This window comes from Ralstonia sp. 24A2 (assembly GCF_051783885.1).
Classification (GTDB): Bacteria; Pseudomonadota; Gammaproteobacteria; order Burkholderiales; family Burkholderiaceae; genus Ralstonia.
Genome location: NZ_JBPVZD010000002.1, coordinates 2630358 through 2687467, shown reverse-complemented (window position 1 = coordinate 2687467; position 57110 = coordinate 2630358). Strand labels below are relative to the sequence as shown.

The 57110-nt window shown below is 63.2% G+C and carries 50 protein-coding genes and 1 tRNA gene (2 of these 51 cut by a window edge); 33 read left to right on the top strand and 18 right to left on the bottom strand.

Features of this window, described 5'->3' with window-relative positions; genetic code table 11:
- The 3 genes from carB to ACS13N_RS17385 form a co-directional block, all read left to right on the top strand.
- A protein-coding gene (gene carB / locus ACS13N_RS17395; RefSeq protein WP_438932781.1) for a carbamoyl-phosphate synthase large subunit crosses the window boundary here: on the top strand, positions 1 to 2804 show its 3' portion. 442 nt of this gene lie to the left of the window's left edge; 2804 of the gene's 3246 nt are visible here — the last part of the coding sequence; its start codon lies off the left edge, out of view; the stop codon is at positions 2802 to 2804.
- Positions 2805 to 3015: 211 nt separating this feature from the next.
- Positions 3016 to 3492, top strand: a complete 477-nt coding sequence (greA, locus tag ACS13N_RS17390) for a transcription elongation factor GreA (RefSeq protein ID WP_438932780.1) — start codon at positions 3016 to 3018, stop codon at positions 3490 to 3492.
- A gap of 24 nt (positions 3493 to 3516) precedes the next feature.
- Positions 3517 to 3984 (top strand): DUF4149 domain-containing protein, encoded by a 468-nt coding sequence (locus ACS13N_RS17385; RefSeq protein WP_438932884.1) that lies wholly within the window; start codon positions 3517 to 3519, stop codon positions 3982 to 3984.
- Between the two features lie 58 nt (positions 3985 to 4042).
- On the opposite strand, the gene ACS13N_RS17380 is transcribed toward ACS13N_RS17385, so the two are convergent.
- Positions 4043 to 4543, bottom strand: coding sequence for a YhbY family RNA-binding protein (locus ACS13N_RS17380; RefSeq protein WP_438932779.1), 501 nt, complete (start codon positions 4541 to 4543; stop codon positions 4043 to 4045).
- 96 nt (positions 4544 to 4639) lie between these two features.
- Here ACS13N_RS17380 and ACS13N_RS17375 point away from each other — a divergent pair, with 96 nt between their 5' ends.
- The 11 genes from ACS13N_RS17375 to phoR all read left to right on the top strand — a co-directional run bounded on the left by ACS13N_RS17375 (position 4640) and on the right by phoR (position 16726).
- Positions 4640 to 5305 (top strand): RlmE family RNA methyltransferase, encoded by a 666-nt coding sequence (locus ACS13N_RS17375; protein ID WP_124383627.1) that lies wholly within the window; start codon positions 4640 to 4642, stop codon positions 5303 to 5305.
- 131 nt (positions 5306 to 5436) lie between these two features.
- Entirely contained in the window at positions 5437 to 7320 is a 1884-nt protein-coding gene (ftsH, locus tag ACS13N_RS17370; RefSeq protein WP_438932778.1) for an ATP-dependent zinc metalloprotease FtsH, read from the top strand.
- A 144-nt stretch (positions 7321 to 7464) separates the two neighbouring features.
- Positions 7465 to 8328, top strand: a complete 864-nt coding sequence (gene folP, locus ACS13N_RS17365) for a dihydropteroate synthase (protein ID WP_438932883.1) — start codon at positions 7465 to 7467, stop codon at positions 8326 to 8328.
- A gap of 107 nt (positions 8329 to 8435) precedes the next feature.
- A complete protein-coding gene (glmM, locus tag ACS13N_RS17360) occupies positions 8436 to 9779 on the top strand; it encodes a phosphoglucosamine mutase (protein ID WP_438932777.1) in 1344 nt (447 codons plus the stop codon).
- Between the two features lie 193 nt (positions 9780 to 9972).
- The gene (gene pstS, locus ACS13N_RS17355; RefSeq protein ID WP_438932776.1) at positions 9973 to 11010 is read left to right on the top strand and encodes a phosphate ABC transporter substrate-binding protein PstS; all 1038 of its coding nucleotides are present in this window, start codon (positions 9973 to 9975) and stop codon (positions 11008 to 11010) included.
- Positions 11011 to 11127: 117 nt separating this feature from the next.
- Positions 11128 to 12102, top strand: a complete 975-nt coding sequence (gene pstC / locus ACS13N_RS17350; protein WP_438932775.1) for a phosphate ABC transporter permease PstC — start codon at positions 11128 to 11130, stop codon at positions 12100 to 12102.
- Between the two features lie 38 nt (positions 12103 to 12140).
- Positions 12141 to 13025: a phosphate ABC transporter permease PstA gene (gene pstA / locus ACS13N_RS17345; RefSeq protein WP_438932774.1), complete on the top strand. Its 885-nt coding sequence runs from the start codon at positions 12141 to 12143 to the stop codon at positions 13023 to 13025.
- A complete protein-coding gene (pstB, locus tag ACS13N_RS17340) occupies positions 13022 to 13813 on the top strand; it encodes a phosphate ABC transporter ATP-binding protein PstB (RefSeq protein ID WP_438932773.1) in 792 nt (263 codons plus the stop codon). Before pstA ends, pstB begins: the two co-directional genes overlap by 4 nt.
- Positions 13814 to 13847: 34 nt before the next feature.
- Positions 13848 to 14561 (top strand): phosphate signaling complex protein PhoU, encoded by a 714-nt coding sequence (gene phoU, locus ACS13N_RS17335; RefSeq protein ID WP_438932772.1) that lies wholly within the window; start codon positions 13848 to 13850, stop codon positions 14559 to 14561.
- 24 nt (positions 14562 to 14585) lie between these two features.
- Positions 14586 to 15299, top strand: coding sequence for a phosphate regulon transcriptional regulator PhoB (phoB, locus tag ACS13N_RS17330; protein ID WP_024975443.1), 714 nt, complete (start codon positions 14586 to 14588; stop codon positions 15297 to 15299).
- 98 nt (positions 15300 to 15397) lie between these two features.
- Positions 15398 to 16726 carry a phosphate regulon sensor histidine kinase PhoR gene (phoR, locus tag ACS13N_RS17325; protein WP_438932771.1) on the top strand — a complete coding sequence of 443 codons (1329 nt, stop codon included), beginning with the start codon at positions 15398 to 15400 and terminating at the stop codon, positions 16724 to 16726.
- 81 nt (positions 16727 to 16807) lie between these two features.
- Here phoR and ppk1 read toward each other — a convergent pair whose 3' ends face one another.
- Positions 16808 to 18979: a polyphosphate kinase 1 gene (gene ppk1, locus ACS13N_RS17320; RefSeq protein WP_438932770.1), complete on the bottom strand. Its 2172-nt coding sequence runs from the start codon at positions 18977 to 18979 to the stop codon at positions 16808 to 16810.
- A gap of 169 nt (positions 18980 to 19148) precedes the next feature.
- On the opposite strand from ppk1, the gene ppx reads away from it, so the two are divergent.
- Entirely contained in the window at positions 19149 to 20696 is a 1548-nt protein-coding gene (ppx, locus tag ACS13N_RS17315) for an exopolyphosphatase (protein ID WP_438932769.1), read from the top strand.
- Positions 20697 to 20789: 93 nt separating this feature from the next.
- On the opposite strand, the gene ACS13N_RS17310 is transcribed toward ppx, so the two are convergent.
- From ACS13N_RS17310 to ACS13N_RS17285, 6 genes are all read right to left on the bottom strand, one after another.
- Positions 20790 to 21623 (bottom strand): GNAT family N-acetyltransferase, encoded by an 834-nt coding sequence (locus tag ACS13N_RS17310; RefSeq protein WP_021194803.1) that lies wholly within the window; start codon positions 21621 to 21623, stop codon positions 20790 to 20792.
- 138 nt (positions 21624 to 21761) lie between these two features.
- Complete coding sequence (gene sixA / locus ACS13N_RS17305) at positions 21762 to 22235, bottom strand: phosphohistidine phosphatase SixA (RefSeq protein ID WP_438932768.1); 474 nt, start codon at positions 22233 to 22235, stop codon at positions 21762 to 21764.
- Between the two features lie 133 nt (positions 22236 to 22368).
- Positions 22369 to 22445, bottom strand: a tRNA-Pro gene (locus tag ACS13N_RS17300).
- A gap of 35 nt (positions 22446 to 22480) precedes the next feature.
- Positions 22481 to 23302 carry a sulfite exporter TauE/SafE family protein gene (locus ACS13N_RS17295; protein ID WP_438932767.1) on the bottom strand — a complete coding sequence of 274 codons (822 nt, stop codon included), beginning with the start codon at positions 23300 to 23302 and terminating at the stop codon, positions 22481 to 22483.
- Positions 23303 to 23305: 3 nt separating this feature from the next.
- On the bottom strand, positions 23306 to 24565 hold the full coding sequence (locus tag ACS13N_RS17290) for an NAD(P)/FAD-dependent oxidoreductase (protein ID WP_438932766.1): 1260 nt from the start codon (positions 24563 to 24565) through the stop codon (positions 23306 to 23308).
- A 93-nt stretch (positions 24566 to 24658) separates the two neighbouring features.
- Complete coding sequence (locus ACS13N_RS17285) at positions 24659 to 25030, bottom strand: metalloregulator ArsR/SmtB family transcription factor (protein WP_438932765.1); 372 nt, start codon at positions 25028 to 25030, stop codon at positions 24659 to 24661.
- A gap of 107 nt (positions 25031 to 25137) precedes the next feature.
- On the opposite strand from ACS13N_RS17285, the gene ACS13N_RS17280 reads away from it, so the two are divergent.
- Positions 25138 to 25998, top strand: coding sequence for an MBL fold metallo-hydrolase (locus ACS13N_RS17280; RefSeq protein WP_438932764.1), 861 nt, complete (start codon positions 25138 to 25140; stop codon positions 25996 to 25998).
- A gap of 68 nt (positions 25999 to 26066) precedes the next feature.
- Here the strand turns inward: ACS13N_RS17280 and ACS13N_RS17275 are convergent, their stop codons facing one another.
- Positions 26067 to 26486, bottom strand: a complete 420-nt coding sequence (locus tag ACS13N_RS17275) for a RidA family protein (protein WP_438932763.1) — start codon at positions 26484 to 26486, stop codon at positions 26067 to 26069.
- A gap of 101 nt (positions 26487 to 26587) precedes the next feature.
- On the opposite strand from ACS13N_RS17275, the gene ACS13N_RS17270 reads away from it, so the two are divergent.
- The gene (locus ACS13N_RS17270; RefSeq protein WP_438932762.1) at positions 26588 to 27166 is read left to right on the top strand and encodes an NnrU family protein; all 579 of its coding nucleotides are present in this window, start codon (positions 26588 to 26590) and stop codon (positions 27164 to 27166) included.
- Between the two features lie 13 nt (positions 27167 to 27179).
- On the opposite strand, the gene ACS13N_RS17265 is transcribed toward ACS13N_RS17270, so the two are convergent.
- Positions 27180 to 28100, bottom strand: a complete 921-nt coding sequence (locus tag ACS13N_RS17265) for a pyridoxal-phosphate dependent enzyme (protein ID WP_438932761.1) — start codon at positions 28098 to 28100, stop codon at positions 27180 to 27182.
- A 132-nt stretch (positions 28101 to 28232) separates the two neighbouring features.
- On the opposite strand from ACS13N_RS17265, the gene ACS13N_RS17260 reads away from it, so the two are divergent.
- Entirely contained in the window at positions 28233 to 29165 is a 933-nt protein-coding gene (locus ACS13N_RS17260) for a LysR family transcriptional regulator (RefSeq protein ID WP_438932760.1), read from the top strand.
- Positions 29166 to 29318: 153 nt separating this feature from the next.
- A complete protein-coding gene (locus ACS13N_RS17255; RefSeq protein WP_438932759.1) occupies positions 29319 to 30152 on the top strand; it encodes an aldo/keto reductase in 834 nt (277 codons plus the stop codon).
- Between the two features lie 29 nt (positions 30153 to 30181).
- Here ACS13N_RS17255 and ACS13N_RS17250 read toward each other — a convergent pair whose 3' ends face one another.
- Together ACS13N_RS17250 and ACS13N_RS17245 are read right to left on the bottom strand one after the other, a co-directional pair.
- On the bottom strand, positions 30182 to 30622 hold the full coding sequence (locus ACS13N_RS17250; RefSeq protein WP_438932758.1) for a hypothetical protein: 441 nt from the start codon (positions 30620 to 30622) through the stop codon (positions 30182 to 30184).
- A gap of 148 nt (positions 30623 to 30770) precedes the next feature.
- Entirely contained in the window at positions 30771 to 31667 is an 897-nt protein-coding gene (locus tag ACS13N_RS17245; protein WP_438932757.1) for a LysR family transcriptional regulator ArgP, read from the bottom strand.
- A 73-nt stretch (positions 31668 to 31740) separates the two neighbouring features.
- On the opposite strand from ACS13N_RS17245, the gene ACS13N_RS17240 reads away from it, so the two are divergent.
- Positions 31741 to 32397 (top strand): LysE/ArgO family amino acid transporter, encoded by a 657-nt coding sequence (locus ACS13N_RS17240; protein WP_438932756.1) that lies wholly within the window; start codon positions 31741 to 31743, stop codon positions 32395 to 32397.
- 39 nt (positions 32398 to 32436) lie between these two features.
- Here ACS13N_RS17240 and ACS13N_RS17235 read toward each other — a convergent pair whose 3' ends face one another.
- Complete coding sequence (locus ACS13N_RS17235; RefSeq protein ID WP_438932755.1) at positions 32437 to 33387, bottom strand: LysR family transcriptional regulator; 951 nt, start codon at positions 33385 to 33387, stop codon at positions 32437 to 32439.
- A 116-nt stretch (positions 33388 to 33503) separates the two neighbouring features.
- Here ACS13N_RS17235 and ACS13N_RS17230 point away from each other — a divergent pair, with 116 nt between their 5' ends.
- The gene (locus ACS13N_RS17230) at positions 33504 to 34700 is read left to right on the top strand and encodes a serine hydrolase domain-containing protein (RefSeq protein WP_438932754.1); all 1197 of its coding nucleotides are present in this window, start codon (positions 33504 to 33506) and stop codon (positions 34698 to 34700) included.
- Between the two features lie 77 nt (positions 34701 to 34777).
- Positions 34778 to 35914 carry an MFS transporter gene (locus ACS13N_RS17225; protein WP_438932882.1) on the top strand — a complete coding sequence of 379 codons (1137 nt, stop codon included), beginning with the start codon at positions 34778 to 34780 and terminating at the stop codon, positions 35912 to 35914.
- A gap of 10 nt (positions 35915 to 35924) precedes the next feature.
- Here ACS13N_RS17225 and ACS13N_RS17220 read toward each other — a convergent pair whose 3' ends face one another.
- The 3 genes from ACS13N_RS17220 to ACS13N_RS17210 form a co-directional block, all read right to left on the bottom strand.
- A complete protein-coding gene (locus tag ACS13N_RS17220; RefSeq protein WP_438932753.1) occupies positions 35925 to 36368 on the bottom strand; it encodes an acetyltransferase in 444 nt (147 codons plus the stop codon).
- 176 nt (positions 36369 to 36544) lie between these two features.
- Positions 36545 to 37591 carry an ankyrin repeat domain-containing protein gene (locus ACS13N_RS17215; RefSeq protein WP_438932752.1) on the bottom strand — a complete coding sequence of 349 codons (1047 nt, stop codon included), beginning with the start codon at positions 37589 to 37591 and terminating at the stop codon, positions 36545 to 36547.
- A gap of 591 nt (positions 37592 to 38182) precedes the next feature.
- The gene (locus ACS13N_RS17210; RefSeq protein WP_438932751.1) at positions 38183 to 39298 is read right to left on the bottom strand and encodes a GGDEF domain-containing protein; all 1116 of its coding nucleotides are present in this window, start codon (positions 39296 to 39298) and stop codon (positions 38183 to 38185) included.
- Between the two features lie 560 nt (positions 39299 to 39858).
- Between ACS13N_RS17210 and ACS13N_RS17205 the strand changes: the two genes are divergently transcribed.
- A complete protein-coding gene (locus ACS13N_RS17205) occupies positions 39859 to 40863 on the top strand; it encodes an AI-2E family transporter (RefSeq protein WP_438932881.1) in 1005 nt (334 codons plus the stop codon).
- A 33-nt stretch (positions 40864 to 40896) separates the two neighbouring features.
- Here ACS13N_RS17205 and ACS13N_RS17200 read toward each other — a convergent pair whose 3' ends face one another.
- Complete coding sequence (locus ACS13N_RS17200; protein WP_438932880.1) at positions 40897 to 41613, bottom strand: TetR/AcrR family transcriptional regulator; 717 nt, start codon at positions 41611 to 41613, stop codon at positions 40897 to 40899.
- Positions 41614 to 42003: 390 nt separating this feature from the next.
- Here ACS13N_RS17200 and ACS13N_RS17195 point away from each other — a divergent pair, with 390 nt between their 5' ends.
- The 6 genes from ACS13N_RS17195 (at position 42004) to ACS13N_RS17170 (ending at position 51491) form a co-directional block, all read left to right on the top strand.
- The gene (locus ACS13N_RS17195) at positions 42004 to 43143 is read left to right on the top strand and encodes an efflux RND transporter periplasmic adaptor subunit (RefSeq protein ID WP_438932750.1); all 1140 of its coding nucleotides are present in this window, start codon (positions 42004 to 42006) and stop codon (positions 43141 to 43143) included.
- Positions 43140 to 46307 (top strand): efflux RND transporter permease subunit, encoded by a 3168-nt coding sequence (locus ACS13N_RS17190; protein WP_438932749.1) that lies wholly within the window; start codon positions 43140 to 43142, stop codon positions 46305 to 46307. The genes ACS13N_RS17195 and ACS13N_RS17190 overlap by 4 nt, the downstream gene beginning before the upstream one ends.
- A 2-nt stretch (positions 46308 to 46309) precedes the next feature.
- A complete protein-coding gene (locus tag ACS13N_RS17185) occupies positions 46310 to 47773 on the top strand; it encodes an efflux transporter outer membrane subunit (protein WP_438932748.1) in 1464 nt (487 codons plus the stop codon).
- 87 nt (positions 47774 to 47860) lie between these two features.
- Positions 47861 to 49189, top strand: coding sequence for a paraquat-inducible protein A (locus ACS13N_RS17180; protein WP_438932747.1), 1329 nt, complete (start codon positions 47861 to 47863; stop codon positions 49187 to 49189).
- 47 nt (positions 49190 to 49236) lie between these two features.
- Positions 49237 to 50832 (top strand): intermembrane transport protein PqiB, encoded by a 1596-nt coding sequence (locus tag ACS13N_RS17175; RefSeq protein ID WP_438932746.1) that lies wholly within the window; start codon positions 49237 to 49239, stop codon positions 50830 to 50832.
- Positions 50832 to 51491 carry a PqiC family protein gene (locus tag ACS13N_RS17170; protein ID WP_438932745.1) on the top strand — a complete coding sequence of 220 codons (660 nt, stop codon included), beginning with the start codon at positions 50832 to 50834 and terminating at the stop codon, positions 51489 to 51491. Before ACS13N_RS17175 ends, ACS13N_RS17170 begins: the two co-directional genes overlap by 1 nt.
- Before the next feature lie 55 nt (positions 51492 to 51546).
- On the opposite strand, the gene ACS13N_RS17165 is transcribed toward ACS13N_RS17170, so the two are convergent.
- Positions 51547 to 52302 carry a TetR/AcrR family transcriptional regulator gene (locus tag ACS13N_RS17165; protein ID WP_438932744.1) on the bottom strand — a complete coding sequence of 252 codons (756 nt, stop codon included), beginning with the start codon at positions 52300 to 52302 and terminating at the stop codon, positions 51547 to 51549.
- A 134-nt stretch (positions 52303 to 52436) separates the two neighbouring features.
- On the opposite strand from ACS13N_RS17165, the gene ACS13N_RS17160 reads away from it, so the two are divergent.
- The 4 genes in view from ACS13N_RS17160 to ACS13N_RS17145 are tightly spaced (at most 48 nt apart) and all read left to right on the top strand, a layout consistent with a single transcriptional unit that may run on beyond the window.
- Positions 52437 to 54125: a bifunctional 3-(3-hydroxy-phenyl)propionate/3-hydroxycinnamic acid hydroxylase gene (locus ACS13N_RS17160; RefSeq protein WP_438932743.1), complete on the top strand. Its 1689-nt coding sequence runs from the start codon at positions 52437 to 52439 to the stop codon at positions 54123 to 54125.
- Between the two features lie 10 nt (positions 54126 to 54135).
- Positions 54136 to 55206: a VOC family protein gene (locus tag ACS13N_RS17155; protein WP_438932742.1), complete on the top strand. Its 1071-nt coding sequence runs from the start codon at positions 54136 to 54138 to the stop codon at positions 55204 to 55206.
- Positions 55207 to 55254: 48 nt separating this feature from the next.
- Positions 55255 to 56208 carry a fumarylacetoacetate hydrolase family protein gene (locus ACS13N_RS17150; protein ID WP_438932741.1) on the top strand — a complete coding sequence of 318 codons (954 nt, stop codon included), beginning with the start codon at positions 55255 to 55257 and terminating at the stop codon, positions 56206 to 56208.
- Between the two features lie 5 nt (positions 56209 to 56213).
- Positions 56214 to 57110, top strand: partial view of an acyl-CoA synthetase gene (locus ACS13N_RS17145; protein WP_438932740.1) — the beginning only. 1044 nt of this gene lie beyond the right edge of the window; 897 of the gene's 1941 nt are visible here — the first part of the coding sequence; the start codon lies at positions 56214 to 56216; the stop codon falls past the right edge of the window.

Genomic DNA, 57110 nt, shown 5'->3' with positions numbered 1-57110 from the left:
TTGCGCATTCGATGGACGAAGCCGTGGCCGTGCAATCGCAGATCGCGCGCGAAACCGGCACCAGCGGCTACCCGATCGTGATCCGTCCGTCGTTCACGCTGGGCGGCACCGGCGGTGGCATCGCCTACAACCGGGAAGAATTCGAAGAGATCTGCAAGCGCGGTCTCGACCTTTCGCCGACCAACGAGCTGCTGATCGAGGAATCGCTGCTCGGCTGGAAGGAATACGAGATGGAGGTCGTGCGCGACAAGGCCGACAACTGCATCATCGTCTGCTCGATCGAAAACCTGGACCCGATGGGCATCCACACCGGTGACTCCATCACCGTGGCCCCGGCACAGACGCTGACCGACAAGGAATACCAGATCCTGCGTAACGCCTCGCTGGCTGTGCTGCGTGAGATCGGTGTCGATACGGGCGGTTCGAACGTGCAGTTCTCGATCAACCCGAAGGACGGTCGCATGATCGTCATCGAGATGAACCCGCGCGTGTCGCGTTCGTCGGCGCTGGCGTCGAAGGCCACCGGTTTCCCGATCGCCAAGGTTGCCGCCAAGCTGGCCGTGGGCTACACGCTGGACGAACTGAAGAACGAGATCACCGGCGGCGCGACCCCGGCGTCGTTCGAGCCGTCGATCGACTACGTGGTCACCAAGGTGCCGCGTTTCGCGTTCGAAAAATTCCCGCAGGCCGACAGCCACCTGACCACGCAGATGAAGTCGGTGGGCGAGGTGATGGCCATGGGCCGGACCTTCCAGGAATCGTTCCAGAAGGCACTGCGCGGCCTGGAAGTCGGGGTGGATGGTCTGGACGAAAAGTCGACCGACCGCGACGAGATTATCGAAGAGATCGGCGAAGCCGGTCCGGATCGCATCTGGTATCTGGGCGATGCATTCCGCCTGGGCCTGTCGATCGACGAGGTCTATGCCGAAACGGCAGTGGACCCGTGGTTCCTCGCGCAGATCGAAGACATTGTCAAGACCGAAGCGCTGGTCAAGGCTCGCGCGTTGGATAGCCTGTCGGCCGCCGAACTGCGTCTGCTCAAGCAGAAGGGCTTCTCCGACCGTCGCCTGGCCAAGCTGACCAAGACGACCGCCAAGGCCGTGCGCGAGAAGCGTATCGCCGAGAAGGTCCGTCCGGTCTACAAGCGTGTGGACACCTGCGCGGCTGAGTTCGCCACCAACACCGCATACCTGTACTCGACGTACGAAGCCGAGCACGGCGAGTGCGAAGCCGAGCCGACCAACAACAAGAAGATCATGGTGCTGGGCGGTGGCCCGAACCGGATCGGCCAAGGCATTGAGTTCGACTACTGCTGCGTGCACGCCGCGCTGGCACTGCGCGAAGACGGGTACGAGACCATCATGGTCAACTGCAACCCGGAAACCGTTTCGACCGACTACGACACGTCTGATCGCCTGTACTTCGAGCCGGTGACGCTGGAAGACGTGCTCGAAATCGTCGACAAGGAAAAGCCGGTCGGCGTGATCGTGCAGTACGGCGGCCAGACCCCGCTGAAGCTCGCGCTGGATCTGGAAGCCAACGGCGTGCCCATCATCGGTACGTCGCCGGACATGATCGATGCGGCCGAAGACCGTGAGCGCTTCCAGAAGCTGCTGCACGAGCTGGGCCTGCGTCAGCCGCCCAACCGCACCGCGCGCGCTGAAGACGAAGCGCTGAAGCTGGCCGAAGAGATCGGCTACCCGCTGGTGGTGCGCCCGTCGTACGTGCTGGGTGGCCGCGCGATGGAAATCGTGCACGAGCCGCGCGACCTCGAGCGCTACATGCGCGAAGCCGTGAAGGTGTCGAACGACAGCCCTGTGCTGCTCGACCGCTTCCTGAACGACGCCATCGAATGCGACGTGGATTGCCTCTCCGACGGCAAGCGCGTCTTCATCGGCGGCGTGATGGAGCACATCGAGCAGGCTGGCGTGCACTCGGGTGATTCGGCTTGTTCGCTGCCGCCGTATTCGCTGTCGCAAGCCACCGTTGACGAACTCAAGCGCCAGACCGCCGCAATGGCCAAGGCGCTGAACGTGGTCGGCCTGATGAACGTGCAGTTCGCCATTCAGCAACGCGATGGCCAAGACATCGTCTACGTGCTGGAAGTGAACCCGCGCGCCTCGCGTACGGTGCCGTACGTGTCGAAGGCGACCAGCGTCTCGCTGGCCAAGGTGGCGGCGCGCTGCATGGCAGGCCAGTCGCTCGATTCGCAAGGCATCGAGAAGGAAGTCGTGCCGGCGTACTACAGCGTCAAGGAAGCCGTGTTCCCGTTCAACAAGTTCCCGGGTGTTGACCCGGTGCTTGGACCCGAAATGCGCTCCACGGGCGAAGTGATGGGCGTCGGCAAGACCTTCGGCGAGGCGCTCTTCAAGAGCCAGCTCGCCGCTGGTTCGCGCCTGCCCGAGAAGGGCACCGTGCTGATGACGGTCAAGGACAGCGACAAGCCGGCCGCGGTGGAAGTCGCCCGCGCGCTGCATACGCTGGGCTACCCGATTGTGGCGACGCGCGGCACGGCTTCGGCCATCGAAGCTGCCGGCATTCCGGTGCGTGTGATCAACAAGGTGAAGGAAGGCCGTCCGCACATCGTCGACATGATCAAGAACAGCGAGATCGCACTCGTGTTCACGACCGTCGACGAAACGCGTACCGCGATTGCTGACTCGCGCTCGATCCGCCAAGCGGCGCTGGCCCAGCGTGTGACGTACTACACGACCATTGCCGGCGCCCGCGCCGCAGTGGAAGGCCTGAAGCACATGCAACATCTGGACGTGTATGACCTCCAAGGTCTGCACGCCACCCTGTAAGCCCGGAGCCCGATAACGCCACGAGCAGGCACCGCGACGCGGCATAGCGTCGCGGTAAACCGCCTAAGGTGGGGCAGTTGCCGCCTCTAGGCGGTTCGCCTACACTACAGCGTCCGTGTCAAAACAACGACAGCCGCCGTCAGGCGGGTGTGCGCTACGCGCCCTCCCGCTTCGCAGCGGCTGATTTTTTTGTGATTCCGAATTACCCACTATGAGCACCATTCCGATCACCAAGCGCGGTGCCGAGATGCTGAAAGACGAACTCCAACGTCTGAAGACCAAGGAGCGTCCGGCCGTCGTTACCGCCATCGCCGAGGCACGTGCCCAGGGCGATCTGTCCGAGAACGCTGACTACGATGCCGCCAAGGAGCGCCAGGGCTTTATCGAAGGCCGCATCCAGGAAATCGAAGGCAAGCTGTCGGCTGCGAATATTATCGATCCGTCCGAACTCGACGCCGAGGGTCGTGTGGTCTTCGGTGCCACCATCGACCTGGAAGACCTGGATTCGGGCAAGCCCGTGACGTACCAGATCGTTGGCGATGACGAGGCTGATCTGGAAACCGGCAAGATCTCGATCAGCTCGCCGATCGCCCGTGCGCTGATCGGCAAGTTCGAAGGCGACGTCGCCACCGTGATCGCCCCGGGCGGCGAACGCGAGTACGAAGTCCTGGCAGTCAAGTACCTCTAATCACCTCCGGCCGGAATGACCACCATGCCCCAGCGCTTCTTTCAGCTGCTTGCCACGGTATGGTGCGGATCGCTCTGGACCATCGGCTACATCGTCGCCCCGACGCTGTTTGCCATGCTGGATGACCGTCAGTTGGCCGGTTCGATAGCCGGCCGGCTGTTCCACGCAGAAGCGTGGATTGGTCTGGCAGCAGGTTGTTTGTTGCTGCTGGCTGCCACCGCATTGGTGCGGCGCGGACAGAGCGGTTACAAGCGGCTGCGCTGGCTGGTGCTGGGGATGCTGGTGTGCGTGCTGGTCGGCTACTTTGGGCTGCAACCGTTCATGGCTTCACTGCGTGAGCAGGCGGCGGCCCAAGGTCTGGCCGTCGGTGACTCGGCATACCGGGCCCAGTTCGGCATGCTGCATGGTGTGTCGAGCGTGTTCTACTTGGTGCAAAGTCTGTTTGGCCTTGCCCTGATCTGGAAAACAGCCGGTATTCAGCAGCCCACCTGAGGCAAAAGAAAAGACCGGCTAAAAAGCCGGTCGTTTTCTGTGCGGGGCCAGAGTCAGATCAGGACAGTGCCTTCTTCTTCTGACTGGTTTGGCGCGGTTTGGCGCGCTTGACGTTGCCACCGGCCGTGACGCGCTCGTTGCCGAGCACACTCAAGCGGACCGGCTTCGGGCGGCGAGCGCTGTTCGGATTCGGCTTGCGCACCGTAACGGAGCGCGGGCCGGCGCCGACAGTGGTCTTGCGCGGCGGCCGGATGTCCTTCGGCTGGTTTTCCTTCAGGTAGGCCGGACCTTCGCGCCAGATCACCAGCAGTTTGCCGATGTGCTGCACGGGTGCAGCCTGCAGGCGCGAGCAGATGGTGTCGTAGAGCTCGATGCGGGCTTCACGGTCATCGCCGAACACGCGAATCTTGATCAGCCCGTGGGACGCCAGCGAGCGGTCGATTTCGGCCAGAACGGCCTTGGTCAGACCCTCCGCACCGATGATGACGACCGGGTTCAACGCATGCGCTTCCGAGCGCAGTTCCGATCGTTGGGCAGGGGTGAGGATGAGGGCAGGCATAAATGAGGGCGGGATCGCGCAAAAAGACAAACGGCGCGTATTATCCGCCAAAATCAGCCCTAGCCGCCATTTTTAGGCGGCGAGGCAATCAATTCGATGGCAAAGAACAAGTTCAACCAGTCGTGGCTGCACGACCATATCAACGATCCGTACGTGAAGCTGGCGCAGCGCGAGGGCTACCGCGCGCGCGCCGCCTACAAGCTCAAGGAGATCGACGAGCAGGATAAGCTGATCAAGCCGGGCCAGGTCATCGTTGACCTGGGTGCTGCGCCGGGCAGCTGGAGCCAGTACGTGCGCAACAAGCTGGCCGCCTCGCCGCGCGCCAAGGACGGCCGCATCGATGGCGCCATCGTCGCCATCGATATCCTGCCGATGGAGGCCATCGCCGACGTCGAATTCATCCAGGGTGACTTCCGCGAGGATGACGTTTTCCGTCAGTTGGAAGAAATCGTGCTGGAAGCGACCGGCGGGGGCAAAGTGGACCTTGTTTTGTCCGATATGGCCCCCAACCTCTCGGGTGTGGCGTCGGCGGACGCCGCGCGCATGGAGCACATCGCCGAGCTGGCCGTGGAATTTGCCATGGCGCACCTGAAACCCGAGGGCGCGCTGCTGATCAAATGTTTCCACGGCAGCGGCTATAGTCAGATCGTCGAGATGTTCAAGCGCCATTTCAAGATCGTGGCGCCGCGCAAGCCCAAGGCCTCCCGCGACAAGTCGTCCGAGACGTTTCTGCTGGGCCGCCAGCTCAAGCATCCGGGCTGACGGACGTTACTCAGGAAAGATCGGGTGACAGGGCCGGGTGGTCGACGGTCTTGCGGGCAATCAACCCGCGGCGGTATCCGTGCATTACAATGCCAAGCATCCCGTCAAGGCATTTCTAAAGGAGTCTCGCCTTGAATAACAACTGGTTTCAGAAGGCGGCCATCTGGCTGGTGATTGCCTTGGTGCTGTTCACCGTCTTCAAGCAGTTCGACAAGCCACGCGCCCAAGAGGGTGTGACGTACTCGCAATTCATGGACGATGCGAAGTCCGGCAAGGTCAAGCGCGTTGAAGTGCAGGGCCGCACGCTGCTGGTCACGCCCAACGAGGGCAACAAGTATTCCATCATCTCGCCGGGCGACATCTGGATGGTCGGCGACCTGATGAAGTACGGCGTGCAGGTGACCGGTAAGGCGGAAGAAGAGCAAGGTGTGCTCCTGACCGCGCTTTACTATCTCGGCCCCACGCTGCTGATCATCGTGTTCTGGTTCTACATGATGCGGCAGATGCAAGGCGGCGGGAAAGGCGGCGCCTTTTCGTTCGGCAAGTCCCGAGCGCGGTTGATCGATGAGAATAACAACAGCGTCACGTTTGCTGACGTGGCAGGGTGTGACGAATCGAAGGAAGAAGTCGTCGAGTTGGTCGACTTCCTGAAAGATCCGCAGAAATTCCAGAAGCTGGGTGGGCGTATCCCACGCGGCGTGTTGCTGGTGGGCCCCCCGGGTACCGGTAAGACGCTGCTGGCACGTGCTATTGCCGGTGAAGCCAAGGTGCCGTTCTTCAGCATCTCCGGTTCGGACTTCGTTGAGATGTTCGTCGGCGTGGGCGCGGCCCGCGTGCGCGATATGTTCGAGAACGCCAAAAAGCAGGCGCCTTGCATCGTGTTCATCGACGAAATCGACGCGGTCGGTCGCCATCGCGGTGCAGGTATGGGCGGCGGTAACGACGAGCGTGAGCAGACCCTGAACCAGATGCTGGTCGAGATGGACGGTTTCGAGGCCAACTCGGGTGTGATCGTCATCGCTGCGACTAACCGTGCAGACGTGCTCGACAAGGCGCTGCTGCGCCCGGGCCGTTTTGACCGCCAAGTCTATGTTGGCCTGCCGGACATTCGCGGCCGCGAGCAGATCCTGAAGGTCCACATGCGCAAGGTGCCGATCGGCAACGACGTGGATGCGTCGGTGCTGGCACGTGGCACGCCGGGCTTCTCGGGCGCTGATCTGGCCAACCTCGTCAACGAAGCTGCGCTGTTTGCCGCACGCCGTAACAAGCGCGTGGTCGATATGCAGGACTTCGAAGATGCCAAGGACAAGATCTACATGGGGCCGGAGCGCAAGTCGGCCGTGATCCGCGAAGAAGAGCGCAAGGCCACGGCATATCACGAGTCGGGCCACGCGGTGGTCGCCAAGCTGCTGCCGAAGGCTGACCCGGTGCACAAGGTCACGATCATGCCGCGCGGCTGGGCTGGTGGTCTGACCTGGCAACTGCCGGAGCACGACAAGCATTACGCCTACAAGGACACGATGCTTGAAGAGGTCGCCATTCTGTTCGGCGGTCGTGCTGCGGAAGAGGTGTTCTTGGGCGCAATGAGCACCGGCGCCTCCAACGACTTCGAGCGTGCCACCAAGATGGCCCGCGACATGGTGACGCGCTACGGCATGAGCGACACGCTTGGCACCATGGTGTATGTCGATACCGAGCAGGACGGCTTCTTCGGTCGCATGGCATCGAAGACGGTGTCTGAAGCGACCCAGCAAAAGGTCGATTCGGAAATCCGCCGCATCGTTGACGAGCAGTACGCCCTGGCCAAGGGGCTGCTGGAAGCGAACCGCGACAAGGTGGAAGCCATGACTGCCGCGCTGCTCGAGTGGGAAACCATCGACGCTGACCAGGTCAACGACATCATGGATGGCAAGCCGCCGCGTCCGCCGCGTTACGGTTCGACCGGCGGTGGCAGTACGCCGCCGGGTGGTGGTACCCCCGCCGCGAACCCGGGCAACGTGCCCGCCACGGCTTGATGACCCGTTAGTCTGTCGCCCTGGCGGCGACGCAGAAGAGCCGGTGCCAAACGCACCGGCTTTTTTGTGGGCGCCTTTTTGGCGTGCCTGGCGTAACATTTCGGTCCTGCGCAGCATTCCCGTCCACCTATCTTGTCTGCTTCCATCCCCATCACAACGCACTTCCAGTGCGGACGTTTCCGCTACGCGCGTAATCGGCGCCCGCTGGTCATGGGCATCCTCAACGTCACGCCCGATTCGTTTTCCGATGGCGGCCAGCATGCCACGCGCGATGCCGCACTGCGCCACGCCGAGCAACTGATCGCTGAAGGTGTCGATATGATCGACATCGGTGGCGAATCGAGCCGCCCGGGCGCCGAGCCGCTGGGTTTGCAAGAAGAGTTGGATCGTGTGCTGCCCATTGTCGAGGCGCTGCACGAGTGCGGCAAAGCGCTGTCGATCGACACCTACAAGCCTGAGGTAATGCGCGCCACGCTGGATGCCGGCGCTGACTTGATCAACGACATCTGGGGTTTCCGTCGCCCTGGCGCCATCGAGGCGGTGGCTGACGGCAGTGCAGGCCTGTGCATCATGCACATGCAGCGCGATCCGGAAACGATGCAGGAGGCGCCCAGCTATTCGGACCTGATGGGGGAGGTGGAAACCTTCCTGCGCATGCAGACGAAAGCGCTGACGGTTGCTGGCGTCGCGCCCGAGCGCATCTCGCTAGACCCAGGATTTGGCTTTGGCAAGACGCCGGATCACAATCTCACCATGCTCAATCGTTTGGCACAGTTTGAACGGATCGGGTTACCGTTGTTGGCAGGCCTGTCCCGCAAATCCACCCTTGGTGCGGTGCTGGGCGGCAAGCCGCCGGCCGAGCGCATTACGGCCAGTGTGGCTGCCGCGCTGTTGGCGGCGGAGCGGGGCGCTTTCATCGTGCGCGTGCACGACGTGCGGCTGACTGTGGAAGCGATTCAGGTCTGGTGGGCGATGCGTCACGAAAGCGTGAATCCGCCACTCGCATGACAGCCGCCCCGGCCTAGCGCGGCTGGGGGTCGAGCGAACAGAGGATTGCCCGGCCGTGGCTGGCGCCTTACAAACAAAGAAAGAAACATTCTCAGGAGAGACCCTTAATGTCCAGGAAGTATTTCGGCACCGACGGCATCCGAGGACGTGTCGGTGAAACCCCGATCACGCCAGATTTTGTGCTGCGCCTCGGTTATGCCGCAGGCCGCGTGCTCGCCCATGGCGGCGAAGCGCACGGCCATGGCCGCCCCACCGTACTGATCGGCAAGGACACGCGCCTCTCGGGCTACATGCTGGAAGCCGCGCTGGAAGCCGGCTTTACGGCTGCTGGCGTGGACGTGCTGATGAGCGGTCCGCTGCCGACGCCTGGCGTGGCCTATTTGACGCGCGCGCTGCGCCTGTCGGCGGGTGTGGTGATCTCAGCCTCGCACAATCCCTACCATGACAATGGCATCAAGTTCTTCTCGGCCAGCGGCGACAAGCTGCCGGACGAGACCGAACTGCAGATCGAGGCCGAGCTGGAAAAGCCGATGGCGTACGCGGCTTCGGACGCGCTGGGTCGTGCCCGCCGCATTGAAGATGCCGCCGGCCGCTACATCGAGTTCTGCAAGAGCACGTTCCCGAATGATCTGAACCTGTTCGGCATGAAGGTCGTGCTGGATAGCGCGCATGGAGCTGCGTATCACATCGCACCGCACGTCTTCCATGAGCTGGGCGCGGACGTGGTGTCGATCGGCAACCAGCCGAACGGCCGCAATATCAACGACGGCTACGGCGCGACGGCACCGGGCAAGCTGGTCGAGGCCACGCGTGAACATGGTGCTGACATCGGTCTGGCCTTCGACGGTGACGCCGATCGCCTGCAGGTGGTCGACCGCAATGGCCGCCTGTACAACGGCGATGAGCTGCTCTACGTGATGGTGCAGGCGCGTCGCGCGGCAGGACAGGCGGTACCGGGTGCCGTCGGCACACTCATGACCAACCTGGCTGTGGAGTTGGCACTCAAGGCGCAGGGCGTCGAATTCGTGCGTGCCAAGGTAGGCGACCGCTATGTGCTGGAAGAACTGAAGAAGAACGGTTGGTTGCTGGGCGGTGAAGGTTCGGGCCACTTGCTGTGCCTGGACAAGCACAGCACGGGCGACGGCATCATCTCGGCGCTGCAAGTGCTTGCGGCATTGCGTCGCAGCGGCCAGACGCTCGACCAGATGCTGGACGGCGTGCGCCTGTTCCCGCAAAAGCTGATCAATGTGCGCGTCGAGAAGGGTTTCGACTGGAAGTCGCACGCTGGTTTGCAGGCTGCGCTCAAGACCAGCGAGGCTGAGCTCAACGGCAAGGGACGAGTGCTGATTCGTCCGTCCGGTACCGAGCCTGTCGTGCGAGTGATGGTTGAGGCGCAGGATGCCGAGCTTGCCACGCAGCACGCAGAGCGCTTGGCGGCAACGTTCCAGTAAATTGCCGGAGGAACGCTGCAGAAGCAATAAAAAAGCGGCCCTTGCGCCGCTTTTTTTATGCCTTAGGATCGACTTTCGTGCGTTTTAAGCCGGTTATGAGAAGTTTTTGTGTTGTCACAGAAGTGTCATGTGAGCGACCTAAAGTTCGGGTGTCAAAAATCTGTCATCGCTCAACCGCTCCTCTGGAGAACTCATGAAACTGGTCAAAACCGCAATCGCTGGTGTGGCAGCGCTGGCTTTCGCTGGTGCCGCATTCGCAGTTGACATCACTGGCGCTGGCGCAACGTTCCCGGCACCCGTCTACAACAAGTGGGCGGCTGACTACAACAAGGCGACCCAGGCCAAGGTGAATTACCAAGGTATCGGTTCGTCGGGCGGCATCAAGCAGATCACCGCCAAGACCGTTGACTTCGGCGCATCGGACATGCCGCTGAAGGACGACGAGTTGAACAAGGACGGTCTGATCCAGTTCCCGACCGTGATCGGTGGCGTGGTGCCGGTGATCAACCTGAAGGACTCCAAGGGCCAGGCCATTACCGGTCTGACCCTGAACGGCCAAGTGCTGGGCGACATCTACCTGGGCAAGATCAAGAAGTGGAATGATCCAGCCATCGTCAAGCTGAACCCGAAGGCCCCGCTGCCGGACCAGGACATCCTGGTGGTGCGCCGTGCTGACGGTTCGGGCACCTCGTTCATCTTCACGAACTACCTGTCGAAGGTGAATGCCGAGTGGAAGGGCAAGGTTGGCGAAGGCACGACCGTGAACTGGCCGATCGGTACGGGCGGCAAGGGCAACGAAGGCGTGGCCGCTTTCGTGCAGCGTCTGGGTGGCGCGATCGGCTACGTTGAGTACGCCTACGCCAAGCAGAACAAGATGACCCACGTGAACCTGCAAAACAAGTCGGGCGCCGTTGTGCAGCCGACCGCTGAAGCCTTCAAGGCCGCAGCTGCTGGTGCTGAGTGGAGCAAGTCGTACTACCAGATCCTGACGGACGAGCCGGGCAAGGACGCATGGCCGATCGCTGGTGCGACCTTCATCCTGCTGCACAAGACCCAGGCCAAGCCGGAGCAGGGCGCTGAAGTCATGAAGTTCTTCGACTGGGCCTACAAGGGTGGCGATGACGCTGCCAAGGGTCTGGACTACGTGCCGCTGCCGGATGCTGTGAAGAACCAGATCCGCGCGACGTGGAAGTCGAGCGTGAAGGACGCGTCGGGTAAGGCGATCTACTGATCGTTGCCCGCTGCCTGGGTTGACAGACCCGGGTGCAGTACAAGGTGCGGGCGGGCGGTGCAGATCGGCCGCCCGCGCCATTTCAACAGCTTCTCTCACGGCTGACCGGTTTCCCTCATGGCCACGCTCTCTGATTCTTCTGGCGCTTCCCGCATGCGCGCACCAAGCCGCACCGGCGACCTGGTGTTTGGCGGCCTGACCCGCCTTGCCGCAATCGTTACGCTCCTGCTGCTGGGCGGCATCATCGTCTCGCTGATCATCAGTTCCTGGCCCTCGATCCAGAAATTCGGCCTGTCGTTCCTGGTGAATTCGGAGTGGGATCCGCCCTCCGACATCTATGGCGCGCTGGTGCCCGTCTACGGCACCCTGGTCACGTCGCTGATCGCGCTCATCATTGCCGTGCCCGTGAGCTTCGGCATTGCCCTGTTTTTGACCGAGCTGTCGCCGGCCTGGCTGCGCCGACCGCTGGGTACCGCCATCGAGCTGCTCGCTGCCGTGCCGTCCATCGTCTACGGCATGTGGGGCCTGCTCGTGTTTGCGCCGATCTTCGGCGAGTACTTTCAAAAGCCACTGGCCGCGACTATCGGCAAGATCCCGGTCATCGGGGCGCTGTTCCAGGGCGCACCGATCGGTATCGGCCTGCTGTGCGCCGGGGTGATCCTGGCGATCATGATCATCCCGTACATCTCGGCAGTGATGCGCGACGTGTTCGAGATCACGCCGACGCTGCTCAAGGAATCCGCCTACGGCGTGGGTTGCACGACGTGGGAAGTCATGTGGAACGTAGTGCTGCCGTACACCAAGGCTGGGGTGATCGGCGGTGTGATGCTGGGTCTGGGCCGCGCTCTGGGCGAAACCATGGCCGTGACGTTCGTCATCGGCAACACCAACCTGCTGTCTGACGCGTCGCTGTTCTCGCCGGGCAACAGCATCACCTCGGCACTGGCTAACGAATTTGCAGAAGCGGGCCAAGGCCTGCACACCGCCGCGCTGATGGAGTTGGGCTTGATCCTGTTCGTCATCACGTTCATCGTGCTGGCGGCGTCCAAGCTGCTTCTGCTGCGCCTGCAGAAGAGCGAGGGCCACAAGTGAACCAGTATGACCTGCCCGACGCCATGAGACCCAACACCATGCGTACGCCTTCCATTCCTGCCGTTCGCGCCGACTCCGAGAAAATCAAGTCACGCCTGCAGGCCCGTCGCCGCAATATCAATGGCATTGCGCTGGCACTCTCGCTTGCCGCCATGGGCTTCGGCCTGGTGTGGCTGGCGTGGATCCTGTGGACCACGCTCTCGCTGGGTGTGGGCGGCCTGTCGCTGTCGCTCTTCACGGAGATGACGCCACCGCCGAACACGCCGGGAGGCGGCTTGGCCAACGCCATCGCCGGCTCGTTCATGTTGGTCGGCATGGCCACGCTGATCGGCACGCCGCTGGGTATCCTGGCTGGAATCTACCTGGCGGAATACGGTAAGACATCGATGCTGGCCAGCGTGACGCGCTTCATCAACGACATCCTGCTGTCGGCGCCGTCCATCGTGATTGGCCTGTTCGTGTATGCCGTTGTGGTGGCACGTGTGCAGCACTTCTCGGGGATTGCCGGTGTGCTTGCACTGGCGCTGCTGCAGATCCCGATCGTGGTGCGCACCACCGAGAACATGTTGAACTTGGTGCCCAACGCCATGCGTGAAGCCGCCATGGCGCTCGGTACGCCCAAGTGGAAGATGATTCTGTCGATCACGCTCAAGGCATCGTACGCAGGCGTGATTACCGGTGTGCTGCTGGCCGTCGCCCGTATTGCGGGTGAGACCGCGCCGCTGCTCTTCACCGCGCTGAACAACCAGTTCTGGAGCCTGGATCTGAATCAGCCGATGGCGACCATGCCGGTGGTGATCTTCAAGTTTGCGATGAGCCCGTTCCCCGAGTGGCAGCAGTTGGCCTGGGCCGGGGTGTTCCTGATTACATTGGGTGTGCTGGGGTTGAACATCCTCGCGCGTGCCTTGTTCACCAAGAAATGACCATGACTGCTACGTCCCTCGAAGTGCGCACGCAAAGCCCGAAGATCGATGTGCGTGACCTGAACTTCTACTACGGCAAGTTCCACGCGCTCAAGAACATCTCGCTGCAGATTCCCGAAAAGCAGGTGACTGCGTTCATCGGTCCGTCGGGCTGCGGCAAGTCGACCCTGCTGCGTACGTTCAACAAGATGTACGCCCTGTACCCCGAGCAGCGTGCCGAAGGTGCGATCAATATGGACGGCGAGAACCTGCTCACGTCGAAGATGGACATCGCCCTGCTGCGCGCCAAGGTGGGCATGGTGTTCCAGAAGCCGACGCCGTTCCCGATGTCGATCTACGACAACATCGCCTTTGGCGTGAAGTTGTTCGAACGCTTGTCGCGCTCCGAAATGGACGACCGCGTGGAATGGGCGCTGACCAAGGCCGCGCTGTGGAACGAAGTCAAGGACAAGCTCAACCAGTCGGGCTATGGCCTGTCGGGTGGTCAGCAGCAGCGTCTGTGTATCGCACGTGGCATCGCCATCCGTCCTGAGGTGCTGCTGCTGGACGAACCGTGCTCGGCACTGGACCCGATTTCCACCGGCAAGATCGAAGAGCTGATCGCCGAACTGAAGGATGACTACACCGTCGTCATCGTCACGCATAACATGCAACAGGCGGCGCGCTGTTCCGACTACACGGCGTATATGTATCTGGGCGAGCTGATCGAATTCGGCGATACCGAAAAGATCTTCATCAAGCCCCAGCGCAAGGAAACGGAAGACTACATCACCGGCCGCTTCGGCTGATCGGTAACAACGCTGAAGCGACAAGGAGAACCCGATGTCTGAGAAACATCTGTCATCACAGTTTGACTCCGACCTGACCTCCATCAGCACCAAGGTGCTGCAGATGGGTGGCTTGGTTGAGGCACAGATCGCCCGCGCGATGCGCGCCCTGGCCAACTTCGACACCGCGATGTGTGATCAGGTGCTCGCGGTGGAGCAGGAGATCAATGCGCTCGAAATCGAGATCGACGGCGATTGCAACAACATCATCGCGCGCCGCCAGCCGACCGCCCGCGACCTGCGTCTGGTCATGGCGATCTCGAAGACCATCACCAACCTGGAGCGCGCCGGCGACGAGGCCGCGAAGATCGCCAAGCGCACCAAGCGCCTCATGCAAGACCCGTCGGCACACACGCTGAACTATGCGGGCGTTGAGCGCTCTGGCGAGATGGCAGCGACCATCCTGCGTCATGCGCTGGATGCCTTCGCGCGGCTGGACACCGCCGAGGCCGTGTCGATCCTGAAGGAAGACAAGGCCATCGACGAGGAATTCCGCGGCTTCATGCGCGAACTCATCACCTACATGATGGAGAACCCGCGCACGATTTCGGTGTCGCTGGATCTGCTGTTCATTGCCAAGGCGATCGAACGTATTGGCGATCACGCCAAGAACATCGCCGAGTTCATCATTTACATCGTCAAGGGAACCGACGTCCGGCACGCTGGGCGCGAGGCGCTGGAGCGTGAGATCCAGGGCGAGGGCGAATAAAAAAGGCAGGATGGAGACGTGAGCATGCCGAGTAGCATTCTGGTCGTGGAAGACGAACCGGCGATCGCCGAGCTGATCGCCGTTAACCTGCAGCACGCAGGTCACTACCCGATCCGTGCGTACAACGCTGAACAGGCGCTGTCGCTGATGAGCGATGTGCTGCCAGATCTGGTTCTGCTGGACTGGATGCTGCCGGGCAAGTCCGGCGTGATGTTCGCCAAGGAGCTGCGTGCCAACGAGCGCACGCGCCAGATCCCGATCATCATGCTGACCGCCCGCAGCGAAGAGCAGGACAAGATCATGGGCCTGGACAGCGGCGCGGACGACTACGTCACCAAGCCGTTCTCGCCCAAGGAGCTGCTGGCCCGCATCAAGGCCGTGCTGCGCCGCCGTGCGCCGCAGCTGACCGACGACGTGGTGGCCATCAACGGCCTGAAGCTGGACCCGGCCACGCACCGCGTGACGGCCACGAACATCGAAGCGGAAAACCCGATCAAGCTTGATCTGGGCCCGACCGAGTTCCGCCTGCTGCATTTCCTGATGACGCATCCGGAGCGCGTGCACAGCCGCTCGCAGTTGCTTGACCAGGTATGGGGCGACCACGTGTTCGTGGAAGAGCGCACCGTAGATGTGCACATCAAGCGCCTGCGCGCGGCACTCGCCCCGGGTGGCTACAGCAACATGATCGAAACGGTGCGCGGCAGCGGCTATCGCCTGGCGCGCAATCCGGGGCAATAACGTATCGGCTGAACGAGCGCACGAGTCAGGTATTTTCCATCGCGCGTTCACACGCCGCATTCATACGATCCTTGCGGTCCAGCGCTTAGAATGCCCTCATGAACGTCTTCTGGACCCGCTTCGCCGTCTTTGTCGCCCTGGGCGGCATCCTCACGGCGTGTCTGTATGTTTTCGCCAACCACGTGGTTGCACTGGCCGTGCTCAGTGCGCTGCTGTTGGTGATGCTCCTTTACTACGTCTATCAGATCCAGCGCCTGTGGCGCGTGCTGGACTCGCCGGCCTATGGCGAGATCCCCAGCGCGCTCGGCCTATGGGGCGAGGTCTACTACCGCCTGCACCGGCTCATGAAGGGCTGGCGCACGCAGGTGCTGCAGGTCGAGCAGCAGCACAGCCGGTTCATCCAGGCCATTCAAGCATCGCCCAATGGCGTGCTGATGCTCGACGCTGAAGACCAGATCGAATGGTGCAACGCTGTGGCCGAGGAGCACTTCGGCTTGTCTGCCAAGCGAGACCTGCGCCAACGCATCACCCATCTGATTCGCAGACCGGAGTTCGTCCGCTACCTTGCGCGCGGCGAGTTCGAGGAGCCGCTCACCATGCATGACGTGGGGCCCCACAAGCAAAGCATCGTCTCTGTCCAGGTCCTGCCGTACGGCGAAGACCGTAAGCTGCTGGTGACGCAAGACATCACCAAGCTGGAGAACACCGAGGCCATGCGCCGCGACTTCGTTGCCAACGTCTCGCACGAGCTGAAGACGCCGCTGACAGTGCTCGCCGGTTTTCTAGAGACGGTGCGCGATATTCCGCTGCCCGAGGAAGACAAGAAGCGCTACCTCGACATGATGCATACGCAGGCCATGCGCATGCAGCACTTGGTGGAAGATCTGCTGGCACTGGCGACGCTGGAAGGCAACTCCGAGCCGCCGTCAGTCACGCCGGTGCCGATGCAGCGCATGATGCTGCAGCTTGAGCATGACATCGAGGCGCTCTCTGCCGGCCGCCACACCATCAGCGTGACGTGCGATCCGGCGGTGAGCGTGTGCGGGGCTGAGCTGGAGCTGATCTCCGCGTTCAGCAATCTGGCCTCCAATGCCGTTCGCTACACACCGGATGGCGGTGCCATTCGCCTCGACTGGGGGGTAAAGGATGGGCACGCGATGTTCTCCGTGACGGACACGGGCATCGGCATCGCACCCGAGCATATCCCGCGCCTGACCGAGCGTTTCTATCGCGTCGCCCGCAGCCGCTCGCGCGATACTGGAGGTACGGGCCTGGGCCTGGCGATCGTCAAGCACGTGCTCTCGCGCCACGGCGGCGAGCTGCAGGTGACGAGCGAGCACGGTAAGGGAAGCACCTTCCGCGCGGTGTTCCCGCCGGAGCGCACGGTGGTTCGCAGCGTGAGCATCAGCGACGAGCGCGCTGCCTGATGCAACCGCACGGCAACCCCATCGCCCAATGAAAAACGCACGCTCAACAGCGTGCGTTTTTGTTTTGCGAAGCAGGGTGGATCAGCCAGCGGAAATCTCCACCGGTACGCGACTGATCGGCTCTGCGGCCGTCGCAGCGGCCACTGCTGCGGCCGTTTCCGCCGCTGCTGCAGCCTGCGGCGAGAAGTGATTCAGCAATTCGAGCTGGCTGATGCGCACGTGCTTGCCGCGCGTCGTGCGTTGCACGTACGTGCCGTCCGCCTGCATCACCCAAGCCGATGCGTTGTCGCGCAGATGCACCTGCAGGCTTTCCTTGATGACGCGCGCCTTGAGCTTGCGATCAAGCACAGGGAAGGCAACCTCTACGCGGCGGAACAGGTTGCGGTCCATCCAGTCCGCGCTGGAGAGGTAGACGACTTCCTCGCCGGCAGCATGGAAGTAGTAGACGCGGTGATGCTCCAGGAAGCGCCCGACGATCGAGCGCACGCTGATGTTCTCCGATAGCCCTGGCACGCCTGCCTTGAGCGCGCACACACCACGCACGATCAGGTCGATCTTCACGCCAGCACGCGACGCCTTGTACAACTCGTCGATGATGGTCGGCTCCAGCAGCGCGTTCATCTTGCCGATGATGCGCGCACGTTTGCCCGCGCGGGCAGCGCGCGCTTCGGCACGGATGTGCTCGACCAGGTTCTCATGCATCGTGAACGGCGAGTGCCACAGGTGATGCAACTTGACCTGCGCGCCCGTGCCGGTGAGCAACTGGAACGTGTGATGCACGTCTTCGCAGATCTGCTCGTTGGCCGTCATCAGGCCGAAGTCCGTATAGAGGCGGGCGGTCTTGGGGTGGTAGTTGCCGGTGCCCAGGTGCGCGTAGCGGTGCAGCTTGACGGTCTTGCCCTTGCCGGAGACCTCACGGCGCACCACCAGCAGCATCTTGGCGTGGCACTTGTGGCCCACCACACCGTACACGACATGCGCGCCGGCGGATTCAAGCTGGTCGGCCCAGTTGATGTTCGTTTCTTCATCAAAGCGCGCCAGCAGCTCGACCACCACGGTCACTTCCTTGCCGTTGCGCGCGGCCTTGATGAGTGCTTCCATCACCGGCGATTCGTTGCCGGTGCGATAGACGGTCTGCTTGATGGCCACCACGTCAGGGTCGCGCGCAGCCTGCTGCAGCAGCTCCAGCACGGGCGTGAAACTCTCGTACGGGTGGTGCAGCAGGATGTCGCCCTGGCGGATGGCGTCGAAGATGTTCGAGCTGTTGGCCACTTGCTTAACCGTGGCCGGCACATGCGGCGGGTACTTGAGCACCGGCTTGTCGACCATGTCGGGCACCTGCAGCAGGCGCACCAGATTCACCGGGCCCTTGACGCGGTAGCAGTCGGCTTCGGTCAGCCCGAATTCTTGCAGCAGACGGCGTACCAGCGCGGGCGAGGTATCGTGCGCGATTTCCAGGCGGACCGCGTCGCCAAAATGGCGCGTGGACAGTTCGCCCTGCAGCGCTTCGCGCAAGTCGGTGATTTCATCTTCCGACACGAACAGATCGGAGTTGCGCGTGACGCGGAACTGGTAGCAGCCATGCACGTCGATCTGCGGGAACAACTCGTGTACAAAGCCCTGCATGAACGACGACAGCAGCACGAACCCATACGGATAGCCCGACAGCTCCGGCGGCATCTGCACTAGGCGGGGCAGAGCGCGCGGCGCTTGCACGATGGCGAGCTCGGCTTCGCGGCCGAAAGCGTCCTTGCCAGAGAGCTCGATGATGAAGTTCAGGCTCTTGTTGAGCACGCGCGGGAAGGGGTGCGCCGGGTCCAGCGCCATCGGCGTCAGGATGGGCACCAACTCTCGCTGGAAGAAGTTGCGGCACCAGGCGCGCTGGGCTTCGTTCCAGTTGGTGGTCATGTGGAAGAAGACGCCTTCCTTCTCCAGAAGGGGCAGGATCTCGTCCTGCAGCATGGCATACTGCTGCGTGACCAGTTGCCGCACCTGATCCGTCACCACGCCAAACGCCTGCTGTACCGACAGGCCGTCGGGGGTGAGAGACGACGGGTTGTCGCGCATCTGTTCCTTCAACCCGGCAATGCGGATCTCAAAGAACTCATCCAGATTGCTCGACACGATGCAGATGAACTTCAGCCGCTCCATGAGCGGCACGCCAGGGTCGGCCGCCTGGGCCAGCACACGGGCGTTGAATTCAAGAATGCCCAGTTCGCGATTGAGCAGATCGCCCGCGGGCAATGTCGACATGTTCTGTTCCAGCGAATGACTATCCGGCCACTTTTTCATATTCTGGTGTCAAATTTGTGACACATTTGAATTGTCACGTTGACGACACAATAGAGACATATTTTGTGGCGCAGCGCTTCGAACCACAATCCCTAAAAACGCCCATCGCGTTTCAACCCGTTTTCCATTCATGAGTCCCACACCCCGTCTGCTGGCCGCTGTCGACATGGGCTCCAACAGCTTTCGGCTGATGATCGGCCGCGTCGACGAAACCGTCACCGCCAACGGCGCCAGCAGCAGTCAGATCTTTCAGGTCGATGCGCTGCGCGAGCCGGTGCGTCTGGCTGCCGGGCTTACGCAAGATAAGTACCTGGATCAGCCGGCACGCCGCCGTGGTGTTGATGCCCTGCGCCGTTTTGGCGATCGCCTGCGCGATTTCTCGCCCGACCACGTACGTGCGGTGGCCACCAACACGCTGCGTGTGGCCAAGAACGCGCAGGAGTTCCTGATCGAGGCGGAGGCCGCGCTTGGCTTCCCCATCGAAGTGATTGCGGGCCGCGAAGAGGCACGGCTGATCTATCTCGGTGCGTCGCACGATGCGCCGGCGTGCCAGGGCAATCGGCTCGTCGTCGACATCGGCGGTGGCTCAACCGAGTTCATCATCGGCAACGGCTACAAGCCCAAGCTGATGGAGTCGCTCTATATCGGGTGCGTGTCGCACAGCCGCCATTTCTTCCCGAACGGCAACGTGGATGAGTATGCGATGAAGCAGGCCGAGCTGGCCGCGCGTCGCGAAATCCAGATCCTCGTGCAGCAGTACCGCACGGCCGGCTGGAACCAGGCAGTGGGGTCATCGGGTACGGCGCGCGCGCTGGCCGAGCTGATCGAGCTGAACGGCTTTAACGACAAGGGCGAGAAGGGCAGCGCCCACGGCATCACCCGCGAAGGGTTGGAGCGCCTCAAGCGTGCGTTGATCAAGTCGGAGAACACCAACCGCCTGAAGCTGAGCGGCCTGAAATCGGACCGCATTCCGGTGCTGCCGGGCGGCCTGTCGATCATGCTCGGCGTGTTTGCCGAACTCGACATCGACCGCATGGACGTGACCGACGGTGCGTTGCGACTGGGCGTGCTGTACGACCTGCTTGGCCGTAGCCACCACGAAGACATGCGCACGGTGACGATCGAGCAGTTCATGCGTCGCTATAACGTGGATCGCGCGCAGGCGCATCGCGTGCGTGATGCGGCGACGGCGCTGCTGTCGCAGTTTCCAGATCCACCCGATGAGCGCCGTGAAGACAATCTCGCGCTGCTCGGCTGGGCGGCAAACCTGCACGAGATCGGCATGAGCATCTCGCACAGCGGCTATCACAAGCATTCGGCCTACATTGCCAGCCATGCTGACATGCCGGGCTTCTCCAAGACCGATCAGGCGCGCCTGGCGACGCTGCTGCTGGGGCATGCCGGCAAGCTTGGCAAGTTGTCGGGCGGCGGCAAGTTTCTGGATTGGCGGATGCTGTTCAGCCTGCGCCTGGCCTTCGTGCTGTGCCGTCGGCGCGGTGCGATCCAGCTGCCGGGCCTCAGGGTGCGACAGAGCGAAGGCGAACTCAACGAAGGCGGCTTCGAAGTGGAGCTGCCCAAGAGCTGGATCGAGCAGAACCCGCTGGTCGAGTACAGCCTCACGCAGGAAGCCGATGAATGGCAGCGCATCGGCCGCCGCTACAAGGTGACGTACGTATAAACCGTTGGAGTCTTGGCACGCTGCAGTGCCGATCCAAACAAAACGGCCCGGTTCGAAAGACCGGGCCGTTTTGTTTTGCAGCGGTAGGTGTGATCAGCCGCGCAGGAAGTGGCGTGCGTAGCGCGGGTTGATGTCCGACAGGCGCAGCAGCGTGAGGAAGTCGGCAACGTTGAAGTCAGGATCCCAGGCCGGTGCGCCGCAGATGCGGGCGCCCAGGCGCAGGTAGCCCTTCACCAGCGCAGGCGGATCGACTTCCAGGTTCTGGTTCAGCTCATCGACCGGCAGCGGCACGCGCGGGAAGGCGTGGTACTCGATCGGGGCAAGCGAACCGTCGTCGACGAAGCTGCGGTAGAGGCTTGCGGCAAAGTGGCCGCCGTCACCCATCGACACGCTGGCACAGCCCAGCATCGATTCGAAGCCGTAGCGCTGCATGTATTCACCCAGACCGGCCCACAGCGCCATGATGACGCTGCCCGAGCGGTAGTCGCGGTGCACGCAGGAGCGGCCCAGCTCGACCATCTTCGGACGCAGGTGCGTGAGGCGCACGAGGTCGAATTCGGACTCGGAGTACAGGCAGCCGATCTGTTTGGCGGCGTCCGGGCGCAGTACGCGATAGGTGCCGACCACGCGCAGCGTCTTCTGGTCGCGCACGATCAGGTGATCGCACACGGCGTCGAACATGTCGACATCGAGTTCTGCATGGGCCGAGGGCAGGCGAGCGCCCATCTCCTCGGCAAAGACCTTGTAGCGCAGGCGTTGCGCCTCGGTCACTTCATCCTGATGGCGCGCCCACGAAACGGCCAGAACAGGCTTGTCACGCGCCGGAACAGCGTCGGGTGAGCGAGGAAGGCCCCTCCGTGCGTTGCCTAGATTCAGGCTCGGCAGTGCGTCAATCAAAGGCTGGGTGGGCGTCGGCAGGTCTCGCATTCGTGCATCCCCTAGGGTGGCTGAGGGTTACTTTCGGGGCGATTCTAGAGACGCTGCATGACAGATCAGCGACAAAAGCAAGTCATTCGTGACTATTACGTGAATTTTGCGTGGCGTAGTTGTGACAACGATGACGTGTCACACAAGATCGGGGTTGACCACTGCGCGCAGCACGGTTTGCGCCTCGTCTTCGCGCATGCGGCGGCACAGCCACCACACGCCGGCTTTCTTCACGCTCCAGTCCATTTCGACGCCGGCAATCAGCAGGCTGGCCAGGCGGCCAAGCCATGGTTGGTGGCCGACCAGCAGCAGGTTCGTGCTCGACGGCCAGTCGATGGCCGCAAGGATGGTGCTGACGTCCGCGCCCGGCGCGATCTCGGGCAACGTCTGGAAATGCTCGGTGAGCGCGCGCGCGGTTTGCTGCGTGCGTACGGCGGGGCTGACCAGCACGCGCGTGTCTTCCGGCAGGCGAGGGCGCAGCCAGGCTGCCATTTTTTCGGCCTGCTTTTCGCCGCGCTTGGTCAGTTCACGTTGGAGATCGGTGCTGCGCTGGATGCGCAATGATGCGGCCACGTCTTCGGCTTCGGCGTGGCGCCACAGGATGAGATTCATGGAGCGGTTCTACGGGTGGTGCGAGATGGCGCTGATGCCGCGTTTATATCACTACCGTATGACGCCTTCCGCCGCACAAAGCAAAAACGGCTTACGCGATGAACGTAAGCCGTTTTTGTTGACTGCCAAATTCTGGTCGGAGCGGAGAGATTCGAACTCCCGACCCACTGGTCCCAAACCAGTTGCGCTACCAGGCTGCGCTACGCTCCGGAATCGGCGATTGTACCGCTTCCGCAATAAATTGGTCAAATCCACGTGCGGATGATCAATCCGAGCGCGACTACACCGGCAAATGCCGCGAATCCCTGCTGCAATGCAGGCCCGGCCAGATGCTTGGCAAAGCGGCGTCCTGCCAGCATGCCGGTCAGTGCGCCGGCTGCGAACGGCAGCGCAATATGCCAGTCGACATGACCGCCAATGGCCGACGCCACCACGCCACCGGCGGAGACCAGCGCAATCACCGCCAGCGATGTGGCGACGATCGTCTGCATTGGCAGGTCAGTCGCGCGGCGCAAGGCCGGCACGATGACGAACCCGCCACCCACGCCCAGCAGCCCAGACAGGAACCCTGCGCCCACGCCTGACGCAGCTAGCGCTCGCGCGCACGGTAGCGTCCAGACCAGCTTGGCCGTTGTGGTGTCGAGGTGACAGGGGGGCGCTGCATGTCGTGGCGCGTTTGCCGTGGGTGTGTCTGCGCAGGCCTGGCGGAACATGCGCACCGCTACATAGGCGAGCACGACGGCGAACAGCAGCGTCAACGGCGTATTCGGCACACGGTGCGCAACCCAGATGCCGAATGGCGATACCACCACGCCGCACAGCGCCATCAGTCCCGCGGCCTTGTAGCGAACCTTGCCCTCACGCAGACCGAGCGTGGCACCCAGCCCCGCTGACAAGCCCACCGCCAGCAGTGCGATCGGTGCCGCCTCAGGCACCGACAGGTGCAGCCCAAAGATCAGCAGCGGCACCGCGACGATGGCGCCACCCGCACCCGTGAGCGCCAGGATGAGCCCCACCACCGAGCCCAGCCCTGCGCTGACGATCCAGCCGATTTCAACGGGCGACATGGCTTAGCGCCCCGAAGGTGTGGTTGGCCGTGCCAGCCATTCGCGGCCCTTGAGCAGCGCGTTCCAGTACAGCCATGGCAGCAACGTCTTCTTGAGCCACCAGGCGGACTTGCGCGCCACGGTTGGCACCAGCGGGAAGGTGGGCAGCAGCTTGCCGCCGTAGCCGAACTCGGCCAGCACGACCTTGCCGCGCTCTACGGTGAGCGGGCAAGCACCGTAGCCATCGTAGCGCGTGGGCAAGGGCTGACCTTCGCGATGCGCGAGGAGGTTCTCTGCGACCACGACGATTTGCTTGCGCGCCGCGGCGGCCGTCTTGGCGTTGGGCGTGGAGCTGACGTCACCGAGCGAGAACACATCCACATGCCGCACGTGCTGCAGCGTGGCAGGGTCGACTTCGCACCAGCCGGCGGCATCGCCCAGGCCGCTTTCGGCAATGAAGGCGGGGGGCACCTGCGGCGGCACCACGTGCAGCATGTCGAACGGCTTGGCGATGCGGACGGCTTCACCAGCGGCGTTCTTGTGCTCGAACCAGGCCATGCGCGCCGGCCCGTCGACCGCCACCAGCGTGGAACCGAATGCCAGCCTGCTGCGATAGCGCTCTACATAGCGCATCAGCGACGGTACGAAAGCCTCGACGCCAAACAGCGCTGCCCCGGCAAGGTTGAACTCCACGTTGATGCGATCGAGCACGCCTGTGCGTTGCCAGTGATCGCACGCGAGGTACATCGCCTTTTGCGGCGCGCCAGCGCATTTGATCGGCATGGCCGGCTGCGTGAACAGCGCGCGGCCCGAGCGCAGGCTGCGCACCAATGACCATGTGTACGGCGCCAAATCAAACCTATAGTTGGACGTAACGCCGTTCTGGCCGAGCGCCGCTTCCAGGCCTTCGATGCGCTTCCACGCGAGGCGCAGCCCTGGGCAGACGATCAGTTGGCGATAGGCAAGCGTCTGGCCGTTGTCGAGCTGCACGCGGTGCGTATCGGCATCGACGCGCGTGGCTGCCGCGCGGATGCGCTGCACGCCGGCCGGGAGCAGCGCATCGGTCTGCCGTGCCGTGGCCTTCGCGTCGAACACGCCGCCACCGACCAGCGTCCACGCCGGCTGGTAATAGTGCACGTCAGACGGCTCGACGATGGTGATGCCGAGCTGCGGCCGGCGCCGGCGCAGGCTGGCCGCGACGCCGATGCCAGCCGCACCGCCGCCAAGAATGAGCACATCGCAGTCGAGGGCGGGCGCGGGCTGGGAAGGGGATTCGGAATGCATGCAATTTCAGTTGGGGCTGCCGGGCAAACCGGCCGGTGCTTCGATGAAAGGCACGGCGTTGGCGTGTCGCAAGCCAGTGCCATGTAAAGGGACTTATCGGACGCTTTTCAGGACTTTGCCGCAGTACAGCGCTGAGAGCGTCTGCATGATCTGGATGACCTCGAAGCTGGCCAGCCGGTAGTAGATGTACTTGCCCTCGCGGCGCGTGGCGACCAGGCCCTCGTCGCGCAGCACGCCCAGGTGCTGCGACAGGCTTGGCTGATGCAGGCCGACCAGCGCTTCCAGCTCGCCGACATTGCGCTCGCCTTGCGTGAGCTGGCAGAGCAGCAGCAGGCGGTCTTCATGGGCCATGGCCTTGAGTACCGCGCACGCCTGGGAGGCGGATTCGCGCAGCATGGAGATGGCCGCCTCACTCAGGGGCGGGAGCGGCACAGTGTCGGTTGGGTCGATTGTCGGGTCAGTCATCGGGGCGCGGAGCGTGTCGTCCGCCGTTCGCTCGATTCGGCGCTATTGGCAGACAGAATATCTGACGATATTCTATAAAAATATAGATTGTTAGCGGAAGCCCCACCATGCACGCCCAGATCGAACCGTTTTTCGACGCCGACACCTGCACCATGACCTACGTGGTCCATGCCGGGCCGGGTACGCCGTGCGCAGTGATTGATTCGGTACTTGATTACGACCCGAAATCCGGCCGCACGCGCACCAAGTCGGCCGATCGCGTGGCGGCCTTCATCGAGACGCACGGGTTACGCGTCGAATGGCTGCTGGAAACACACGCGCACGCCGATCACCTGTCGGCTGCGCCATACCTGCGGGGGCGCTTTGGTGGACGCATCGCCATTGGTGAGCGCATTCGCGTGGTGCAGGGCGTGTTCAAACCGATCTTCAACCTGGAGCCGTCATTCCAGCTCGACGGCTCGCAGTTCGATCACTTGTTTGCGCCGGACGAGGTGTTCCGCATTGGTGATCTGGAAGCGAAGGCTCTGGCCGTGCCGGGGCACACGCCGGCTGACATGGCGTATCAGGTGGGGGATGCCGTGTTCGTTGGCGACACGCTCTTCATGCCGGACGTAGGCACCGCGCGCTGCGATTTCCCCGGTGGCGATGCGGGCACGCTGTACCAGTCGATCCGCCGCCTGCTGGATTTGCCGCACGATACGCGACTCTACATGTGCCACGACTATCCGCCCGCAGGCCGTGAGGCGACGTGCCACACCACGGTGGCCGAACAGCGTCGCGCCAACATCCACGTGCGCGACGGCGTCACGCAGGACGATTTCGTGCAGATGCGTACCAAGCGCGATGCCACACTGGGCATGCCGACGCTGATGCTGCCGTCCATCCAGGTCAATATCCGCGCGGGGGCATTGCCGCCGGCCGAGCCCAACGGTGTGCGGTATCTGAAAATTCCGCTCAACGCGTTGTAAGCGGCAATGAAAACGCCCTTCGGGTTTGACCTCGAAGGGCGTTTTCTCTTGTGACCACTTGCCGTCGATCACGCAGTGCGTGTTACTGCCACCGCCTTGATCTCCACCAGCAACGTCGGTCTGGCCAACGCCGCCACACCGAGGATGGTCCAGGCCGGCACTTCTGCCTGAATGTAGTGGTCCTTGATCGTGCGGAACGCCGCCAGTTGCTGGTCGACATCCACGTGATAGCTCACCAGCTCGACTAGGTCTTCAAAGCCGAGCCCGGCCGCTTGCAGGATTGCCCCCAAGCGCTGGAAGGCGAGATCGATCTGCTCTTCTACCGTGTCCGGCACCGTTCCGTCCGCGCGCATGCCAATCTGGCCAGCGATGAACAGCAAGCCGCCCGCTGCAACGGCCGGCGCATAGTTGAACGTCTTGAACACGTCGGTGCTGCCGAAGACAGGGTGCGGGTTCGGCAGGGTGATGGTCGTCTTGGAAGCGGGCATGAAGGGCGCCGTTGGACGAAAGAGGCACCCATCTTGGCATGGCTGAGGCATCTGCGTGACAATCGTCGCCATCTGCCGATCGCCGCAGCAAGGAGCCCGTCATGGCCATTCTGATATTGGGGTTGCTGATCTTCCTGGGGGTGCATTCCGTCCGGATCGTTGCGGGAGGATGGCGCAAGGCGCGGATCGCGCAGATGGGGGAGAAGGGCTGGAAAGGTGCGTACTCCATCGCGTCCATCATCGGGCTGGCGGTGGTCATCTGGGGATATGGCATCGCGCGGCACGAACCGGTCGTGCTGTGGGCTCGGCCAGGGTGGGCACCGCATCTCGCGGGTTTGCTCACGTTTGCCGCTTTCATTCTCTTTGTAGCGGCGTACGTGCCGGGCAATCACTTCAAGGCGTGGGTCGGGCATCCGCAGGCGCTCAGCGTGGTGCTGTGGGCGTTGGCGCATCTGCTGGCAAACGGCACGTTGCATGCGGTCGTGTTGTTTGGCGCTTTCCTTGTCTGGGCGCTGGCCGATTTCGTGGCCGCGCGTCAGCGGGATCGCGTGGAAGGTGTTGTCTATCCCGCCGGAACGCTTTCACGCGATGTGATTCCCGTTGTGATTGGTGTTGTTGCCTGGGTTGCGTTTGCGTTCTATCTCCACGTGCGCTGGATTGGCGTGAACCCGATGGGGTAGCCAGCCGCCGCAATCAATCGAACGTTGCAGCCAAGTCCTGCAGTTGCTGAGCAGTGACCGTGGCCCCGCCGCACACGACCACAGCAATGCTGGAGGCTGCCTTGATGGCTGGGTGCCTGCTATCCAGGGCTGCCAGTGCGGCCCCGCAGGCCGGTTCAACCACCACGCGGTGCTCGTCAAGAAACCGGAGCGCGGCTTTCACCGCCTGCGCGTCCGACACCACGACGTTGTAGATCTCGCGGCAGGCGGCCCATTCGAGCGCACCGTCGCACGGCCGCTTTGCACCCAGCGAGGTGGCCACACTTGAGATCGTGGCGAGTTCAACCGGTTTACCCTGTGCGATCGAGCGCGCGAAACAGTCCGCCCCCTCAGTCTCCACCGCAATGACAGGCACGTTGGACCAGCCATTTCGCTGGAGTCCTTCCATCACGCCGCACAGCAGCCCGCCTCCGCCCACGGCGAGGATGATCGCGCCGGGCCTGTGTCCGGATGCCGCCATCTCGTCCACCAGTGTGGCGTGTCCCTGCCAGAGGGTTGGATCGTCGAATGGATGCACGAAGGCATCACCCGGGCCGATCAGCGACTGCGCATAGGCATTGGCTTGCGCCCACGCGGCGCCGTGCACGATCAGTTCTGCGCCTTCCTGGCGGATCAGGTCGCGCGCCCGCTGCGGTGTGCTCTCCGGCACCACGACGACGACGGGAACACCGAGCTTGCGTCCGCAGTAGGCCACGGCAAGCCCCGCATTGCCGCCGGAGGATGAGATGAACCGCTGGGCCCCGGTGGCACGCTGCGCCTCGCACAAGGCACCGATGCCCCGCAACTTGAACGAGCCCGACGGCTGCGCGGCCTCCATCTTCAGCCACACCGGTTTGCCTAGCCGCCGTGAATAGGGTTGAGACGGTACGAAGGGCGTGTGGATGTGGAGCGTCATGTCTGGTCGTGATGTGCGGCAACGCATGTTCAAGGAAGCACCCATCCTAGGCATTCTCATCTATGCGTACAAATGCTTTATAGGCGGATTTGCTATGCTTGATAAGTATGGGTATGAGCGTGCCGAAACGATATGCGGAACATTGAATTACGCCACCTTCGCTACTTCATTGCGGTGGCACAGGCTGGCAGCGTGGTGGCTGGTGCGCGAACCATCGGCATCGTTCAGCCCGCCTTGTCGCGGCAGATTCTTGAGCTGGAGGCCGCCATCGGCACGCCGCTGCTGGCGCGCAAGGCAAGGGGTGTGCAGCTGACTGCCGCCGGCGAGAGTTTTCTGCGCGATGCTCGGCAACTGCTGGCCGACTTGCAGACCGGTCGAGATCGCGCCCTGCGTTGCGCAGCAGGCCAGCTTGGTGAACTGCACCTGGGTGTGCTGCCGAACTATCTCAGCGCGACCGTCGTGACGAATGTGTTGCAGGCCTTTCGCGCCGCGTGCCCGGAGGTCAGGGTTTCGGTCACGCCGATGCTCTCTGCAGAGCAGGCTGCCGCCATCGCACGCAAGCAGATCGACGGCGGCATCATGGCTTGGCGTCGTGACGAGGCGCCGCATTTGTCTGGCGTCGCGCTGCTGAGCGACCGCTTTGTGCTGGCCATGCCCGCATCGCAATCCGCCCTGCACAAAGCGCCCAAACGGCTGGCGGACGTGGCGGACCAACCGTTCGTCTGGTTCGATCCGGAGCGCTCTGCCGCGCACCATCGTTTTTTGATGGGGCAGTGTGAGCGCGCGGGCTTCACGCCGCGCGTGGCGCAGATCGGCAGCGACATCCCAACCGTGGTTGGCCTTGTGGCAGCGGGCATGGGGTGTGCGTTCGTTCCGGAGAGTCTTTCCGCCCTGTGTCCACCCACCGTGGTGTTGGTGCTGCTGCGGGAGGTGTCGGATCGCTTTGACGTGGAGTTCACTTTTGACGAGGACGCGACAACGCCGGTTGTTACGCGGTTTGCGCAAGTGCTGCGAGAGGTTGTTGGCCGAGGTGGGCGGGCACGCCGCACGCAAGCGATGCGGTAGCGGGCGTTAGCCGCGTATTTTCTGACCGGACGGATCGGGTCTTACCAGCGTGCCTGGCCTCTTGTAGATTCATGAGGTGCTAACGAGCACGAGTGGGTGCAGTGGGGTCGCCGCGGCCGCTCTTACCCACCGGCTCCAACCGGAACATCACGCATGAAACATGTCACCTTGCCCGATGGCGAGCGTGTGCCAGCGCTCGGTATGGGAACGTGGAATATGGGCGAGAGCCGCGCCGCACGCGCCGAGGAAATCGCCACGCTGCGCCTGGGGCTCGATCTCGGCCTGCGCCTGATCGACACGGCGGAAATGTACGGCGAAGGCTTGTCCGAAGAGATGATCGGCGAGGCCATTGCCGGGCGGCGCGACGAGGTGTTTCTCGTCAGCAAGGTCTATCCGCACAATGCCAGCCATCGTGGCATTGCTGCAGCGTGCGAGCGCAGCCTGCGCCGGCTGGGGACCGATCGCCTTGATCTGTATCTGCTGCACTGGCGTGGTAGCGTTCCGCTGGAAGAGACTGTGCAGGGCCTGCAGGCCCTGCAGCGCGAAGGCAAGATCCGCCACTACGGTGTGAGCAATCTTGACCTTGCGGATATGGAAGAACTCTGGGACGCGCCCGGCGGCGATCAGGTGGCGGTCAACCAGTTGCTCTACAACCTGGGCCGACGCGGCATCGAATGGGATCTGCTGCCCTGGCTGCGTGAACGCCGTGTGCCGGTGATGGCGTATTCACCCATCGAGCAGGCGCATCTGACGCGTCATCCGAAGCTGGTGCGGTTTGCGCAGGAGTGCGGCATGACGCCGGCACAGGTGGCACTGGCATGGCTGCTGGCGCGTGAGGACATCATCGCCATTCCGAAGACCAGCCGTCGAGAGCGACTGCGCGAGAACGTTGGTGCGCTGGAACACGAACTGACACCGGGGCAACTGGTCGAGCTGGATCGCATCTTTCCGCCACCGAAGGGGCCGCGGCCGCTGGAAATGCTGTAGGCCAGCGGGCCTGTCAACCGTGCACGCGCTCAGCGTGCCTTGGCCTGCTGATAGCGCGCGTACTTCACGTAGTCCGTTGCGAACACGCGTGCCTTCTCGCGTGAACTCTCGGTGATCTGATTGGCCGCCTGGCGCGCGCCCGATTTGCCATGGGATGACACCATCTGCGCGCTGAGATAGTCGTGGAAGGCGTCGTGCATGGTCTTGAGTTCGCCTTCGCAAGCGTCCAGCACGGACGACACCACCGCTTTGGTATCCGCCTGACTGGGCGCCTGCTCATCCGCACGACGCTGGACGCAGTCGAAATAGCGGACGCGCAGCGCTTGCCAGCCACTGCCGGCATCACCAGTACTGGCCGTGCTGCCTGCATTGGCCTGATCGGCAAGCTGTTGTTGCGACGGCGCGGGCGATCCGCATGCGCCAAGCAAGGCCAGCAGGACGATGGATGGGGTGTAGAGGGCGGGCTTCATGGCATGCACTGTACTGCTGCAATGGGTTCTCGCACCACCCTTTGAGCTTGCGCCAAGTCGACCATGCCTCACGCCAGTAACAATTGGAAACGACTTCGTTGAGCGGGGGCGCTGCGTCGTTTTCCGCAATCCCTTGCAGTGACGCCGTTCAGGAAGGCAGCAACGCAGCGTGCGCGGCAGCCAGAACGTTGCGGCTCAGCCCATCGAGCAACGCCGATGCCGCCCGTGCGTATTGCCAGTGAAGCGGCACATCCAGCGGGGTGTCAGGCACCAGCTCAACCAGTGAGCCGTCCTTGAGGTGCGAGGCGATCAGCGCTTGCGGATGCAAGCCCCATCCCATGCCTGCAACGGCTGCCGCTACAAAGGCCTGGGGCGAGGGCAGCATGTGCCTGGGCAGATCGACATGCCGATGGCATAGGCGCCGTGCCCAGCGCGCCTGCAATTCGTCCTTGGTGTTGAACAGCAGGCTGGGCGCGCGGGCCAAGCTGCCGGCGCCGACCCCGTCGGCGAAATGACATTGCACGAACGCCGGGCTGGCAGCCGCGAGGTAGCGCATGGCGCCCAGCGGCCGGCTGTTGCAACCGGCCGCTGGGCGCGCCGTGGCGGTCACAGCGGCGAGCACGGCACCGCTGCGCAGCCATTCGGTGGTGTGGTCCTGGTCATCCACGGCCACCTCCATCAGCACCGGATGCTCTGCGCCGAAGGCCGCGATGGCCGGGGCGAGCCAGGTGGCCAGGCTGTCGGCATTCACGGCAATGGGCAGCGGCACCCGCGCGATGCCCTCCGGCGCCAGTACGGGTAGGGCGCCTTGCAACTCCTGTTCGAGCAATCGGACGCGGTCTACGTGCTGGCAGAGCTGTCGCCCCGTCTCCGTCGCCCGGCAGGGTTGATCGCGCACGACCAGCGCGCAGCCCACGCGTTCCTCCAGCAGCCGGATGCGTTGGGAAATCGCTGATGGCGTGACATGGAGTGCACGGGCAGCACGCTCGAAACTGCCTTCCCGAACCACGGCAGCCAAAGCAGAGAGCGCAGAGTAATCCAGCATGAGATAAGCAAAACTAAACTGAATGAAGAAAAGATAGTTTGTCTTCATCATCGCGCAAGGGCAAGCTGCGCGCATGGACACCTTGCCGACTCCCACTTCGCTGGCGCTATCTGTCTCCCTTCAGGGTTTGGTCTTGTGCCTGGGGCTCATCGTCGCCATTGGCGCGCAGAACGCGTTTGTACTGCGCCAGGGACTGCGCCGTGAGCATGTGGGCAGCGTGGTGCTGTTTTGTGCCGTGGTAGATGCGTTGCTGCTGACCGCCGGGGTCATGGGCATGGCCCAGGCCCTGGGCGAGCGCCCTGGTCTTGCCACCGCAATGTCATTGGCCGGCGCCGCCTTTCTGGCGGTGTACGGATGGCGGGCGCTGCAGCGGGCGCGGCACGCGAGCCAGTTACAGGCATCTGCAGGCGGCGATGGCTTGAGCCGTGGTGCCGCGCTGGCGCAGGCGGCGGCCTTCACGCTGCTCAATCCCCACGTCTATCTCGATACGGTGCTGCTGGTGGGCAGCATTGGCGCCCAGCATCCAGCGGCGTTGCGCGGCTGGTTTGTGGCGGGGGCAAGCTCGGCCAGCGTGCTCTGGTTTGTGCTACTCGGGTTTGGCGCGCGCTGGCTGGCCCCGTGGTTTGCCAAGCCGCGAGCGTGGCAGGTGCTGGATGGCCTGATCGGGTCGACCATGCTTGTGCTGGCTGCGTTGTTGCTGCGTCATGCGCTCATGGCGGTTTTCGGCTGATGACGCACGTCATCGGCAGGGCCAGGCACGGAAGGCCAATTAGCTCGATTTCTGGCGGGTGCGACGCGCCACAGCCAAGCGGCGAGGTGGTGTTGCCACACTGTCAGAGGGAAACACGCGCTCGCACAGAAAGTCGACCAAGGCCCGGACCTTGGGTGACGGGTGCTTGCTGGCCGGCCACAGCACGTTGAAGGTTCCCTCCCATTCCAGGTAATCCATCAAGACCGGGCACAGCTGGCCATCGGCCAACGCTTTGCGGATCGAGAATTCCGGCAGGAACGCAATGCCTAGACCTTGCTGCGCAAAGCACAGGCGTGCCTCGATGTTGTTGCAGATCATCGATGTTGGGAGGATCGGTTCAGGCGCACCGGCCGCGCGGCGCAATGGCCAGGGTTCCAGCTTGCCGCTGTTGGGGAAACGATAGTGCAGGCAGGTGTGGTCGAGCAGATCGGCTGGCACCTTGGGTGTACCACGCTGTGCCAGATAGGCGGGAGAGGCAACCAGCATGGCCTGATACGTGCCGAGTTTGCGAGCCGAAAGCCGCGAGTCAGCAGGCGCACCCGTTCGAACTACGGCATCAAAACCCTCTTCGATGACGTCGACCAGCCGGTCCGTGAAGTCGAGGTCCAGCTCGATGTCGGGATACATGCGCATGAAATCGCTGAGTACCGGCAAGACCAATGAACTGACCAGCGGCAGGCTGACCCGCAAGCGGCCGCGAGGCGCCCCGGTGGCCTGACATAACTCCAGCTCTGCGGCCTCGATCTCACACAGGATGCGGCGGCTGCGCTCCAGGAACAACGTGCCTTCCGCGGTCAAGGTCACGCTGCGCGTGCTGCGATGAAAGAGGCGTACACCAAGTCGGTTTTCCAGCCTTGCCATGCTCTTGCCGACGGCCGATGCCGACACGCCGAGCAGCCGGCCCGCAGCAACAAAACTGCGTGTCTCAGCCACCTGCACAAACACGACAAAGTTGTTGAGGCTATCCAAGGTGTTTCCTTGATTGCGGACATCCATGTCCTGATAGAAGTGAAATCTACCCCACTTTTTCTTCAATCGTGGGCTTTCTATCGTGGCGGAAGTTCAATTGAGAAAGGAGTTTCACCTTGTCTGCTTCCGCTCTTCTGCAACGTGCCGAGACCCCATCTGCGCCTCTAAGCGAACGTATCCAACGCGTCGTACAGCAGGCCATCGATGAGCAACGGCTGGTCGGTGCCGTTGTACTGGTTGCGCGTGATGGCCAACTGATCCATCGCCAGGCCGCAGGCATGGCCGACCGTGAAAGCGGCCGCCCGATGACGCTCGACACGATCTTCCGGCTGGCTTCGGTCAGCAAGCCGATAGTTTCTGCTGCGGCACTGGTGCTGGTTGCGCAGGGGCGACTGGATCTCGATACAGGTGTCGACCGCTACCTTCCTGATTTCCGGCCGCGTCTGGCCGATGGGCGGACCGCGCGCATCACGCCGCGGCAATTGCTCAGCCACACCGCCGGGCTAGGCTATCGCTTTCTGGAGACCGAACCGAACGGCCCGTACGCCCGGGCTGGGGTGTCCGACGGCATGGATGCCGCAGGTATCAGCCAGGAGGAGAACCTGCGGCGCATCGCCAGCGTGCCGTTGCTGTTTGAGCCGGGAGCCGCGTGGCATTACTCGCTCGCAATCGACGTGATCGGCGCATTGATTGAACGGATCGTCGGTGTGCCGTTGGACGTGGCGATACGCCAACTGGTGACTGCGCCGCTGGGCATGACGGACACCACCTTCTTCACGCACGACGTGCAGCGCGTGGCAACGGTCTACGTGAACGACGCATTCCCCCAGCCGCACCGATTGCAGGAGGGCGAAACCGTGCCGGCGTTTGAAGGCACAGTTGGCATCCGCTACAGCCCGGCCCGCGTCTTTGACGCGAGCGCGTTTGCCTCGGGAGGCGCGGGTATGGCGGGTACTGCGACGGACTTCCTGCGTTTTCTGGAAGCCTTGCGCGAGCGTCGCGGCGTGCTGCTGCCCGGCGATTTGATCGACGACATGGGCCGAGACCAGACAGGCGGTCTTGAGCCGCGCGATGCGCCGGGGTTCGGCTTTGGCCTTGGTTTCTCAGTGCTGCGGGACCCGCGGCTCGCCAATTCGCCAGAAACGGAAGGCACATGGCGATGGGGCGGGGCGTATGGCCACGCCTGGTTTGTTGATCCAGCGCAGCGGCTCAGCGTCGTGGCTTTCACCAACACCCTGTATGAGGGCATGTCTGGGCGCTTCGTGACCGATGTGCGCGATGCCGTCTATGGCGCTTTGCCGGAGGGGCGCTGATGCGGACCACAGAAGAGCTTGAACTCCGACCTGGAGAGCAAGGCGGCGCATCTTCCCGTGCTGTGGGCCGTTTGCCCATGGCTGCGCTGCTGGCGCTCGCAATGGCAGGATTCATCACCATCATGACCGAAGCGCTGCCGGCCGGTCTGCTGCCACACATGGCCAGCGGGCTGGCGGTTTCGGAGGCGCTGGTCGGCCAGCTTGTCACGGTCTACGCCGTCGGGTCTCTGGTGACGGCCATCCCGCTGACAGCATGCACGCAAAGGTTGCGGCGCCGGCCGCTGTTGCTCGCCGCTATCGTCGGTTTTGCGGTTGCCAATACGGTGACGGCGCTCTCGACGAGCTATGTCCTGACCATACTGGCCCGGTTCGTGGCCGGTGTGTCAGCCGGTTTGCTGTGGGCATTGCTGGCGGGATACGCCGCACGCATGGTCGCTGTGCATCAACAAGGGCGGGCGATTGCCGTCGCAATGCTGGGTGCGCCGCTGGCGCTGTCGTTGGGCGTGCCCGTCGGGACGTTCCTTGGGGGCGTGATGGGATGGCGAGCGGGCTTCGGCATCATGAGCGTGTTGGCGGTGATCCTGATCGTCTGGGTACGCGTGCAGGTGCCGGATTTCGCCGGCCTTGCCGCTAAGCGGCCGCTGTCGTTGCGCGCCACATTCCTCATCCCCGGCGTGCGTCCGGTCTTGTTTGCGGTGCTCACGTTCGTGCTTGCGCACAACATTCTCTATACGTACATCGCGCCCTTTCTTGCGACGGCGAAGCTGGGCGAGCAGATCGATCTGGTACTGCTGGTGTTCGGTATCGCGTCGCTTGTCGGTATCGGCGGCGTCGGTGCCTTCATCGATCAACATTTACGCAGTCTGACCCTGGCCAGCTTGTTGCTGTTTGGTGCGGCCACGGTGGTGCTGGGCTGGGCGGGCCGGGAGCCGGCGTTCATCTATCTGGCGGTGGCCGCCTGGGGGCTGGCGTTTGGCGGGGTGCCAACGCTTTTCCAGACGGCGCTTGCCAAGACGGCGGGGGACGCGGCGGACGTCGCGCAATCCATGCTGGTCACCACCTGGAACGCGGCGATTGCCGGGGGCGGCATGATCGGCGGCGTGCTGCTTGAACAGTTTGGGGTCGGCGCGTTTGTTCCGGTACTGCTGGTGTTGCTTGTGGCCGCGTGGGGTGTGGTGTGGTTGGCGAGACGCGATGGTTTTCCGATTGCGTAGCCACGCGAGTTCATGTGGCCGGACGGTAGCGCAGGTGGATCAGCGGGTAAGGCCGCCCCTGGCCATCCAGCGCCGACCGGCCGCAGCGCTCAAAGCCCATGCGCTCGTAGAAACCGACAGCTTGCGTGTTCTGCTCGTTCACATCGACGGTCAGGTTCGGATGACGCCTCAGTGCCTCTTCCACTAGGAAGCGGCCAACACCCGATCCGCGATGATTCGCGTCGATGAACAGTGCCTCCATGTGCTGCTCGTTGATCAGCATGAAACCAATCGCCTCATCGGCGGCATTGACGGCGAGTTCCAGCGGCACGCTGGGAAGAAACGTTGCCACTTCCAACTCGATGGCGAGGCGATCTTCGGGGCGGAGAAAGCGGTGCGTGGCATCGACGGCACTGCGCCAGATCTCCAGCACGCGAGCGGCGTCTGATGGGGTGGAGGTTCGGAGTTGGGGCATGGCTACTGCATCTGTTGAGAGACGACGCAGTCGTCCTCTACGGCGTCTTTGCTTGCGCGGATTGTATCCAACCGAGGTCAGTCTTGAGGCCCCTGGTGTGCCAGTGTCGTCAAAGAAAAAGGGCGGTAGGCCTGTTGCCTGCCGCCCTCGCTTGCACGAGCGTTCGCTCCCCCGCTTCAGCGCTTGCCGTTACGGAAAACCGCCAACGTAGCGTCATCGTGGAAGCTTGGGTTCGCCAGCACGTCCTTGCGCACGGTCACGCTCTTGAGATCCGGTGACGTCGCCGCCACTGCATCGGAGTAGTACCGAGCGTCTGGGTTCGCGCCGGCCTGGATCAGCGCGCGCACGCAGTCGGCGTTGCCAACCAGTGCAGCGGATGCCAGCGGTACCGGCGCGTCGCCCGACGCCTTCATCCACGCCACCGAGTTGAGGTCGGTGCCCGGCTTGAGCAGCAACTTGATGCGCTCGCCAGCTTGCGGGTCGGGCTTGCGGCGCAGGTCGACGTGCCTCTCACATACGTAGTTCAGTGCGGTGGCGCCGGATTTGGAGCGCGCACCCACGTCGATGCCAGCCCCGATCAGCAGCTTCGTCGCTTCCAGATTGCCTGCGGCCATGCCCATGAGGGCGGTCTCTCCATTCTGGTTGCGCTGGTTCGGGTTGGCGCCGGCGCCGAGCAGCAGACGCATGATCTCCAGGCTCGGGGCATTGAGGCGTAGGCCCGACGCTTGCAGCAGCGGCGTGTTGTTGCCGTCGGTGTTCAGTGCGTTGACATTGGCTCCAGCCGCAATCAAGGCTTTGATGATGCGCAGGTTCTGCGGCGAAGCCTTGCCGTCGGTGCCGATATCCGAGATGGCATAGACCAGCGGCTGGTTGCCCAGATCGCGATAGACGGGAATCTCCAGATCATTCTTCTGCGTGAGCAGAAGATCGACCAAGTCGGCGTCGTTGTTCGAGATGGCCACCGCCAGCGCTGACATGCCCTGCGGGCCGTCGTACTCGGCCGGCTGTGGGCGATGGGCGCGGGCGCCCTTGGCCAGCAGATCGCGGATGGCTGCCAGTTTCTTCTCGTTGGGCTTTTGCTCGTACTGCTCGACCATGGTGGCCAGTTTGTCGTCCAGCGAAGCGGGCTTGGCGTGCACAGCCAGCGGCGCGAGCAGGGCATGGCCGGTCAACAGATAGGCGGCGGCTTTTGCTGCCGCGGTCTTCAAATGGAGTCGCTTCAAGATGGATGGGCTCGGTTGGATTGACTAGGCACGCTTGCAGACGGCTCGCGGCGCGGGCGCGATTATCTCATCACTGTTCCAGTTGGTACATTAATGATAGGAAACAATGATGGAAGAGTGACGGAGCTAGAAACCCAACTTTTGTTTCGTCTGGTACGTTCTGAGGTGAAGATGAGAGACCTCGATGAGGAACTGAGCCGCTGCAGGACCGGCTTTGGGCGATTAATGAGTAGATGGGGGCGGTGGTGAGATTTGAACCGTACCGGCCGCAGTAGCGCTACGCTGTTGGTGCGGCGGGCGCATTCTGCGCTCGAAAGTACTTCTCAATGAGCGGCTTGTTGGAGGCGTTGGTCGCGTATACCTGGGTTTGCGCGTGGCGAACAACGTCGTCATTGATATGGCGCGCGATTGCACTTTGCCCGTGTGCAATTCGGCCCCTCGGGAAGAGAGTAGGTCAAAGCTTACTTCACACTTTAAAGGCTGACCTAGAGAGAGCGTGCCCAATAACAGCATGTAAAGCCGGCCCGCTGTTCGGCAACCCCGAAATCCGCCGTCCCCAAATCAACAGACTGGCTTTGATGTGGCTGAGGTTCAATACGTTTCGACTTGGCGTTCGTGAGCCTCTGAGGCCATGATGACCCGGTTGCGCCCTGTCGCCTTCGCCATATAGAGCGCAGCGTCAGCTCGCGCCAGGGCGCCCGCCAATGTGTCTCCGGGCACTACGCATTCGACACCCGCGCTGAAGGTGCAACGTACACCTTCTCCTGGCGATTGCTCGACCGCGAGCCGGAGTTCATCCATCACAGCCGCCGCGTCAATCTTTCGCGCATCCACCAACACGATCGCAAACTCCTCACCACCGAGACGCCCGAAAAGGTCGCTGGACCTCAGCCGCGCGGATACAACCGACGTGACATGCTTGAGGATTTGATCGCCGATGGCATGGCCGAAGGCGTCGTTGACGGCTTTGAACTTATCGATGTCCAGAACGGCAATCGACAACGGCTTCCTGCTCGCCACTGCTTCGTGAAGCAAGGCATTTGCCCTTGCCATGAACGCTCGCCGCATCAGTACGCCCGTGAGTTCATCAATATTCGCGAGCTGCTCCATCCTCCGCGCGAGTTGGTCGTGCGCGAGCATCACCATGCCCGTTGACATGCACGGGAACGTGACGATCGCCAGCCCGAGAAAAAGAACGTTCCAGGCCGATGGTTGGAGAAAAGCCGTTTGCGGCATACCGAAGGCAACGGCAACAGCCCGCGTGATATGGAATAACGCTCCCAGGTAGGCGGCCGCAGCTACGAATCGATAGGGGTAGCGCGCGCCATCATGCGGCGCGTGACGCAGAGCCAAAGTGCCAACGGCAATCCGCGCATAGGCGAAAAGAATGGACACGATCCCGATCTTCGCGCCGATGTTCGGTGATGCGAACGTGAAATACACCAACGCGACGGACGCGATGACGAACGCCCCAGTTTCTGCATGCCGTGCCGAACCCTTGCCGAAGAACTGACGCATACCCTGCACGAGCAGCAGGACAGCCGTCAGCGTAACGAGCGCTGCTCCCAGGGTGATGAACTGTCCTGGGTGAGCGCCGGCGATCAACACCCACGCCGATGCGGTGGCCAACAATGCGTGAGCCATGCACCAGCGGCCTATCCCCGGCACCGCAGTCCGAAGCAACGATCCAAGGATGGCGACGCTCATCAAGCAAGACACCATCACGATACCTATCAGAGCGAGGGGGCTGAGCATGAAATCGGGACAGGTGACAAGAGTGGGGAACGGTGAGGTTCCGGTGTGACACGGTATTCACCACAACCTCTCCTTATCGGCCGATTGATGCGTCGCTTAAGGCTCTTTTTTTCGCAATGCGCTGTCACCAGTGAAGCAATGTGTGCTGTGTGCTGCGATGCGGGGGAAGAGCGCCATGCCGCACCGGGTTGAAGCGTCATGCACTGTGGCGTGCTGACTGCGGGTCAACCCATAGGGGTTTTGTATGTCATAATTGACAATTATATCAGTTATGACTAAATTCCGCATGATCGCGGCGGAACTAGTTCCTGCTGGAGTCAGGGCATTCATTGACCACGCCGTCGCGTACTTTGAGGAGAGGTGAGTTGCGAGGACCGTCTTCCCCGGGGAGCACCGTTGCCTACTGCGAACGGTGCAACGCCCATCACCAAGGCAGCGCGCGTCTGCCGAAAACACTGGTGTCCACGCTGATCCGGCGCCAGGCGTGGCTCTGGGGGCTTGTCGCGCTTGCAATGGGTGTGCTCGTGTGGGCACTGCGGCCAGTGCTTACGCCGTTCCTGCTAGGTGCGCTCATTGCCTACATGCTGCAGCCGGGAGTGGAATGGCTTGCCCGCCATCGAGTGCCCCGGTGGCTCGCGGCGCTCGCGATGATCCTGTGCTTTGCGGCCATGGCGGCGCTACTTGTCACGCTCATGTTCGCCGTGGTCCAGACCGAAGGGCCGCAACTCCAGGCCAGGATTCCCGTGCTGCTTGCCAATTTGGATGCCTGGTTGAAGCCAAAGCTGGCGGTATTGGGGCTTGGCGTCGATCTGGATTTGACCCATCTGCGCGATCTGCTGACGGGGTCGCGTAGTGGGGGTGATGGCACCACCGCCCTCGCCATCTGGCAATACGTACGTACCAGCGGCAACGTCATGGTGACGATGGTGGGTAACGTGGTGTTGGTTCCGCTGGTGCTGTTTTATCTGCTCTACGACCGGCACCAGATGTTCCGGCGCATGGAAAGCCTGGTCCCCCGACGGTGGCTTGCCAAGACGCGGGCGTTCGTCATCGACATTGACCGGATGCTGTCGCAGTACCTGCGTGGGCAGCTCCTCGTGATGGTGGTATTGGCCGTGTTCTACCCAATCGCCCTGACGCTGGCAGGCTTCGAGATTGCACTACCGCTGGGCCTGTTCACTGGCCTTGCGGTGTTCATCCCTTACGCGGGGTTCGCTGCGGGTCTTGCGCTTGCCGTGTTGGCTGCCGTGCTGCAGTTTGGAGACCTCTACGGTCTCTGCGCGGTTGCGCTGGTCTATGGCGTCGGCCAGATCCTGGAGAACGTCTTCCTCACGCCGAGGTTGATTGGCGAGCGCATTGGCTTGCACCCATTGGCGGTGATCTTTGCGTTGCTGGCCTTTGGCCACCTGTTCGGATTCTTTGGCGTGCTGCTGGCTTTACCGGTCAGCGCCATCCTTGCGGCCGCGCTGCGGGAGTTGCGCCATCGCTATCTCGCTAGCGAGCTCTATCAAGCCTGATTGATGCGCGCCCTCGCCGGGCATCGCGAGGGCTCACGCAGGGGTTGCGGCGCCGCCGTCCTTGAACATCGGCAACGGCAGTTGCGCGATTCTTTCCGCTTCAACGCGCTTGATCCCCAGTGCCTGGAGTACGAAGACGGCCGCACGTTCGGCCAGGTGCTCCACCCGAACGGCCGCTGCTTGGTGGCCGCGCCCCGGACGGGCGGCAGCCGTCGCAAAGTGCAGTTCGGCCGCAACACCGGCAAGCACGGTACCAATCACGGAAAGCACGCTTGGCAGCGGATCTGCCACGACGAACCGCTTGGCGGTGAGCCCGCGGTGGCTGTCGCGTAGCAAGCGCAAGCCAAGGCTGTGCGTCAGGGCGCGGGTAGAGACACCTTCGCGCATCAGCAGTCGGCCCCAGACCGGCTCACGCTGCGCCCGCAGCAGAGTGTGACGGACCGAGATGGCAATGATCTCGGCCGGATCCGTCAAGCCATGCGCCGCCCCATCCAGCCGGTCGGCGAAGTCTTCAAACGCCCAGTCGATGAGCGCAGCGAAGAGCCCTTCCTTCGATTCGAAGTGGTTGTAGAACGAGCCGAAGCCCACATCGGCGGCTTCGGTGATCTCGCTGATGGCAACGCGCTCGATGCTTTTTTCAGACAGCAACAACAACGCAGCGTGAAGCAGGCGCGTCCGTGTTTCTTCTTTGCGACGCGTGCCGCGCCGCTGGTGGCGGCCTTCGGCCACGCGATTCATGAGGTTCCGCATAGGGGTCTCGATTGGTGTCTTCAATGGCGATGATAGTGGCTTGCGTCATAGTTGACAATATTATCAGTTATGAGTTTAATGTCGTCCGTGGGGTCGGTCGGGGCGATGTGCCCTGAGTTAGGACGCGGTGATGGGGCAAGCGCCCGGCGACAAAGGCCAGAGAGCCGTCCGCCATTGCTTGCCAGCTGAGTACAGCCCATTTGCCGAGAAGTGGTTCCTGAACGCCTTGGAGACAGGCGACTCGCGTACCCAACATCCGAGTTCCGTTACGCATTGCCCGAGAGCCGATCGCGCAGAAAAAGGCGCGGCTCTGGGATGCGCGTGACCCATTGTTCGTTGGACCATCACTTGCTTGAAAACATCGTGAAACATCCCGGTCGTCATGCGCGAATGACAACGCGCCCCAACCTGTCCGTCGTCGGGCGTTCCAAACGCGCGCCTTTTGTCATCGCTGCCTGCTGCGCTGCGTTGCTCGCGGGCTGCCACCACAGCGAAGCGGTGGTCAATGCACCCAAGCCGGTTGTCGCGCTCGTGCTGCACCCGGACGGCAACCCCATTTCGAATACCTTGCCTGGCCAGGTGCAGGCGCGGTATTCCACGCCGCTGTCGTTCCGTGTTGCCGGCAAGGTGGTTGAGCGCCGCGTGCGTCTGGGCGATACCGTTAAGGCAGGGCAGGTGCTTGCCATGCTCGATCAGGCCGATCTGCGCAACGATCTGGCCAATGCACGCGCGCAACTGGAAGCCGCTGAACATCGGTTGGTCTACGCCAAGCAACAGCTGGACCGTGACCGTGCGCAGTCGCAGGCGAACCTGATTGCGCCGGCGCAGATGGAGCAGACGCAGGACGCCTATGCCTCCGCGCTTGCGCAACGCGATTCCGCACGGGCACAGGCCGCGCAGGTCGGTGACCGGCTGCGCTACGCGACGCTGGTGTCGGACCACGACGGCGTCATCACGTCGGAGGATGCCGACACGGGCCAGAACGTCCAGGCTGGCCAATCGATCTTTCACCTCGATTGGACGGGCGACGTCGATATCGTTTGCGATGCACCCGAGGGCGCGCTGCCTTCCCTCACTGTCGGAAGCACCGCGCGCGTGAGTCTTCCCGCCGTGCCTTCGCAAACCTTTGAGGCACGCGTGCGCGAGGTGTCGCCGTCGGCCGATCCGCAAAGCCGTACGTGGCGCGTCAAGCTGTCGCTCGCGGCGCCGAACGCCGCGGTGCGCATGGGCATGACCGCCAATATCGCCTTCGATGCCAAGGGCGACGCGGTGGCTGCGCATCCGTTCAAGCTGCCGGTCACCGCACTGTTCCACCGCGGCGAAGAGCCTGCGGTCTGGGTGGTGCGCGCGCACACAGATATCTTGGAGCTGCGCCCCGTCACCATCGCGCGTTACGACGAACGCAGCGTGCTCGTTGCCTCCGGCTTGCGCGATGGCGATCGCGTGGTGATGCAGGGCGTGCACGCCGTCAATGCCGGGCAACACGTGCAAGTGGTTGCGCCCCTGCATCCTGAGGACTTTGCATCATGAGTGCAGGCGATCGTGAAATCGTGCAAGGCACGGCCCCGGTTACGACATCCGCATCCACAGAGGATGAAGGCGGCTTCAACCTGTCGGCATGGGCCCTGCGCCACCAGCAACTGGTGATCTTCCTGATTGGGCTGGCGACGCTGTTTGGCGTCATTGGCTACACGCATCTTGCGCAGTCGGAAGATCCGCCGTTCACGTTCCGGACGATGGTGATCCAGACGTACTGGCCGGGCGCCACTGCGCGTGAAGTCCAGGAGCAGATCACCGACCGCATCGGGCGCCAGCTCCAGGCCGCGCCGTATGTGGACAACATCAAGAGCTATTCGCGCCCCGGCGAGTCGATGATCTTCTTCGCCATGAAGGATTCCGCCCCCGTCAAGGACGTGCCGGAGACCTGGTATCAGGTGCGAAAGAAAGTGGGCGACATCCGCGCGAACTTGCCCAAGGGTACGGTCGGGCCGTTCTTCAATGACGAGTTCGGTGACGTCTACACGAATATCTACGCCCTGGAGGGTGACGGCTTCTCGCCAGCGCAACTGCACGACTATGCAGACAAGCTGCGCACCGTGCTGCTGCGCGTGCCCGGCGTTGCGAAGGTGGACTACTTTGGTGATCCGGCTGAACACGTCTTCATCGAGATCTCCAACGCGCAGCTGACCCGACTCGCCATCACACCGCAGCAGATCGCACAGGCCATCGACGCACAGAACACCGTGGCACCGGTCGGCACGATCACGACGGCCGATGACCGCGTGTTCGTGCGGCCCACCGGCGCGTTCAAGGATGTGCAGGCGCTGGCCGACATGCTGATCACCGTGAACAAGCGTTCGTTCCGGCTGGGCGACATCGCCAAGATCACGCGCGGCTACGACGATCCGCCCGTCACGCAGATGCGCACGAACGGCCATGCCGTGCTTGGCGTTGGCGTGACGATGCAGAAGGGCGGTGATGTGATCGACCTCGGCAAGGCACTCGACGCCACGGCGGGCGAACTGCAGGCGACGCTGCCGGCAGGGCTCAAGCTGGCGCCGGTCGCCAGCATGCCGCACGCCGTCAAGCACTCGGTGGACGAGTTTGTGCGCTCGGTCGGGGAAGCCGTGGCGATTGTGCTGGTGGTGAGCCTTGTGTCGCTGGGCCTGCGTACCGGCATGGTTGTAGTGATCTCCATCCCGATCGTGCTGGCGATCACGGCGCTGTGCATGCATATGTTCGGCATCGGCCTGGACAAGGTTTCACTGGGCACGCTGGTGCTGGCGCTCGGGCTTCTGGTGGACGACGCGATCATTGCCGTCGAGATGATGGCCGTGAAGCTGGAGCAGGGATGGAGCCGCATGCGCGCTGCCGCCTTTGCGTACTCCAGCACGGCATTCCCGATGCTGACCGGCACGCTGGTGACGGTGTCCGGCTTCCTGCCGATCGCGTTGGCCAAGTCGAGCACGGGCGAGTACACGCGCTCGATCTTCGAGGTGTCCGCCATCTCGCTGATCGTGTCGTGGTTTGCCGCCGTGGTCCTGGTGCCGCTGCTGGGCTATCACATGCTGCCGGAGCACAAGAACGGCGCCTCCGAACATGGTCATGAGCACGATATCTACAACACGGGCTTCTATCAGCGTCTGTCCGGCTGGATCTCGTTCTGCATCGAGCGCCGATGGGCGGTCTTGGGTGTGACGGCCGTGCTGTTTGCACTGGGCATGGCAGCGTTCACCCGTGTGCCGCAGCAGTTCTTCCCGAATTCCGAGCGGCCTGAGCTGCTGGTGGATCTGCGCTTGCCGGAAGGCGCTTCGTTTGATGCCACGCTGCGTGAGGCAAAGCGTCTGGAGAAAGCGCTGGATGGCCGAAAAGAGATCGAACACTTTGTCGATTACGTCGGCACCGGTGCCCCGCGTTTCTATCTGCCGCTGGACCAGCAACTCCAACAGCCGAACTTCGCACAGTTCGTGATCACGGCCAAGAACGTGGAAGAACGCGACGCGCTCTCGCACTGGCTCAACGCCACGCTGGAGAAGGACTTCTCCGGTGTCCGCACCCGTGTCGCGCAGCTTGAGAACGGCCCGCCCGTTGGCTTCCCGATCAAGTTCCGTGTGAGCGGCGATGACATTGCCACCGTGCGCAACATCGCCGACAAGGTGGCCGAGAAGGTACGCGCCGATGCCCGCACCCAGAACGTGCAGTTCGACTGGGATGAGCCGGCAGAACGTTCGATGTCGTTCGAGATCGATCAGATCAAGGCGCGCCAGCTTGGCGTGACGTCGGAGGATGTCTCCAACTTCCTCGCCATGACGCTGTCCGGCTACACGGTCACGCAGTATCGCGAGCGCGACAAGCTGATCAACGTCGATCTGCGTGCACCGAAGACGGAACGCGTCGACCCCGCCAAGCTCGCCGGCCTGGCAATGCCGACGCCTAACGGCCCGGTTCCGCTCGGCGCGCTTGGGCATGTGCAGAACAAGCTTGAGTACGGCGTGATCTGGGAACGCGATCGCCAGCCCACCATCACGGTGCAGGCCGACGTGCGCGGCAACGCGCAAGGCATTGGCGTGACGCGTGACATCGAGCAGGCACTCGCTGCTGAACGCGCCAAGCTGCCCGTGGGCTATCGCATCCAGGTTGGCGGCGCGGTGGAAGAGAGCGTGAAGGGCCAGACGTCGATCAACGCCGAGATGCCGCTGATGATCATCGCCGTGCTGACGCTGCTGATGATCCAGCTCAAGAGCTTCTCGCGCACGTTCATTGTCGTGTTGACCGCACCGCTGGGTCTGATTGGCGTGGTGACGGCGCTGCTGCTGTTCGGCAAGCCGTTCGGTTTCGTGGCACTGCTCGGTGTGATCGCCATGTTCGGGATCATCATGCGCAACTCCGTGATTCTGGTGGACCAGATCGACCAGGACATCGCGGCGGGCCAAAAACGCTTCGACGCCATCATTGGTGCAACCGTGCGACGCTTCCGGCCAATCATGCTCACGGCCGCTGCGGCAGTGCTGGCGCTGATTCCGCTGCTGCGCTCGGGCTTCTTCGGGCCGATGGCCACTGCGCTGATGGGCGGTATCACCATCGCCACGGTCCTGACCATCTTCTTCCTGCCGGCGCTGTATGCCGCGTGCTTCAAGGTCCGCCCCGACGAACGGGAACTGCCTGCAGCCGGCACCGCAGCCCTGGAGAATTGATCATGAAACGCTCTCGTATGACGTGCGCGCTCGTCGCAACGTCGGTGCTTGCCCTGACGGCATGCGCCCTGGCGCCCACCAGCGTCCCGCCCACCATGCCGTCGCCGGAGCACTACGGCGTGACCACTCAGTCTGAGAAGACGGTGGAAGCGGCCGGCGTAGCCCAGCAGTTTGATGTGGGTGCCGCGCCGGTGCCGCAATGGTGGAAGCTCTATCGTTCCGATGCGTTGAACGCGTTGGTGGAAGAGGGGTTGCGCAACAACCCCACGTTGGCCGCAACGCAGAAGACCTTGTCCGCCGCGCAGGAGGAACTGCGTGGGCAGGTGGGGGCATCAACACTCCCATCCATCGATGCTGGGGCAGAGGTGGCGCGCCAGCGCACGCCAAACCTTACGGGCGTGGGGCCCGAGGCACTGCGCTACAACGTGTTCGTTGGGCAGCTGCAGGCGCACTACACGTTCGACCTGTTTGGCGCGACGCGCTATGCCAATGCCGCGAGTGCCGCGCGGGTGGACGTGCGCGGCTGCGAACTCGAGGCAGCGCGGCGTGCGCTGGCCGCGAACATCGTCGGCACCGTGATCAATGCATCCGCCCTGGATCAGCAGATCACCTTGACCGAACGTCTGGTCGTGGTGGCCGACGCTACGGCGCGCGATAGCCAGCGGCGGTATGAGCTGGGCGCGTTGTCGCACGCACAGGCGTTGGCCTCGACGCAGAGCGCGGCGTCGCTGGCCGCGACGTTGCCGCAGTTGCGCCAACAGCGTACGACCGCAGTGCATGCACTGGCCGTACTGTTGGGGCGCACACCGGATGCAGCGCCTGCGGTTCCGGAGTTCAGCAGTCTTTCGTTGCCGCACCAGGTGCCGGTGGCGGTGCCGTCGGATTTGCTGCGCGCTCGCCCGGATATCCGCGCCGCCGCCGCTGCCGTCAAGGCGGCGTCCGCAGACGCGGGCGAGGCCACCGCGCAGCTCTTCCCAAGCCTGTCGCTCACCGCCTCGCTCGGTCGCGGCGGGTTGAGCTGGCCGGCGTTGCTCTCAGGTGCGGGCGGGTTATGGGCCGTGGGCGCCGGGCTGTCGCAGCCGATCTTCCACGGTGGCGCATTGATGGCGCACCGCCGGGCCACGCTGGAGCTGTATGACGCAACGGTGCTGCAATACAAGTCAGCAGTCTTGTCGGCATTTGAAAACGTTGCCGATACGCTCGCCGCATTGGAGAACGATGCGCAGACGCTCGCTTCAGCCGAAGTGGCTTCGACAGCAGCGCGTACCGCGTTCAACGAGACCGCATCGCGCCACCGCTTGGGAGCGTTGCCCGCATCCGCGGAGCAATCGAGCGAGCAGCAGTACCTGAATGCACAGCTCGACACCGTGCGCGCGACCAGCCGGCGCATGAGGGACACGGCTGCGTTGCTGCAGGCCATGGGTGAACTGCCCGCCAACACCGATCAGACGATCGCCAAAGACTGACATTGCTTTTGGATAGGCCCGGCCTCTACACCTCAAGCGTGGAGTGCCGCGCTTCGCCTGCAATGCCGATTGGCCTAGGCCACTCCCATGGAATCCGCCCACCTGATTGCCTGTCATGAATGCGACCGCGTGTTTCGGCGGCCGCCACTGTTGGACGGCTTGAATGTCCGATGCTCGCGCTGCGCGAGCGACCTGAGCAGCGCCCATCACGCCCGCCCGACACTCGACTTCACCTGTGCGATGGTTGTTGCGGCGCTTATTGCGTTGGTGATCGCGCAGTGCTTCCCGATCATTGCGCTCAAGGCACAGGGCATGACGTCGCAAGCCACGTTGCTTGATGCGGTCTCGTCTCTATGGACGGGGCAGATGCGCATCGTGGCTGCGGTCGTGTTGTTTACGACCACGCTCTTTCCCTCGATGGAATTGCTGGCGTTGCTTTACGTGCTGCTTCCCTTGCGCGTGGGTAGTGTGCCTCCCGGGTTTCGCCGCGTCATCCGGTTCCTTCAATGGCTTCGGCCGTGGGGAATGATCGAAGTCTTCATGCTCGGCGTGCTCGTCACGACGGTAAAGATGGTCAGCCTCGCGCGCGTGGTTCCTGGTGCCGGACTGTTTGCATTCGGCGCGTTGACGGTACTGCTGGCGATGGTTTCGCGGTTCGATCCGCACAGGCTCTGGCATGCGTGCGACGAGATCGAAGCACGGGACGATGCAACGCCGTCGGCCGAACTGCGCGCTGAATCGCTGCCCCACGAACCGGTAGAGGCGGACTCACCGGAGACCGTCTCGGCGAAGCAGGCCGGGCTGGTTGTCTGCCACACATGCGGCAGCGTGCAGCCGCTTCATGACGGCGAGGCACACCCGCGGTGCAGTCGTTGCCATACGCCCTTGCACGAACGCCGTCCGGCCAGCGTTTCACGAACCGCCGCATTGCTTCTGGCTGCTGCACTGCTTTACATCCCCGCCAACCTGCTGCCGGTGATGCACAGCACCTCCCTTGGCCGTTCGGAGGACGACACCATCCTGAGCGGGGTGGCGTACTTCTGGACCTCCGGCGACTGGGGCCTGGCTGCGGTCGTCTTCATTGCCAGCGTGGTGGTGCCGATGCTCAAGCTCGCCATTCTGGCGTTTCTGGTGTTCGCAGCACATCGGCGCTCTGCCTGGCGCCCGCACGAAAGGACTCAGCTCTATCGCCTGGTCGAACGCATCGGCCGGTGGTCGATGCTGGATGTGTTCGTGGTGGCACTTACCGTAGCGCTGGTGCACTTCGGCTCGTTTGCCGTCATCACCGCGGGTCCTGGTGCACTGGCCTTTGGCGCAGTGGTGATCCTCACCATGATCGCCTCCATGCAGTTCGATCCCCGGCTCATCTGGGACGCCGTCCCCCACGGCGCCGAATCCGCGCGAGACGGTTCCTGAACGGATTCCGCGCGCAACACCCATCTGCCTCCTTCCCTTTGCAAGCAATGCGTCCTATCGATCTACCCCTCCCCGAGATCACGCCCCGGCGGCGCTGGCTGCCTTCGATGGTCTGGCTCGTGCCGCTGATTGCAGCATTGATTGGGCTCGCACTCGTCGCCAAGACCATCGCCGAGAAAGGCCCGACCGTCACCGTCACCTTTGCCAATGCCGAAGGCCTTGAGGCTGGCAAGACCAAGGTGAAGTACAAGGACGTTGAGATCGGCACGATTCAAGCGATTTCGCTGACCAACGATCTCAAGCGCGTGATGGTGAAGATTCAACTGGCGCACGAAGCCGAGCGATTTGCAACCAAGGACACGCGGTTCTGGGTGGTCCGACCGCGTGTGGGCGCGAGCGGCATCTCCGGGCTCGGCACGTTGCTTTCGGGTGCGTATATCGGCGTGGACATCGGTCGCTCCAAGGACGGCCAGACCCAATTTGTGGGGCTGGAGAGCCCGCCTTCCGTCACCACCGATCAGCAAGGGCGCCAGTTCTCGCTACGCGGCGATTCGCTCGGGTCTGTCGATATTGGTGCGCCGGTCTTCTATCGCCATCTGCAAGTGGGGCAGGTGGTGGGCTTTGCGTTGGACAAGCAAGGCGGGGGCGTGCAGGTGAACGTGTTCGTGAACGCGCCCTACGACAAGTACGTGGGTGCCAACACGCGATGGTGGCATGCCAGCGGGGTGGATCTGCGGCTCGATTCCAGCGGGTTGAAGCTGAACACGCAGTCGCTCGCCACCGTCATCGTCGGCGGCCTGGCGTTTCAGTCGCCGCAAGGCCAGGCGGATGGGCCACCGCCGCCAGACAACACGGTGTTCAAGCTGGCATCGGACGAGGCGGACGCAATGCGTGAGCCCGACGGTGCGCCGTTGACCGTTGTCATGCGGTTCAACCAGTCGCTGCGTGGGTTATCTGTCGGCGCACCTGTGGATTTGCGCGGCATCGCGCTCGGCAACGTCACCGACATCGGCATCGAGTACGACGAGGCGGCCAAGACGTTCAGCATGCGGGTCATGATGGCGCTGTACCCGTCGCGGCTCAGCCGGCGCAGCAACACGTCGCTTCCTGCGCCCGACACACCGGGCGGCCATGAGCTGCTGCAGCATCTGGTCATGCAAGGGCTGCGTGGGCAGCTTCGCATGGGCAATCTGCTGACCGGGCAGCTGTATGTCGCGCTCGATATGTTCCCCAAGGCGCCGCACGCGACAGTCGATGTCCATCGCTCGCCTGTGGAGCTACCGACCGTTCCGAATTCGCTCGACGAGTTGCAGGTGCAGCTTGCCGACATTGCGAAGAAGCTGAACCAGGTGCCATTCGACAAGATCGGCAGCAACCTGAACGGCGCGCTGGAAAACGCCAACCGCCTGTTCGGTCACCTGGATACAGAGGTGGTGCCCCAGGCGCGGGACACGCTGGCTTCTGCGCAGCAGACCTTCAATGCGGCACAGGCCACCTTGCGGCAGGACTCGCCGCTCCAGTCGGATGTGCACGAGGCGATGCAGGAGCTGACCCGCACGCTTCAATCGCTCAATGCGCTGACGGACTATCTGGAGCGCCATCCGGAATCGCTGTTGTTTGGCAAGAAGGGGGATGCGCGGTGATGTTCTCCTGGTTCCCGATTCGCTGCGTGCTTGCCGGTGCAGGTGCCTGCGCAGCCCTGGCGGCGTGCAGTTCGCCGCCGGCGCGTTTCTATAGCTTGCGTGCTGCCGATGGGGTTGCGGTGGCCGCACCCGCACCCGCACCGGCGTTGCTCGTCGACGTGCTGCCAGTGCGTGTCCCGCCCTCAGTGGCCGGCAGGCGGCTGGTGGTGCAAACCAGTTCAGGCCAGGTCGACGTGCTTGAGATGGATCGCTGGGCTTCGCCCGTCGCCGATGAAATCCGCGCGGCGCTCTCGTCGGGGATGGCGTCGCAGACCCGCGTCATGGACCTGCACGGCCTTCCCTACGATGGAAAACACCCGGTCTACCGTGTGGCTGTGGAAGTGCAGCGGTTTGAATCGTGGCGCGGCTCGCATGTCTCAGTCGACGCCGTATGGACGATTCGCACGGCGGAAGATCGTCAAGTGCTGACGTGCCGCAGCGTCGTCCGGGAGGACGTGTCCGCAGGCATTGATGGCGTGGTGCAGGGCCATCGGCGCGCACTGAAGACGCTGGCTTCGCAGATGGCGGAGGCGCTGGTTACTTACGCTGCTGCACCCTCAGAGGCGGCGCGGCCGATGCCAGGTTGTTTGGATTCGGCGGCCAGTACGTTGGCCAAGTGAGGTGGGTCGATCAGCGGGCGCCATAGACGCCCGCGCCCCAACGCGGGCAATCAGATCAGGCTGCGCTGTCTGCAATCTCCACGACGGGCAGCGGCCGGGCGGCCACCTTCTCGGCTTCAGCGCGCTTGAGCCCCAGCGTTTGGAGCAGCACGGCGGCGGTGCGTTCGGGGAAATGCTCGCCCGTGAAGCCCAGCTCCTGGACGATATTGGCAGCCGGCGCATCCGGCGCCAGAAAGTTGAGTTCGGCCGAGATGGCCGTGAGCACCGTGCCGCCGACCGACAGGAAGCCGATGAACGGATCGGCAAGCACAAACCGCTTTGCGGTAATACCGCGCTCGATATCGCGCAGCAAGCGTTGGCCGAGGCCGTGTGTCAGAACGCGCGCCGAGAAGCCCTCCCGAATGAGAAAGCGCCCCCATACAGGCTCGCGCCGCGCCCGGACCAGCGTATGCCGCACCGACACGGAAATGATCTCAGCCGGGTCGGATAGCCCTTCCGTGACCTTGTCGAGCGAATCGGCGAACTCTTCAAACACCGAGCTCACCAGCGCGGCGTAGATGGCTTCCTTCGACTCGAAGTGGTTGTAGAACGACCCGAAACCGACGTCCGCCGCCTCGGTAATTTCATTGATGGCTACGCCTTCCATGCCCCGATCGGCCATGAGCCCGAGCGCGGCATCCAGCAGACGTGCGCGTGTTTCACGCTTGCGCCGCGCGCCACGCGGCTCGCGCTCTTCAACTGCGGGCGCCGCAGGCGTGGGCGTCTTCGCGGTGGGGCGCTTCGGTGTTCGGCGAGTCTCGGTGGTGGCCATGGCGGTCTGCAATCCTTGTTATGGCCGCAATTATAGATTCGAACGTCGATATTGACAAAATCATCAGTGATGACTTTAATGTCAAAAAGGCGAGGAAAGCCTGGTAGAGACGTAGACAAAGACACGGAGTAGCGGTGGAGACAAATGCACATGCGCGTGCCAGTTCGCGCGTTGAGGATGGCTCACGCCCCACGGGGGGAAGTGACCTGCCATCTCAAGTAGACATCCTTGTCGTGGGGCTCGGCCCCGTCGGGGCCATGGTGGCAAATCTATTGGCGCGTCACGGCGTGAGTGTGATGGCCATCGACAAGGCTCCCGACATCCATATGGCCCCGCGCGCCATTGCGCTGGACAACGAAGCCTTGCGAATCCTGCAACAGGCCGGTATCGGCGAGGGCGATTTCGAAACGGTAGCGATTCCGTACGTGCGCATGCGTTCCCCCTGGCTTGGGGAGTTCGGCAGAGTCAATACGCTGGGCAGCCTGGACGGCCATCCGAAGCTTGTCACGTTCTATCAGCCCGATCTGGAGCGCTGCCTGCGCGCACGCCTGGCCACGCACGATGGCGTGCATATCGCGCTGGGCACTACGTTGCTCAGCATCACCCATCTGCCCGATTGCGTGCTGGCTTCGCTCGATGTCGGGCGCGGTCAGGTACACCGGGTCCGCGCGCGCTACGTGGTCGGTGCCGATGGTGCGAGTTCCGTTGTGCGCCACCTGATTGGGCAGGAATTCCGGGGCACGACGTACGCCGAGGATTGGCTCGTCGTCGACGCGCGTCATGTGCCCAAGCCGATCGATCACGTTGAGTTTCTCTGCGACCACCGGCGCCCCACGCCGCACATGGTCGCCCCGGGCGGCCGCGAGCGCTGGGAGTTCATGCTCCACCCCGGGGAGAGCCGCGAAGAGATGGAGTCGGACAACCGTATTCGCGCGTTGCTGCAGCCATGGACCAACGTGGACGACATCACGATCGAGCGCAAGGCGGTCTATCGCTTCCACGCCAGAACTGTTGACCGGTTCAGCGTTGGCCGGGTCTTCCTCGTTGGCGACGCCGCGCACATTACGCCGCCGTTCGTCGGCCAAGGGCTGGTGGCTGGCCTGCGGGATGCGGCCAACCTGAGCTGGAAGCTGGCCTGGGTGCTGCAAGGCCGAGCGGACGCACGGATTCTCGACAGCTATGACGAAGAACGCCGCCCGCATGCTAAAGCCATGATCAATCTCGCACGGTTCATGGGCAAGCTGGTGATGCCGCGCAGCGCCCCGATCGCGCTGTTGACGCATGGCCTGATGCGCTTGACCCGGCTTGTGCCCGGGCTGCGCTCGCAGTTTGAAGAGCTGCGCATCAAGCCGCAGAACGCGTTCAAGACCGGGCTTTTTGTCGAAGGATGCTCGTCAACAAAGCTGACGCGTGGCGGCGTTCTTCCGCAGGGTTGGGTCAGGAATGCAGATGGGCGCACGTGCCTGAGCGACGACGTGCTCGGCCACGGCTACACGCTGGTCAGCTTTGGCTGCGACACCCGCACGGCGCTGGAGCCCGCAACGGCAGCCGCATTTGCCCGCCTGGGCGGTGTGTTCGTTCAGATCGCGCATCGCGGGCAGTCTCTGCCTTCTGAGAAGCAATGCGTGTGGGAAGACATCAACGGCGCGTTCCTGCCGGACGCCGTGCCCGTCGGGTGGGTGGCCGTTGTGCGCCCCGACCGCACGGTGGTGCATGACGGGCCCGCCGCCGAGGCAGACCGCCTCGTTCGCGAAAGCCTGGCGCTGCTCGGCGGCCAGGCGGACCCCATGCCAGCCACTGCCGCAACTGTTCAATCCGCTTGAGTGTCTAGCCATGAAACTCACCACAGCACAGCCCGCACGTCATCCACGGCCGACGACGAAGGCGTCGGCGCTTGCGTACCTGATGTTCGACCGGCCTGATCTTGAAGAGGCCGAGCGGTTCCTCAATGACTTTGGTCTCGTGACCGTGCAGCGGGATGACGCGACGCTGCTCTTGCGCGGGACCGGCCCGGCGCCGTTCTGCTATGTCGTCCGCAAGGCTGCGAAGGCGGCGTTTGTCGGTTTCGGATTGCAGGTGGCTGACCGCGCAGCGTTGGATGCGCTCGCGAAGGTGTCTGGCGCATCGGTGGTGGAACCATCAGATTTGCCGGGTGGCGGCGATCGAGTGCGCCTTGTCGATCCGTCCGGCTTTCGTGTCGATGCCGTCGCGGGTCAGATGCCCGTGGCTGCGCTGCCGCACCGCGCACCGTTGCCGCTCAACTCGGTTGACGCGCCGCTGCGCATCAACGAAACACAGCGGCCGCCTGCGGCTGTGCCAGAGGTGATCCGCCTGGGGCACGTTGTCCTGGAGCTTGCCGACTTCCAGGCGACCTGCGCCTGGTACACGCAGCACTTCGGTTTTATTCCCAGTGACATCCAGGTACTGCCGGACGGCTCGCCTGCGGTGGCCTTCATGCGGCTGGATCTGGGCGACATGCCGGCCGATCACCACACGCTCGCGCTCGCTCAGGGTTTTGTTTCGAAGTACAGCCACAGCGCCTTCGAGCTGATCGATGCCGATGCCGTCGGCATGGGGCACCGCATGCTGCGGGAGCAGGGGTGGGATCACGCCTGGGGGCTGGGCCGGCACATCCTCGGCAGCCAGATATTCGATTACTGGCAAGACCCGTGGGGCGACAAGCACGAGCACTACTGCGACGGTGACCTGTTCACCGCAGATCGGCCGACGGGCATCCACCCCGTCAGCCGCGAGGCCATGTCGCAGTGGGGCCAGGCGATGCCCGCCAGTTTCACCAAGCCGAAGCTGACACCGTCGGCTATCGCGGCGCTCGTTCGCAACCTGCGTCGCAGCCCAGACCTGACGTTCCGCAAGCTGGTGACGCTCGCCAAGATATTTGCCTGAGGCAGCCCGGAAGCGTCCTGCCTTCATTCACCCAACGCATCTTTTGCCATGTCGATCAATATCGTTCGCTTTGAATACCAGGGTCAGGTCCAGTGGGGCGTGATCCGGGATACGCGCATCACACCGGTGCCAGGCACCTTTGCCACGACGGGTGACTTCGTCCGCAATACAACGCTGACTGAGCTTGCCGCGCTGAATGGGGAAGCGCTCGCGGTGTCCGCGGTGAAGCTGCTGTCTCCGGTCACGCGCAACCAGCAGTTCATCTGCCAGGGTGCCAACTACCGCCAGCACATGATCGAGTCCGGCATGGACCCGGACGTGAAGACGTACAACATGATCTTCACCAAGGCATCGAGCTGCATCGTCTCGGCCGATAGCGACGTGATCAAGCCGAAGCGCGTGCAGTTTCTCGACTACGAGATCGAGCTTGGGCTGGTCATGCGCAAAGCCATTCACGGTGCGGTCGACGTGACGGAGGGCAACCTGCACGAGTACGTGGCTGGCGCCGTGATCGTGAATGACTATTCCGCACGCGACGTCCAGATCCCGCAGATGCAGTTCTACAAGGGCAAGTCGTTCCGCACGTTCGGCCCGGTCGGCCCGTGGCTGACGCTGCTGGAACCGCCCGATTTCCCGGCGCTCAGAAGCCTGCAGCTCAAGCTGACCGTCAACGACAAGCTCCGACAGAACGACACGACGGCCAACCTCGTCTATGGCCCCGCCGAGACGCTGACCGAACTGTCTCGCGTGCACGACCTGGAACCGGGCGACTTGTTGGCGACCGGCACGCCGGCGGGCTGCGCGCTGTCGATCCCGTCGCCCACCAAGCAGAAGGTCGCTGCGATGCTGCCCGAGAAGGCGAAGTGGGAGATGTTCCTGAAGGTGCAAGCTGGGCGAACCCAGTACCTCAAATCGGGCGATGTGGTGGAAGCGCGTATCCATTCGTCCGATGGACGGATCGATCTGGGCGCGCAGCGCAATCGCATCGTCGCCGAGGAGTGAAAACCATGTCCGGATTCGCCAGCTTGCGCGACGTGGAAGTTGCGGAAGCGCACGGTCTTCCACTCGATCTTCCACAGAGCACCTACGAGATGATCCGCCGTGGCGCCAGCCTGAATCCGAAGGCGCCGGCGCTGAGCTTCTTCTTGACCGTCAATGATCACCGTACGCCGCAGACGTGGAGCTATGAGGCGCTTCTCGCGCGCATCACGCAGACGGCGAACTTCTTCGACAGCATTGGCGTCAAGAAAGACAGCGTGATCGCATTTGTGTTGCCCAACCTTCCAGAGACGCATTTCGTGATCTGGGGCGGACAGACTGCCGGTATCGTCGCGGCCTTCAACCCGCTGCTCGAAGGGGCCGCGCTGGCCGAGTTGCTCAATGCCGCCGGCGCATCGGTGTTGGTCACGCTGGCACCGTTTCCAGGCACCGACACCTGGGCCAAGCTGCAACCGCACTTGCCTGCCATCAAGAGCCTGAGGCACCTGGTGCTGGTGAATCTGGTCGACCGGGTGCATGGCGCGGCGCAATGTGCCGCGCAGATACAAAAGAACGAGGCCCTGCGACTGCTCGGTCCGCAAGGGCTGCACGGCGCTGTCCCGACGTCGGTACGTATCCACGATTTCAACAGCGCCGTCCAGGCGCAACGTGCGGACGGCCTGAACAGCGGGCGACGCATTGCTGCGCAAGATGCGTCTTCGTATTTCTGTACGGGTGGCACTACGGGCCTGCCGAAGATCGCCATGCGCAGTCATGGAAACGAAGTGGCGAACGCGTGGAGCACCTCGCAGGTGCTGGGTGACGGGATCGGGCCCGGTAAGGTCGTGTTTTGCGGGTTGCCGTTGTTCCACGTCAACGGCGTTCTGGTGACGGGGCTGCTGCCGTTTTCTAAAGGCGCGCATGTC

Bases quoted from the DNA above. Each gene is read 5' to 3' on its own strand.
- greA (WP_438932780.1), top strand. From the start codon at position 3,016: ATGAGCACCATTCCGATCACCAAGCGCGGTGCCGAGATGCTGAAAGAC.
- ACS13N_RS17385 (WP_438932884.1), top strand. From the start codon at position 3,517: ATGCCCCAGCGCTTCTTTCAGCTGCTTGCCACGGTATGGTGCGGATCG.
- ACS13N_RS17380 (WP_438932779.1), bottom strand. From the start codon at position 4,543: ATGCCTGCCCTCATCCTCACCCCTGCCCAACGATCGGAACTGCGCTCG.
- ACS13N_RS17375 (WP_124383627.1), top strand. From the start codon at position 4,640: ATGGCAAAGAACAAGTTCAACCAGTCGTGGCTGCACGACCATATCAAC.
- glmM (WP_438932777.1), top strand. From the start codon at position 8,436: ATGTCCAGGAAGTATTTCGGCACCGACGGCATCCGAGGACGTGTCGGT.
- pstS (WP_438932776.1), top strand. From the start codon at position 9,973: ATGAAACTGGTCAAAACCGCAATCGCTGGTGTGGCAGCGCTGGCTTTC.
- pstC (WP_438932775.1), top strand. From the start codon at position 11,128: ATGGCCACGCTCTCTGATTCTTCTGGCGCTTCCCGCATGCGCGCACCA.
- pstA (WP_438932774.1), top strand. From the start codon at position 12,141: ATGCGTACGCCTTCCATTCCTGCCGTTCGCGCCGACTCCGAGAAAATC.
- pstB (WP_438932773.1), top strand. From the start codon at position 13,022: ATGACCATGACTGCTACGTCCCTCGAAGTGCGCACGCAAAGCCCGAAG.
- phoU (WP_438932772.1), top strand. From the start codon at position 13,848: ATGTCTGAGAAACATCTGTCATCACAGTTTGACTCCGACCTGACCTCC.
- phoB (WP_024975443.1), top strand. From the start codon at position 14,586: ATGCCGAGTAGCATTCTGGTCGTGGAAGACGAACCGGCGATCGCCGAG.
- phoR (WP_438932771.1), top strand. From the start codon at position 15,398: ATGAACGTCTTCTGGACCCGCTTCGCCGTCTTTGTCGCCCTGGGCGGC.
- ppk1 (WP_438932770.1), bottom strand. From the start codon at position 18,979: ATGTCGACATTGCCCGCGGGCGATCTGCTCAATCGCGAACTGGGCATT.
- ppx (WP_438932769.1), top strand. From the start codon at position 19,149: ATGAGTCCCACACCCCGTCTGCTGGCCGCTGTCGACATGGGCTCCAAC.
- ACS13N_RS17310 (WP_021194803.1), bottom strand. From the start codon at position 21,623: ATGCGAGACCTGCCGACGCCCACCCAGCCTTTGATTGACGCACTGCCG.
- sixA (WP_438932768.1), bottom strand. From the start codon at position 22,235: ATGAATCTCATCCTGTGGCGCCACGCCGAAGCCGAAGACGTGGCCGCA.
- ACS13N_RS17295 (WP_438932767.1), bottom strand. From the start codon at position 23,302: ATGTCGCCCGTTGAAATCGGCTGGATCGTCAGCGCAGGGCTGGGCTCG.
- ACS13N_RS17290 (WP_438932766.1), bottom strand. From the start codon at position 24,565: ATGCATTCCGAATCCCCTTCCCAGCCCGCGCCCGCCCTCGACTGCGAT.
- ACS13N_RS17285 (WP_438932765.1), bottom strand. From the start codon at position 25,030: ATGACTGACCCGACAATCGACCCAACCGACACTGTGCCGCTCCCGCCC.
- ACS13N_RS17280 (WP_438932764.1), top strand. From the start codon at position 25,138: ATGCACGCCCAGATCGAACCGTTTTTCGACGCCGACACCTGCACCATG.
- ACS13N_RS17275 (WP_438932763.1), bottom strand. From the start codon at position 26,486: ATGCCCGCTTCCAAGACGACCATCACCCTGCCGAACCCGCACCCTGTC.
- ACS13N_RS17270 (WP_438932762.1), top strand. From the start codon at position 26,588: ATGGCCATTCTGATATTGGGGTTGCTGATCTTCCTGGGGGTGCATTCC.
- ACS13N_RS17265 (WP_438932761.1), bottom strand. From the start codon at position 28,100: ATGACGCTCCACATCCACACGCCCTTCGTACCGTCTCAACCCTATTCA.
- ACS13N_RS17260 (WP_438932760.1), top strand. From the start codon at position 28,233: ATGCGGAACATTGAATTACGCCACCTTCGCTACTTCATTGCGGTGGCA.
- ACS13N_RS17255 (WP_438932759.1), top strand. From the start codon at position 29,319: ATGAAACATGTCACCTTGCCCGATGGCGAGCGTGTGCCAGCGCTCGGT.
- ACS13N_RS17250 (WP_438932758.1), bottom strand. From the start codon at position 30,622: ATGAAGCCCGCCCTCTACACCCCATCCATCGTCCTGCTGGCCTTGCTT.
- ACS13N_RS17245 (WP_438932757.1), bottom strand. From the start codon at position 31,667: ATGCTGGATTACTCTGCGCTCTCTGCTTTGGCTGCCGTGGTTCGGGAA.
- ACS13N_RS17240 (WP_438932756.1), top strand. From the start codon at position 31,741: ATGGACACCTTGCCGACTCCCACTTCGCTGGCGCTATCTGTCTCCCTT.
- ACS13N_RS17225 (WP_438932882.1), top strand. From the start codon at position 34,778: ATGGCTGCGCTGCTGGCGCTCGCAATGGCAGGATTCATCACCATCATG.
- ACS13N_RS17220 (WP_438932753.1), bottom strand. From the start codon at position 36,368: ATGCCCCAACTCCGAACCTCCACCCCATCAGACGCCGCTCGCGTGCTG.
- ACS13N_RS17210 (WP_438932751.1), bottom strand. From the start codon at position 39,298: ATGAGCGTCGCCATCCTTGGATCGTTGCTTCGGACTGCGGTGCCGGGG.
- ACS13N_RS17205 (WP_438932881.1), top strand. From the start codon at position 39,859: ATGGGTGTGCTCGTGTGGGCACTGCGGCCAGTGCTTACGCCGTTCCTG.
- ACS13N_RS17200 (WP_438932880.1), bottom strand. From the start codon at position 41,613: ATGCGGAACCTCATGAATCGCGTGGCCGAAGGCCGCCACCAGCGGCGC.
- ACS13N_RS17195 (WP_438932750.1), top strand. From the start codon at position 42,004: ATGACAACGCGCCCCAACCTGTCCGTCGTCGGGCGTTCCAAACGCGCG.
- ACS13N_RS17190 (WP_438932749.1), top strand. From the start codon at position 43,140: ATGAGTGCAGGCGATCGTGAAATCGTGCAAGGCACGGCCCCGGTTACG.
- ACS13N_RS17185 (WP_438932748.1), top strand. From the start codon at position 46,310: ATGAAACGCTCTCGTATGACGTGCGCGCTCGTCGCAACGTCGGTGCTT.
- ACS13N_RS17180 (WP_438932747.1), top strand. From the start codon at position 47,861: ATGGAATCCGCCCACCTGATTGCCTGTCATGAATGCGACCGCGTGTTT.
- ACS13N_RS17175 (WP_438932746.1), top strand. From the start codon at position 49,237: ATGCGTCCTATCGATCTACCCCTCCCCGAGATCACGCCCCGGCGGCGC.
- ACS13N_RS17170 (WP_438932745.1), top strand. From the start codon at position 50,832: ATGTTCTCCTGGTTCCCGATTCGCTGCGTGCTTGCCGGTGCAGGTGCC.
- ACS13N_RS17165 (WP_438932744.1), bottom strand. From the start codon at position 52,302: ATGGCCACCACCGAGACTCGCCGAACACCGAAGCGCCCCACCGCGAAG.
- ACS13N_RS17155 (WP_438932742.1), top strand. From the start codon at position 54,136: ATGAAACTCACCACAGCACAGCCCGCACGTCATCCACGGCCGACGACG.
- ACS13N_RS17150 (WP_438932741.1), top strand. From the start codon at position 55,255: ATGTCGATCAATATCGTTCGCTTTGAATACCAGGGTCAGGTCCAGTGG.